This is a genomic window from Nitrospirae bacterium YQR-1 (assembly GCA_039908095.1).
GTDB lineage: Bacteria > Nitrospirota > Thermodesulfovibrionia > Thermodesulfovibrionales > Magnetobacteriaceae > Magnetomonas.
The window spans coordinates 1-57,671 of the sequence record JAMOBJ010000021.1; the positions used below are offsets into that span (position 1 = coordinate 1).

At 42.7% G+C, this 57,671-nt stretch carries 52 protein-coding genes and 1 pseudogene (1 of these 53 running past the window's edge); 18 read left to right on the plus strand and 35 right to left on the minus strand.

Annotation, left to right across the window (positions count from 1 at the left end):
* Positions 1 to 68: 68 nt before the first annotated feature.
* The 21 genes and pseudogenes from ltrA to H7844_10625 all read right to left on the minus strand — a co-directional run bounded on the left by ltrA (position 69) and on the right by H7844_10625 (position 19,296).
* A complete protein-coding gene (ltrA, locus tag H7844_10525; GenBank protein ID MEO5357718.1) occupies positions 69 to 1,262 on the minus strand; it encodes a group II intron reverse transcriptase/maturase in 1,194 nt (397 codons plus the stop codon).
* A gap of 506 nt (positions 1,263 to 1,768) precedes the next feature.
* Positions 1,769 to 2,620 (minus strand): annotated as a pseudogene (locus H7844_10530) (reverse transcriptase domain-containing protein).
* 828 nt (positions 2,621 to 3,448) lie between these two features.
* Positions 3,449 to 4,786, minus strand: coding sequence for a sigma-54 dependent transcriptional regulator (locus H7844_10535; protein MEO5357719.1), 1,338 nt, complete (start codon positions 4,784 to 4,786; stop codon positions 3,449 to 3,451).
* A gap of 2 nt (positions 4,787 to 4,788) precedes the next feature.
* A complete protein-coding gene (locus H7844_10540; GenBank protein ID MEO5357720.1) occupies positions 4,789 to 6,039 on the minus strand; it encodes an ATP-binding protein in 1,251 nt (416 codons plus the stop codon).
* A gap of 223 nt (positions 6,040 to 6,262) precedes the next feature.
* A complete protein-coding gene (extKL, locus tag H7844_10545; GenBank protein ID MEO5357721.1) occupies positions 6,263 to 7,504 on the minus strand; it encodes a multiheme c-type cytochrome ExtKL in 1,242 nt (413 codons plus the stop codon).
* Positions 7,505 to 7,571: 67 nt separating this feature from the next.
* Positions 7,572 to 7,868, minus strand: a complete 297-nt coding sequence (locus H7844_10550; GenBank protein MEO5357722.1) for a hypothetical protein — start codon at positions 7,866 to 7,868, stop codon at positions 7,572 to 7,574.
* Between the two features lie 103 nt (positions 7,869 to 7,971).
* Positions 7,972 to 8,250: an EscU/YscU/HrcU family type III secretion system export apparatus switch protein gene (locus H7844_10555; GenBank protein ID MEO5357723.1), complete on the minus strand. Its 279-nt coding sequence runs from the start codon at positions 8,248 to 8,250 to the stop codon at positions 7,972 to 7,974.
* Positions 8,250 to 9,647, minus strand: a complete 1,398-nt coding sequence (locus H7844_10560) for a flagellar hook-length control protein FliK (GenBank protein MEO5357724.1) — start codon at positions 9,645 to 9,647, stop codon at positions 8,250 to 8,252. The genes H7844_10555 and H7844_10560 overlap by 1 nt, the downstream gene beginning before the upstream one ends.
* Positions 9,647 to 10,084 (minus strand): flagellar assembly protein FliW, encoded by a 438-nt coding sequence (gene fliW, locus H7844_10565; protein MEO5357725.1) that lies wholly within the window; start codon positions 10,082 to 10,084, stop codon positions 9,647 to 9,649. Before fliW ends, H7844_10560 begins: the two co-directional genes overlap by 1 nt.
* Before the next feature lie 5 nt (positions 10,085 to 10,089).
* Entirely contained in the window at positions 10,090 to 10,314 is a 225-nt protein-coding gene (gene csrA / locus H7844_10570; GenBank protein ID MEO5357726.1) for a carbon storage regulator CsrA, read from the minus strand.
* A 142-nt stretch (positions 10,315 to 10,456) separates the two neighbouring features.
* Positions 10,457 to 11,527 (minus strand): flagellar hook-associated protein FlgL, encoded by a 1,071-nt coding sequence (gene flgL / locus H7844_10575; GenBank protein MEO5357727.1) that lies wholly within the window; start codon positions 11,525 to 11,527, stop codon positions 10,457 to 10,459.
* An 8-nt stretch (positions 11,528 to 11,535) separates the two neighbouring features.
* Positions 11,536 to 13,461 carry a flagellar hook-associated protein FlgK gene (flgK, locus tag H7844_10580; protein ID MEO5357728.1) on the minus strand — a complete coding sequence of 642 codons (1,926 nt, stop codon included), beginning with the start codon at positions 13,459 to 13,461 and terminating at the stop codon, positions 11,536 to 11,538.
* Between the two features lies 1 nt (position 13,462).
* Positions 13,463 to 13,969, minus strand: a complete 507-nt coding sequence (locus tag H7844_10585) for a flagellar protein FlgN (protein ID MEO5357729.1) — start codon at positions 13,967 to 13,969, stop codon at positions 13,463 to 13,465.
* Positions 13,966 to 14,253, minus strand: a complete 288-nt coding sequence (gene flgM, locus H7844_10590; protein MEO5357730.1) for a flagellar biosynthesis anti-sigma factor FlgM — start codon at positions 14,251 to 14,253, stop codon at positions 13,966 to 13,968. Before flgM ends, H7844_10585 begins: the two co-directional genes overlap by 4 nt.
* A 16-nt stretch (positions 14,254 to 14,269) precedes the next feature.
* Positions 14,270 to 14,644: a rod-binding protein gene (locus H7844_10595; protein ID MEO5357731.1), complete on the minus strand. Its 375-nt coding sequence runs from the start codon at positions 14,642 to 14,644 to the stop codon at positions 14,270 to 14,272.
* Between the two features lie 3 nt (positions 14,645 to 14,647).
* The gene (locus tag H7844_10600) at positions 14,648 to 15,754 is read right to left on the minus strand and encodes a flagellar basal body P-ring protein FlgI (GenBank protein MEO5357732.1); all 1,107 of its coding nucleotides are present in this window, start codon (positions 15,752 to 15,754) and stop codon (positions 14,648 to 14,650) included.
* Between the two features lie 17 nt (positions 15,755 to 15,771).
* On the minus strand, positions 15,772 to 16,458 hold the full coding sequence (locus tag H7844_10605; GenBank protein MEO5357733.1) for a flagellar basal body L-ring protein FlgH: 687 nt from the start codon (positions 16,456 to 16,458) through the stop codon (positions 15,772 to 15,774).
* A gap of 2 nt (positions 16,459 to 16,460) precedes the next feature.
* Entirely contained in the window at positions 16,461 to 17,093 is a 633-nt protein-coding gene (gene flgA / locus H7844_10610; protein ID MEO5357734.1) for a flagellar basal body P-ring formation chaperone FlgA, read from the minus strand.
* An 8-nt stretch (positions 17,094 to 17,101) separates the two neighbouring features.
* Complete coding sequence (gene flgG / locus H7844_10615) at positions 17,102 to 17,890, minus strand: flagellar basal-body rod protein FlgG (protein MEO5357735.1); 789 nt, start codon at positions 17,888 to 17,890, stop codon at positions 17,102 to 17,104.
* 179 nt (positions 17,891 to 18,069) lie between these two features.
* A complete protein-coding gene (flgF, locus tag H7844_10620; protein MEO5357736.1) occupies positions 18,070 to 18,780 on the minus strand; it encodes a flagellar basal-body rod protein FlgF in 711 nt (236 codons plus the stop codon).
* A 171-nt stretch (positions 18,781 to 18,951) separates the two neighbouring features.
* A complete protein-coding gene (locus tag H7844_10625) occupies positions 18,952 to 19,296 on the minus strand; it encodes a helix-turn-helix domain-containing protein (GenBank protein MEO5357737.1) in 345 nt (114 codons plus the stop codon).
* A gap of 356 nt (positions 19,297 to 19,652) precedes the next feature.
* Between H7844_10625 and H7844_10630 the strand changes: the two genes are divergently transcribed.
* Positions 19,653 to 20,573: a class I SAM-dependent methyltransferase gene (locus tag H7844_10630; GenBank protein MEO5357738.1), complete on the plus strand. Its 921-nt coding sequence runs from the start codon at positions 19,653 to 19,655 to the stop codon at positions 20,571 to 20,573.
* Positions 20,574 to 20,585: 12 nt separating this feature from the next.
* Here H7844_10630 and H7844_10635 read toward each other — a convergent pair whose 3' ends face one another.
* Positions 20,586 to 21,344: a DUF58 domain-containing protein gene (locus H7844_10635; GenBank protein ID MEO5357739.1), complete on the minus strand. Its 759-nt coding sequence runs from the start codon at positions 21,342 to 21,344 to the stop codon at positions 20,586 to 20,588.
* A gap of 116 nt (positions 21,345 to 21,460) precedes the next feature.
* Positions 21,461 to 22,396 carry a MoxR family ATPase gene (locus H7844_10640; GenBank protein MEO5357740.1) on the minus strand — a complete coding sequence of 312 codons (936 nt, stop codon included), beginning with the start codon at positions 22,394 to 22,396 and terminating at the stop codon, positions 21,461 to 21,463.
* A 203-nt stretch (positions 22,397 to 22,599) separates the two neighbouring features.
* Here H7844_10640 and H7844_10645 point away from each other — a divergent pair, with 203 nt between their 5' ends.
* The 7 genes from H7844_10645 (at position 22,600) to H7844_10675 (ending at position 28,419) form a co-directional block, all read left to right on the plus strand.
* Positions 22,600 to 24,702, plus strand: a complete 2,103-nt coding sequence (locus tag H7844_10645) for a TonB-dependent receptor (GenBank protein ID MEO5357741.1) — start codon at positions 22,600 to 22,602, stop codon at positions 24,700 to 24,702.
* Between the two features lie 198 nt (positions 24,703 to 24,900).
* Positions 24,901 to 25,965 (plus strand): S-methyl-5-thioribose-1-phosphate isomerase, encoded by a 1,065-nt coding sequence (mtnA, locus tag H7844_10650; protein ID MEO5357742.1) that lies wholly within the window; start codon positions 24,901 to 24,903, stop codon positions 25,963 to 25,965.
* Entirely contained in the window at positions 25,962 to 26,975 is a 1,014-nt protein-coding gene (locus tag H7844_10655; GenBank protein MEO5357743.1) for a polyprenyl synthetase family protein, read from the plus strand. The genes mtnA and H7844_10655 overlap by 4 nt, the downstream gene beginning before the upstream one ends.
* Positions 26,975 to 27,484: an AmmeMemoRadiSam system protein A gene (gene amrA, locus H7844_10660; protein ID MEO5357744.1), complete on the plus strand. Its 510-nt coding sequence runs from the start codon at positions 26,975 to 26,977 to the stop codon at positions 27,482 to 27,484. Before H7844_10655 ends, amrA begins: the two co-directional genes overlap by 1 nt.
* Positions 27,481 to 27,849, plus strand: a complete 369-nt coding sequence (locus H7844_10665; GenBank protein MEO5357745.1) for a hypothetical protein — start codon at positions 27,481 to 27,483, stop codon at positions 27,847 to 27,849. The genes amrA and H7844_10665 overlap by 4 nt, the downstream gene beginning before the upstream one ends.
* A gap of 60 nt (positions 27,850 to 27,909) precedes the next feature.
* Positions 27,910 to 28,074 carry a hypothetical protein gene (locus tag H7844_10670; GenBank protein ID MEO5357746.1) on the plus strand — a complete coding sequence of 55 codons (165 nt, stop codon included), beginning with the start codon at positions 27,910 to 27,912 and terminating at the stop codon, positions 28,072 to 28,074.
* A gap of 54 nt (positions 28,075 to 28,128) precedes the next feature.
* Positions 28,129 to 28,419: a CAP domain-containing protein gene (locus tag H7844_10675; GenBank protein ID MEO5357747.1), complete on the plus strand. Its 291-nt coding sequence runs from the start codon at positions 28,129 to 28,131 to the stop codon at positions 28,417 to 28,419.
* Positions 28,420 to 28,491: 72 nt separating this feature from the next.
* Here H7844_10675 and H7844_10680 read toward each other — a convergent pair whose 3' ends face one another.
* Together H7844_10680 and H7844_10685 are read right to left on the minus strand one after the other, a co-directional pair.
* A complete protein-coding gene (locus tag H7844_10680) occupies positions 28,492 to 29,838 on the minus strand; it encodes a hypothetical protein (protein MEO5357748.1) in 1,347 nt (448 codons plus the stop codon).
* A gap of 3 nt (positions 29,839 to 29,841) precedes the next feature.
* A complete protein-coding gene (locus tag H7844_10685) occupies positions 29,842 to 33,480 on the minus strand; it encodes an AAA family ATPase (protein MEO5357749.1) in 3,639 nt (1,212 codons plus the stop codon).
* Positions 33,481 to 33,784: 304 nt separating this feature from the next.
* Here H7844_10685 and H7844_10690 point away from each other — a divergent pair, with 304 nt between their 5' ends.
* From H7844_10690 to H7844_10705, 4 genes are read left to right on the plus strand one after another with little or no spacing between them, the layout of a single operon-like run.
* The gene (locus H7844_10690) at positions 33,785 to 34,993 is read left to right on the plus strand and encodes an efflux RND transporter periplasmic adaptor subunit (protein MEO5357750.1); all 1,209 of its coding nucleotides are present in this window, start codon (positions 33,785 to 33,787) and stop codon (positions 34,991 to 34,993) included.
* A gap of 43 nt (positions 34,994 to 35,036) precedes the next feature.
* Positions 35,037 to 35,708, plus strand: coding sequence for an ABC transporter ATP-binding protein (locus H7844_10695; protein ID MEO5357751.1), 672 nt, complete (start codon positions 35,037 to 35,039; stop codon positions 35,706 to 35,708).
* A gap of 53 nt (positions 35,709 to 35,761) precedes the next feature.
* The gene (locus H7844_10700) at positions 35,762 to 36,916 is read left to right on the plus strand and encodes an ABC transporter permease (GenBank protein MEO5357752.1); all 1,155 of its coding nucleotides are present in this window, start codon (positions 35,762 to 35,764) and stop codon (positions 36,914 to 36,916) included.
* Positions 36,913 to 38,085, plus strand: a complete 1,173-nt coding sequence (locus H7844_10705; GenBank protein ID MEO5357753.1) for an ABC transporter permease — start codon at positions 36,913 to 36,915, stop codon at positions 38,083 to 38,085. Before H7844_10700 ends, H7844_10705 begins: the two co-directional genes overlap by 4 nt.
* A 6-nt stretch (positions 38,086 to 38,091) precedes the next feature.
* On the opposite strand, the gene H7844_10710 is transcribed toward H7844_10705, so the two are convergent.
* The 6 genes from H7844_10710 to dksA all read right to left on the minus strand — a co-directional run bounded on the left by H7844_10710 (position 38,092) and on the right by dksA (position 42,411).
* Positions 38,092 to 38,727 carry an epoxyqueuosine reductase QueH gene (locus H7844_10710; GenBank protein ID MEO5357754.1) on the minus strand — a complete coding sequence of 212 codons (636 nt, stop codon included), beginning with the start codon at positions 38,725 to 38,727 and terminating at the stop codon, positions 38,092 to 38,094.
* Positions 38,645 to 39,655, minus strand: a complete 1,011-nt coding sequence (gene ruvB, locus H7844_10715) for a Holliday junction branch migration DNA helicase RuvB (GenBank protein MEO5357755.1) — start codon at positions 39,653 to 39,655, stop codon at positions 38,645 to 38,647. Before ruvB ends, H7844_10710 begins: the two co-directional genes overlap by 83 nt.
* Entirely contained in the window at positions 39,655 to 40,203 is a 549-nt protein-coding gene (ruvA, locus tag H7844_10720; GenBank protein MEO5357756.1) for a Holliday junction branch migration protein RuvA, read from the minus strand. Before ruvA ends, ruvB begins: the two co-directional genes overlap by 1 nt.
* 23 nt (positions 40,204 to 40,226) lie before the next feature.
* Complete coding sequence (locus tag H7844_10725) at positions 40,227 to 41,552, minus strand: hypothetical protein (protein ID MEO5357757.1); 1,326 nt, start codon at positions 41,550 to 41,552, stop codon at positions 40,227 to 40,229.
* Positions 41,553 to 41,627: 75 nt separating this feature from the next.
* Positions 41,628 to 41,879, minus strand: coding sequence for a hypothetical protein (locus H7844_10730; protein MEO5357758.1), 252 nt, complete (start codon positions 41,877 to 41,879; stop codon positions 41,628 to 41,630).
* 109 nt (positions 41,880 to 41,988) lie between these two features.
* Positions 41,989 to 42,411, minus strand: coding sequence for an RNA polymerase-binding protein DksA (dksA, locus tag H7844_10735; protein ID MEO5357759.1), 423 nt, complete (start codon positions 42,409 to 42,411; stop codon positions 41,989 to 41,991).
* 162 nt (positions 42,412 to 42,573) lie between these two features.
* On the opposite strand from dksA, the gene dcd reads away from it, so the two are divergent.
* The 4 genes from dcd (at position 42,574) to H7844_10755 (ending at position 48,227) form a co-directional block, all read left to right on the plus strand.
* On the plus strand, positions 42,574 to 43,125 hold the full coding sequence (gene dcd / locus H7844_10740) for a dCTP deaminase (GenBank protein MEO5357760.1): 552 nt from the start codon (positions 42,574 to 42,576) through the stop codon (positions 43,123 to 43,125).
* A 44-nt stretch (positions 43,126 to 43,169) separates the two neighbouring features.
* On the plus strand, positions 43,170 to 44,669 hold the full coding sequence (locus tag H7844_10745) for an anthranilate synthase component I family protein (GenBank protein MEO5357761.1): 1,500 nt from the start codon (positions 43,170 to 43,172) through the stop codon (positions 44,667 to 44,669).
* Positions 44,670 to 44,962: 293 nt separating this feature from the next.
* Positions 44,963 to 46,597 (plus strand): methyl-accepting chemotaxis protein, encoded by a 1,635-nt coding sequence (locus tag H7844_10750; protein MEO5357762.1) that lies wholly within the window; start codon positions 44,963 to 44,965, stop codon positions 46,595 to 46,597.
* Between the two features lie 238 nt (positions 46,598 to 46,835).
* Positions 46,836 to 48,227: a hypothetical protein gene (locus tag H7844_10755; GenBank protein MEO5357763.1), complete on the plus strand. Its 1,392-nt coding sequence runs from the start codon at positions 46,836 to 46,838 to the stop codon at positions 48,225 to 48,227.
* 108 nt (positions 48,228 to 48,335) lie between these two features.
* Here the strand turns inward: H7844_10755 and H7844_10760 are convergent, their stop codons facing one another.
* Complete coding sequence (locus H7844_10760; protein MEO5357764.1) at positions 48,336 to 49,022, minus strand: radical SAM protein; 687 nt, start codon at positions 49,020 to 49,022, stop codon at positions 48,336 to 48,338.
* 29 nt (positions 49,023 to 49,051) lie between these two features.
* Positions 49,052 to 50,302: a transcription termination factor Rho gene (gene rho, locus H7844_10765; GenBank protein MEO5357765.1), complete on the minus strand. Its 1,251-nt coding sequence runs from the start codon at positions 50,300 to 50,302 to the stop codon at positions 49,052 to 49,054.
* Between the two features lie 672 nt (positions 50,303 to 50,974).
* Between rho and H7844_10770 the strand changes: the two genes are divergently transcribed.
* Positions 50,975 to 52,546 (plus strand): ATP-binding protein, encoded by a 1,572-nt coding sequence (locus H7844_10770; protein MEO5357766.1) that lies wholly within the window; start codon positions 50,975 to 50,977, stop codon positions 52,544 to 52,546.
* A 47-nt stretch (positions 52,547 to 52,593) separates the two neighbouring features.
* Here the strand turns inward: H7844_10770 and H7844_10775 are convergent, their stop codons facing one another.
* On the minus strand, positions 52,594 to 56,019 hold the full coding sequence (locus H7844_10775; protein ID MEO5357767.1) for an SAM-dependent methyltransferase: 3,426 nt from the start codon (positions 56,017 to 56,019) through the stop codon (positions 52,594 to 52,596).
* On the minus strand, positions 55,991 to 56,281 hold the full coding sequence (locus H7844_10780) for a hypothetical protein (protein ID MEO5357768.1): 291 nt from the start codon (positions 56,279 to 56,281) through the stop codon (positions 55,991 to 55,993). Before H7844_10780 ends, H7844_10775 begins: the two co-directional genes overlap by 29 nt.
* A 343-nt stretch (positions 56,282 to 56,624) precedes the next feature.
* On the opposite strand from H7844_10780, the gene priA reads away from it, so the two are divergent.
* Positions 56,625 to 57,671, plus strand: the 5' portion of a protein-coding gene (gene priA / locus H7844_10785) for a primosomal protein N' (protein MEO5357769.1). Its footprint extends 822 nt past the window's final position; the window shows 1,047 of its 1,869 coding nt (coding positions 1-1,047); its start codon is at positions 56,625 to 56,627; the stop codon falls past the right edge of the window.

Genomic DNA, 57,671 nt, shown 5'->3' on the forward strand with positions numbered 1-57,671 from the left:
GCCCCCTCTTTTTTCACACAAGTATGACACCTCTACTTATTTTTTTGAAGATGGGGTTTACTTGACGCTTACATTGCAATGCGCTGTAACCAATGTGTTGCCCTTCGTGTATGCTTCCTAAGCTTTTTGAATTTTCTTGTTGCCCATCTTGCCAGAATCCGATCAAAATGTCGGAAAACAGGGTATAGTGCCGATTTGTTGTAGCTACTGTAGTAGTTTATCCATCCACGTAATACTGCATCAAACATCCTGCCAAGGTCTTCCAGAGATTTGTCGCTACGTAACTGTATGTTCCAGCTTCTTATTGTTTGCCGAATTGCTTTCGCAGCTTTATTACTTATTGCCGGCGTGAAGTTAATGAAGTGTTTACCTCTATAACTCTTTGAACGCCTTGGTCTAAAAGTAAAACCCAGAAAATCAAAGTGTTCGTTGTGGTATCTTCCGTTCCTATCATCATCCTTACAGTAGACAATCTTTGTCTTTTCGGGATGAAGTTCAAGCCCGCATTGCGCAAAACGCTGATTAAGTCTCTCCAGTAACCATTTTGCTTGCTTTTCACTCTTACAGTGGCAAATCACATCATCGGCATAACGTTCAAAGGGGATAGTTAGTTGATGCTTTTGCATCCATCTATCAAATGCATAATGTAGAAAGAGGTTTGCCAACAACGGACTTATTACTCCACCTTGAGGGGTTCCCTTGTCTCTGGCCGTTATTGTACCATCCGGTAGTTGCACCGGTGCTTTAAGCCACCGTTGAACATACAGCAGTATCCACTTGGATTCGGTATGTTTATGCACCGCTCGCATCATAAGTTCATGATCAATGTTATCAAAGAACCCTTTGATATCTATATCCAGCACCCAGTCATACTCCCAGCATCGCTTCCGTGCAGTACCTACTGCATCTACCGCTGATTTTCCCGGTCTGTATCCATACGAGTCAGGATGAAATTGCTTCTCTATCTCAGGTTCTAAATACTGTTTGACCACCATTTGTGCTATACGGTCTGTTACTGTTGGGATTCCCAATGGTCGTATCATACCATCTCCTTTGGGTATCTCAACCCTACGCACTGGTTGTGGAAAGTAACTACCTGAGGACATTCTGTTGTAGAGCTTGTACAGATTATTTTTCAAATCCCCCTCAAACTCCTCAATAGTTCTGCCATCCACTCCAGCAGCTCCTCCATTGGCTTTTACCCGTTTAAAGGCTTCGACTACAACTTTCTTAGAAATTTCAAATGGCTTTGCTTTACTCATAAGGTTCCTCCCATTTCTGGTTGTCCTAATTAATAAAGCGGATAATGCAGCCCCTTTGCTCCAATTCCATTACAGAATCTTCAACACTACTACAGGCTGCTCCGTCCCTGTTTCATGCATTGGTACTCTCACGCTTATGGGTCCTCCACTTGCGTTTCTCCCTTATCATCATGTACAGGTTCCCACGTTCCACTCAAAAGCCTAAATCACGTTCACGCCACCTTTATGCCGGATGCCATCTGAACAGTTGTCAGGTTGCCTTCAGACTTATCCCAGATTAACGACTACCCCCTGGTTTTGACATCATCCATACGCTTTCGACACCTCATCAGTGGTTAACTTACGCTCGTCTCCATGATTCATACCTGACAGGTTTTCCCTGCCTTTTCCCTAACGCTCACGACCATAGATTTTGACTACAGCCGCTTAAGGTGGTTTGGAGCCTGCTCCTGAAAACCGACTCCGAGGGGCCTTCCCTCATCTTTCGTGCAGCTTCGTGGCGCACAATCATCAGCATATCTCACAAAATTTAACTTATGGGGATTTTTTAAGATGTGGCCGTTGTTACTGTACTTTACTTTCCCGAATTTGTGTATCTCCCTTTCCATTCCATCCAAAGTCAGATTTGCCAGCACCGGACTAATTATCCCGCCTTGTGGCGTCCCATTGTCAGTTGTGTAGAGATTTTTACCTTTAATGTACCCACACCGAAGCCATTTGCTGAGGATTCCTTTGTCCATAGGGATATTTTTCTTTAGCCATTCATGGCTGATATTGTCAAAGCACCCCTTGATGTCGCCCTCCAGTACCCATTGAGCTGAATCTGCTCTTGATAAGACAGTCTGACACTGCGCTATTGCGTCCGCAGTAGCTCTTTTGCGTCTGAACCCGTAGGAGTTCTTGTCTGCTCTGCACTCAGCTACGGGGTCTAACGCCATAAGATACAGCGCTTGCATTGCCCTGTCTTTCATTGTGGGGATACTCAGCGGTCTCATCTTGCCATTAGATTTAGGGATTTCTACTCTTCTTAGCGGCTGGGGGGTATATCCTTTTGAGGTTAGTGATTCCACTGCTTGCATTTTGGCCGTTGGGGTACTCCATACCTTTCCGTCTGCACCTGCTGTTCTCTTACCTTGATTTTCGGTTACTCGTTTAACTGCTAATGTTTTGCTGCTGAACGAATTGGTTAGTATCCACTGTAGTCTTCTAACTTTACGGTGTTTACACTCCTGTGTTGCCTTGACAATACGTGCCTGTAACACTTTAACATTAGAGTTAATCCTATCCCACTGAAGGTCATTCCATCGGACTTTCTCTACATGAGAGGCTTTACAGGATGGTTTCCCATCTTTCGTCATTTTTTAAGCTCTCTCCTCCTTGAAATTAAATCGTTAAGGGTTCTTGTCATTATAGACCTTGCGTAAGTCTGCACCCTTTCGGATCAGGGCATTAGCCCCTATCTCCTTCATTACAAAGAAGCCTTCGCTTTTTACGCTTTCCTCTACCCGCTCAACCATAGGGATTCCTTACGGTTTCCTTGCCCTAAGGCGATTGGTCGGGCTTGCCAAGTTCCGCTGAAGTCACAATTTATGGCTTAGCTGCCACCTATCCACCGATGAAATTTCTGTCCGTGTAACGTAATCAAAAAGTACGTTAGCCTTTCATTTACCTTTTTGGTTCAAGCCTTTCAGCATCTTTGGCTTGTTCGTCGTTACGATGTTTATCAGTGGTTTGCTTATGCTCAGCATACCATTATAAGCCTTGCCCCCTACTGATTTGATGCTATCAGTTTATCTCCCTTGCCTCACGGTTTGGGATTAACGGGTTACTTTGTCATCCGGGCTTCAAACAGAAGCGTTGCCACCTCTGCTTGCCGGACTAGGCTACCAGTTACGGAAAACTGGGTAAATTCCTCCTCTTTTTTTTTCTCTCTCGAAGTATTTACAGTAACTTCAGTGACTTCTTGTCACACTTTTGAGGCGACAGGGGCTTATTCTTTCTTTTACCCACTCAAAACGTGAAAGAACCATTTTTTAAAAATTTTACTTGACATCACGGTTGCTTTAGAGGAGACGTCAAGGAGCTTTCGAACAAGCCAACAAAGTTAATCGAATGAATGCAACTTGGTATTAGTGCTCCCCGTAGTTTTTGACGATAACAGCGATAGAATGTAGATTCGTATTGGGCTATTTCAGGCCGTACTCTTTAATCTTATACTGAAGGGTTCTCATGGAAATGCCCAATATTGCAGCGGCATCTTTTCTGCTGCCATCAGTGTGTCTTAAAGCGTTTTCGATAGATAAGCGCTCAATTTCAATCAGGTTGAAAGTATCTCTGGATTCATGCAGTTGTACCGGAATGGCCTTTGTAAAATCAACAGCACCACCTCTGGACATTATTATTGAGCGCTCGATGATGTTTTGCAGTTCTCTTACATTTCCGGGCCAGTTGTATGACAGCAGTTTGTCTATTGCCGCCTCTGATATGTCTCCGGCATTTTTCCCAATTCTCTTTGATGTGGAAGCGGCCAGGTAGCGGCTCAACTGTGCAATATAGGGTTTTCTGTTTCTAAGAGGAGGAATACTTATTGGAAATACGTTTAACCGAAAGTACAGGTCTTGCCGGAAATTTCCCTGAGCAGCCTCTTTTTGGAGGTCTCTATTTGTTGCACATATAATCCGTGCATCAACTTTTTGTGTAACCGTGCCTCCCAGTCTTTCGAAAGCGCCACCCTCAAGAACTTTTAAAAACTTCGCCTGAAGGGTGTTTGACATTTCTGAGACCTCATCAAGCAAAATACTGCCCCTTGAGGCAAGCTCGAACTTTCCTCTCTTTGATGCAACAGCTCCGGTGAATGCTCCCTTTTCGTGCCCAAACAGTTCGCTCTCCATGAGGTTTTCCGGTATGGCGGCACAGTTTAGCTCAATAAACGGTCCGCCTCGTTTACTGAGGGCATGGAGTACTCTTGCAATGAGTGTTTTACCGGTTCCGGTTTCACCTGTCAGAAGCACTGTTGTGTTTGTAGCGGAGACAGCCCTTACCTGCTCTAAGACATCCTCCATCCCACCGAAAATTATCTCAAGGGGGGGCAGTCCTTTGAACTGCTCCGTCTTCAGTGCCTCGTTCTCTATAAGCAGCAGTCTTCTGTCATATGCCTTTTGCACAGAGAATCTGAGCACATTAGGGTCACTAAGGGGTTTTGTGATAAAATCCATCGCCCCAAGTTTCATAGCCTTTACGGCACTCTCTACTGTACCGTATGCCGTTAGCACTATAAAATCGGTATCGTAAGAGGAAAAATCCCTGCGTTTAAACTCTTCAATAAACGTAAGACCATCCATTTGCGGCATTTTAATATCCAATAAAATGAGATGCGGTCTGTAGCTTTCACATACCGACAGAGCGTCTCTGCCGTTGGATGCGGACTTAATTGTGTATCCCTCGTCCTCCAAAATCCTCAACAGCAGCAACCTTATCGAATCCTCGTCGTCAACAATCAGAACCCTGTAATTGTCTCTACTCATTCTTATCTCTCACAGGGCAGCGTTAAAGTAACAGAAGTGCCCAGCGCAACCTTACTTTCTATCGCCAGGGTTGCCCCCATGGCATTAACCAGATTATCAACTATCGGAAGTCCAAGGCCGGTTCCCTTAACTTTTGTTGTAAAAAATGGTCTCTTTGCGTTTCTTAGAACTGCGGTGTCCATTCCCTTGCCCGTATCTTTTATTGTAAGTGTAATCATTTTTTTAGTCTCTCCGACAATTATATATATTTTACCACAGTTTTCAATGGAATCCGCAGCGTTGGATATAATATTTATCAGAATTTGTTTTAATTTTTCTCTGTCGCCGTTTATCGTGTCGTTTGCTATAGTAATGTTTCTTTCTACAGTGATATTGTCTCCGGGGTTAACCGCAGCGACAGCCTCTTCTATAAGCTCCGGTAACGACAGTGGCTGGATTTTCAGCTCAGACGGCTTTGCGTAAACGAGTAGATCGTTTGTAAGAGCCTCGAGGCGTCTTGATTCGTTAACTATAACGCTGAGTCCCTCCGTCGCCCTGTCATCTCCATTAAGCTTCTCACTTAAGTATTGAGCAAAACCCTTTATTGAACTAAGCGGGGTTCTGATCTCATGAGCCAGCACTGCCGCCATCTCACCCAAAGCGGCAAATCGCTCCTTCGCAAACGCCCTCTTTTCCATCTCCTCCGTTTTTTTAAGATAGTACGAAAACGCAAAGGCCAGAGCCCACATAGCCATTACAATTATTAAAAGAACAAGCTGATGAAGACGTGCGTTTCTGACTGCCTCCATGGCCGGATATGTGTGAAGAGCTATGGAGAGAACCATAGGTTTAAGGGAATGTATATGCACCGGTATGTTCATTACATAGACCAGCTCGCCGGTCTTGAGGGTTACATAAGCGGACTTTGGTACACCCTCAATAAACTGCTCTGTAGTTGTCTGGCCTGTCATTTTGGGGTTAGAGTGTAAAACAATTTTTTTGTTGCTGTCATACAGAGTAATGTAAGCAATATTTTCCCATGGTTGCTTTTTCATTATTTCAGATATCAGTCTGTCGTCTATGCCTGTGCGGTTAAGGGCCTGATCGAGGGTAATTCCGATAAAATAGGCCGTTGACTTGAGAGATTCTTCCGATGAGCGCTTTGCTATTTCATAAGTAGAGACAGCGCTAAAAGCCGACAAGGCTGTAAAAAACACAACAGCAGCAATAACTACAAATCTTTGATTTACCTTCTTATGCGTTTTTAGCTTCATCGGCGTTACTGATTATTTTACTATAATCCCTGTGCTTACGGATAATCATACCAAGTCGCCAACTTTGTTGGCTTTGTCGCAAGCTCCGGGGCATACGAAAAAGTACGCCTTTGTCTCCTGCTCCCAGCCGCCTTGTTATTCTTTTGACTGCAACCTGGTATGAGTTGCAATTAAAGAAGTAATTTAACAAGGGGAAGGACAGAGTCCTTCCCCCTAATTTCCCTTAATTTCCTTTAATACTGACGTGTTTAACTAATTTGTAAAGATCGAATGTAGATGTTGCCACACCCGGCTCAACCACAAGTTTAAGTGAGGCTTCCACCGTGGCGTCCTCGATACCCGCCGGCAGCTTGATTTCAAAATTTTCCTCGTTGGTTTTAAACGGCTGCAGGGATGTATCTCGCATCAGAGAGAGTTTCCTTAAAGAGGCAAAGACCATTTTGTTTTCCGAATAACCGAGTTTTTTCTGAGGCATATAGTATTTGGTCTCGTTAAAAATTTCCTTGCCGTCTTTAGACTTAACGACCACATTGAGGGAAAAGTGTGTTGGAGATGGGCAGCCATCGGGCATTCTGTGGCCTATCTCTATTGGTGTCGTTTTAGTCTTAACAACTACCATTGGGGTGGAGACAAGAGCAGGGGTCTTAATCTGAAACGTATAGGCCATGGCGCTTAGTTCAAATTTAACATGCTCTTTCAGCCGCTTCAACTCAAAGGCAGGGTCGTCATAGTTTGGGGGAAACCGGTGACCGGTATTGGGTGCTCTCATATGGCAGTCCTGGCAGCCCTTATCACCGCCGTTAGGTATGTAGTTTTGCAGCATACTGTCATAGTTTGAAACACACCACATCGGCTCAGGGGAGTGAAGCAGGTTAGGTCCCTGATGGCAGCCGCCGCAGAATGAGGAGTCGGCCATCATGTTGTTTACTTTGGATTTTGTAAAAACCTCGTCTTTGTGCCCTCCTCCTATGTCCTTAGTACCATAAACCGTATCCTTTTCAGGCAGACCGTCTCTGAACTTACGCACAATGGAGTTTCTGTTGTGGCAAATTATGCAGTTAATCTGGAGTTTGTCTATAACATCGTAGTTTTCTTTTAAAACCGCATCAGCAATCTCTTTTGCCACTTTTTCGGTTGCATCCTCCAGTTGCGGGATGTGGCACTTAAAGCACGGCAGCATGTACTCTTTTGTACTTGATGTGACCTCATGGGATTTCTTAAGCTCGCCGTTACGCTGCTTCAGGTAATCCTGTAATGTGCCGAGAGTTTTGCCAAAGGGTCCTACAAGTGGTTTACTGTGCAGGGATTTTTCCCAGTCAGTGTATATTTGCTCATGACAAGCCTTACAGCGGGTGGAGTCATATTTTTTTAATAACTCATCGAGACTGTCTATTTCTTTAGCAAAACCCGTTGCAGGTAGGACTAACAAAATCAGCAATAGTAACAGATACTTATACCTAAGCATAAGCACACCTCCTTTTGTTTTTTGTCGCCATTTCTAAAATGGGGACATTTTTTATGAATATTCTTAATTAGCTTAAAAACATTCGAGGAGGTTTGTACTCTTGTTTTGTGAAAATTAAATCTTTTCTAAAAAAAGGCTCTACAGTCATCACATCATTCTTTTTATCATGAAAACCAGCAAACACTGGTTCAATAACTATCGGCATTTCGCCGTTTGGCTCAAGCAAGTTTACTAAATGACACACATCCAGAGTTGCAATGACGGTCTTTCCACCTCCATGTGGTGCTACCCTTATCTGTATTGCCGGTAAAGACAAACAGACAATTAGGAGTGTTACGACAAAATAACAGCAAATTATCCTCATCTTTTATACTATAGTGTCTTTTATAAAATTATTCAAGTCTCTGTACTGAAACGGACATATACAATGAACTGTTGCATATCTCATATCACTTTCTTTGCAGATATCAAATGAGTTTTTTCTTACTCAATGAATAGATAAAGGCAAGAATTTCGGCAACAGCCTTATATAACTCCTGAGGAATCTCCTGATACAAATCCAGAGCAGACAATATCTCAACAAGCTGCTTGTCTTCTTTTATCGGAATGCCATGAGTTTTGGCAAGGTCAAGAATCTTCTGAGCTATTTCCCCACTGCCCTTAGCTACAACGCGCGGAGCGGCGCCATCAGTTTGTTTGTACCTTAATGCTGCTGCTTTTTGGCGTTTTCCTTCCAATTTGAGTATTAAACCTTAAGGCTCAACCCTTTTTCTTTTAAACTCTCGTTAATATTTAATTTGCTCTTCTGTCCCACATTTATCACCTTAAGGGGAAGTCCGGCTGCAAGAAAACGGCTCTCCAGCTCCGCCTTGTTATCTGCTATTAATTCCATCGTCTCTTTCTTTTGCGCATAAAAAGAAAGAAAAAAACTCCCCTCTGACACTGTTGTTGAAATTGAAAGCTTGCCCATATTACCAAGGTCTAAGTTTATATCACAGGAAAAGGATTTTTTGGCATTATATTTATTTTTTTTAAAAAGAAGCTGGCCGTCTTTCATCTCAGGCCATGAAAAAGGTAAAAAAGTGTATATCGTCTCATTAGCACGTGAGTTTATCTGATAGTGCTCTATATTTCTGATAAATTTATCTATTGTGTTTGTAATTTCATCCTTAGAAGCGCCGCTTTGACGTAACAGCTGCCCTATACGTTCCTGCTCAACTACGTCCTTAGCCTTTAAAAGCAACGCCTTCTGGTCATTGGATATCTCAGGTTTTTCCCTGAGCAGTGCCGCCTTATCACCTGATGATAAGGCTTCATCTAATCTCTGCTTTATAACGGCTATAAGTTCCCGCTCGTTTAAATTCTTAACTTGCTTGCCGCCCTCATCCATCACCGCCCTAAGCTCCATAATCAGTGCCTTCATATCACTCTCTGCACCGGACTTTAATATGCCGTCCGCCTTTTTAATAAAAGCATCCAATGTGCTGTTAAGCTGCTCATTAAGATCAAGGCTCTCCTGCCCCTCAATCGCTTTTCTCACAGCCTCACCAACCATTCCCTTAATATCCATGCCATCACCTAAAGCTGCCTCTTTAAGCCTTGTTTCAAATAAAATCCCTGAATCCTCAATATTTGACTTAAGCGCCGACACAGACATATTTTTTATATCAGGCATTATTTGCTCAAGACGGCCAAACTCCGGGAATGTATTCTTAACACGCTCCGGTATCGCTGACAACATATCCTTAAGACTTTTAAAATCAGATGTATCTATCCTCGCATCCGACAACTTATTGACAGTTTGTTGAATCCTTGCATTTGCCGGGTCGGTAGTTTCCCCCTCAGGTTTACTCTCAACTCCTAAAAATCTAAGCCTAACCTCACTGCCGGTGCCAACAACCTGAAGATCAATCCTGTCTCCCTCACTCATGGGAACATTGGTATAGGCAAGCAAAGTACCCCCCTGCAAATCCAATGCTTTTCCAACCGGAGGGGTTATTCGAAGTGTCACCATGCCGGACTCTATAATGTCAAGAACATCGGCACTTATTATATCGCCCAGTGCCAGTGCTACGGCCTTGCCCTCGGAAGGGCTAAACAGCACCATGTTGTCTGTATTTGACAACACAACATTGCCAATCATTATGAAAACCTGCTCTTTGTGGCTGCCCCGGTTACATCTTTATCCAAAACAACCTGTACTCCTCTCATCAGTGTCGCATTAAAAATCAACGGGCCCATGAAGTTTGCAATCACTTTTTTGTTTTCAACCCTTATTATTACAAGTACAAGTAAATCCTCAGGATTTTCCAACTCCAGAAATTTCTTTGTTGTCGGGTCTAAAACGATTGAAAAACCCGGTAACAACACCGCAGGGTCTGTAACGATAAAAGCTATCTCTGGATCATCCACCGCCTGAAGCCACTTGACCTGTGTATCTTTATAGTCCATCAAAACGTAACGCTTGAGCTGCGGAAAGCCCAGAATACCCTCCGGAAAACTAATCACCTTTGAGCTATCCAGCTCTACCGTACCAAATCGTGTTGTCGGTATAAGAAGAGTATTAGTTTCCGTGCACATTCCTTCTATCCCAGAACATTTCTTATTTCATCGAACTCTGTTGCACCGAGACCGATAGAAAGTAAGTTTTCCGATTTTATCTTCTCATAGAGTTCCTGCCTGTAGATTCGTACTCCCGTCGGTGCATCTATCCCTAACCTGACTTTGTTACCCTTTATCTCTATCACCGTCACCGTAATAGAGTCACCCAGCTTTATGGCTTCCTCTGACTTCCTTGTCAACACGAGCATCTTGCCCCTCCATCATGGTCTCATCAACGGTCCCTCGTTGATTCTTAAGGTTAATCTTAACTACCTTCCAAACGCTCCTTCTTACAAATATCGCTTAACTCATCTATATTAACACATTATTTTATTTTTTTCACATATTATCTTATTTTAAATAATCCAAAAGCGATTGTGACATTATTTGAAACGAGCTTTGCCTCAGAGCTTGAAGTGCCAGTTCAGATTTAGTCAGATTTGACGCCACCTCAGTCAGGTCTGCGTCCTGGTAATGTGACAAGACCCCCTGTGTGTGCATAGTATTGTCATCGTTTGCGTTATAGGTCCTGTCAATGTAATTTATCCTTGCTCCTATTGTAGCCCTTACCGTGGTTGTATTGTCAAGGGCAATCTGAATCGGCCTCAGATAAGCTTCCATCATATCAGCATCATTAGTGTTAAAAGAGGTTTCCAATCCCTGTACCAATTCCATATAATTTGTAAATGATGATGATTTTATACCGGCTGCCGTGGCATCGGTAGATGTGCTTATAGTTATTGTAATTTGCGGCACATCGTAATTCTGAATCGTGGGCACTGTTCCCAACATCACAGATTGTCCGATTGTTTTAGTTGACGGTATGTAGTGAGCATAGAGGCCACGCTCAAGCGTAATAGTCTGAGTCTTCGCTATAGAAATCATAAATGTATCGGAGGCGGTTACGTTTTCTGTAACTCGTGCATCATAGTTGATATCCACATTAATGAGGTTTGCATCTCCCTGAAAATGATATGAACTCCCTGAGGTGGCAAAGGTTGCAAGATCAACTTTATGGCCGGAAAATATATTCCGTGATCTGTACTTCACATTTGAGAGCCGGAAAATAGCGTCTTTTATTACAGTAACTTCCCTGCCTATATCTATTCTGTCAACAGCATTCCTTGAGCCGTTTGTTCCATCCACTATGAGTTCTTGTAAGCGCTGCAGGTTATCTGTTAATGTCTCCATTGTGGTATCGGAGATTTCCAAAAACCCCTTGGCGTCATCCATATTTCTTCTGAACTGGTCGTTGTTGGTTATAGAGAGTTTGTAATCAAGGACTTTTGACATACCGATTGTGTCGTCGGAGGGGCGGTTTATTCTAAGCCCCGTGGCCATCTGTTCCTGTGTCTCATATAGTTTTGCAAAGCTACTCTGGAAGCTATACTTGACCCTGTCGTTTGTCAAAAATTGTGACATTCTTACGCTCATAAGTTCACCAATATTTTCAGCATTTCATCCGTTACACTCACCAACCTGGCCGCTGCTTCAAACCCTTTTTGGAACTTTACGAGATTCATTGCCTCCTCATCAAGCGACACACCGGAGACACTATCTCTTTGCAACTGCAACTGCTGCGTTACATTCTTTGTAAATTTAAGGTTGTCTTTTGCTGATCTGGCAAATCCACCCTCAGTTGTTACTATGTTGTTATAGTAGGTATTAAATGTGGAGTTTGTGAGTTCACTCTGCCTGCTCAGGCTTAATGTTACCATAGCAAGAGCATTAATATTATCACCATACTTTCCTAATACAGTACTTGCTGCTGCAACGTCATTTGTTTGTTTTATGGCCACTCCTGCGTTAGTCACCGCTGCATCTGTGGGAGAGAGCTTGATAACATCACCTCTATTAGGTGTTCCGGTGAGTTTTACCTGCATACCGTCTATCAGCAGAGTGTCGCCCCCAACTACACTGCCTGAACCAGTGATTGATTGCAAGTGTATATCGTAGAGCTGGTAATTGTTGGAGTCTGTAAATCTAACCTCATAGTTTTTATAAGTCAGTGATGTCCTGTCATATATGCTTGTAGATGAAACATCCATGCCGGATGATTTCTTTATAAGCGCAACAGGCTTCAGATCATTGAAAAAATCCTTATTCCTTGCCGATATGTAGTATGTATCCCCTGAGCTGGGTATGTATCCAAAGTGAACATTAATACCGTTAAATGCTATGTCTCCCCCCACTGATGCTAACGATGCCATTGTTGCGCCGGTGTAAATATTATCGTAGCTTACTGCCGAGCCATTGCGATACAGGTCATAAGTCGTAGAAGATGTAAATTTAATCTGATACTCGCCGGAAGTGAAATTAGCAAAATCTGTGAGCGTAACAGAGTTTAAATTGCCGCTAGTGGTATTGTCAGGGGTTTTGTTAGTGACAGTGATGTCACTTGCCACAGGGGATATGCCAAATCCGCTGGAATGAATTATATTGACCTTGTTAGTTATTGTTCCAATTATTTTTCTTAACTCTGTAAGAGCATACGGTATCCCGATTTGGTCACTGTTTTTCATCTGAAAAATAGATGCAAGCCTTCCGCCGGTTATTCTGTCTGTTATATTTATATTGTCTAATAGCAGCTTGTCCTTACCATCGGCAGTTATATCCTGAGAAAGATTATGAACTATACTGCCGCTTACAAGGTTTCTGTCACCTATTATAACAGTGGTTCTTCCCGAATTGTCCTCTAACGTGTCAAATTTAACCAGTTGAGAAAGCTCTGTCAAGAGAGCCCCGCGCTGGTCTCTGAAATCATTTGACTGCTTATTGGTGCCGGCCTCTCCCTCGGCAATACGCTCGTTAAGATAGGCTATATTTGAGGCTATATTATTAACTCTTTCAATTATATTTGGCAGCTCAACACCAAGTGAGCGGGACAGGTCCTGGAAATTTCTCTCTATTTGTTTGGCCTTGGCAACTAACTCAGTCCCCTTGCTGATAAGAACATTACGCTGTTCAAGTGTATCCGGATTAGCCGACACATCTTTCCATGCATCAAAATAACCACTGATAACACTCATGAGCCCTACACCGGCTTGTTCATTAAAAGAATTCTCTATTGCAGAGTACATATCATCAAGCACGGTATATTTGCCGATAGAATGATTTTCCTGAAGGAGCTGTTTTTCAAGAAAATTGTCAACACGTCTTTCTATATCTTGAAGGTCAACACCTCTTCCCATATAGCCGTAAGATGTGTATGAGGAGACGGCAGTACTAAGAGAGGCCTCCTGTTTGCTATATCCGGGAGTGTTGACGTTGGCAATATTGTTACCGGTTACGTCAAGGGCTGCCTTTGTAACCATTATGCCCGAACGGGCTATGTCAAATAGTGAGCCTATGGACACGTCACGCCTCCTTTGTCAAAAACATCCCTGTATTATCTTTCTTCATCTTGCTTATACCTAAAGTATTAAGAAAGTTGAGGTTGTTTTTCACATAACTAAGGGAGCGGTCTATCAGGACTTTGTTAAAACTATTTAGTTCCTCGAGGCTCTGAAGTAATGACCTTAAATTTGAGCGTATCTCAAGGAACTCCTCATCGCCGGTTAAGGCGCTTAATTTTGCTAAATTAAAATCTATGGAGGAGGCTTTTTTACTGTCAGTTGAATGTTCCTTTAACTGTGGAGACTGCGAATAAATTTCACTGCTCAGCCGTTTCATTAATCTTAAACGTTCGTCTTCTAAGAGGCGTAACTTCAGAATTAGTGTATCTTTCTCCTTTGAGAGCTCTTCAACAGCCTGCTCGTTAAAATCAACAAGGCATTCCCTCTCTCTGGTCATAAGAGTAAAGAGATTTCGATAGCCCTGCAACTGGCCCTGCAGAACCTTCTTTATGTCTGCCACATATTTCACATCATTTCCTGAAGCATCTTGGATGCTATGTTTTCAGGAGATACCTTATAAGTGCCGTCTTTTATAGCGGAGCTTACCGCCGCAACCCTCTCGTCACGGGTCTCCGGCAGGCCGGTTAAGGTGTTCCTGATTTCCTCTATCGCCCTTCCACCTCCGGAAATATTGACCATATCACCGGTGGCCTTACCTGTTGTAGTGTCCTTTTCCTTTGACGTTTTGACGGTCTTTCTGGTGCCGCCGCCTATCTCTGTTGTCTCGGGTGGTTTATTGCCATATATTTTCATAACATGCCTCCTGCACTTAATTTATCGAGTCCTCTGATTCTGTTACTACTATATCGGCATTTTTAGTATTTTTCTTTAAACCATCCTCATCTTTTATGTAATTTTTCCCCTGATTTTCGTTCCGCCTGTTTAATTGTTTGGTAATCATATCCTGTAAACCGAGCCCTCTTTGGGCAAACTCACGTGAGAGTTCAGTGTCAAACATTCCCATAAAAACATCGCCCCCCAGGCCTTTTCCAAACATTGGTTGTGTAGTCTTTCTCATAGCCTTCAGCATTTGCTCTATAAAAAGAGCCTCCATTTCACGCGCAACAGTTTTTACGGACTTTTCATCCTTTTTCCCTTTGAGGCTTTGCAAGCCTTTATATGAATCAATCTCATTTACCGGCATTTTTTATATTATCTCCAAATCCGCCGTAAGAGAACCGGATGCTTTCAACGACTGCAGTATGGCTATGAGGTCACGCGGCGTCACGCCAAGTTTATTCAAAGCGGCCACTATCTCGTTGAGATTAGAGCCGGTAACTTTCGTAAGTGATACGTTTTTATCCTTAACCTCTATTGCCGCCGCCGGCTGCACCACCGAACCCGGCTCCTGCGGCATAGGCATCTTCACCTCTATAGTTAAATCACCGTGGGCTATTGCCACGGGGTGTAGTTTAACATTTTCACCTATTACAATTGTACCGGTACGTTCATTCACAATAACTTTCGCTCTTTTGTCAATATTAACGTCAAGGGCCTCGAGTTTATTTACAAGCTCTACAACTTTACCGTTGTACTTAGGCGGAATTTTAACTTTAACCGAGGTTGGGTCAGGGGTGGTGGCAAAATTACCGCCAAGAAAACCGTTTATAGCGTCCCTGATGTTTGATGCCGTTGTGAAATCGGAACTTTTCAAATTAAAAGAAATATCCTCGGCGGCGGCCAAATCGAAACCAAATTCTTTTTCAACAGTGGCACCGCTTGAGACAGTGCCTACGGTGGGAAAATTTTTAGTTACAGCAGCGCCGCCCTGGGGTGCGGCAGCAGCAAAACCGCCGATTGTTACACTGCCCTGGGCAAGAGCATAGACCTTATTGTCAGGGCCTTGAAGGGGGGTCATAACAAGAGTGCCGCCCTGAAGGCTCTTTGCATCGCCTATGGTTGATACGTTGGCATCTACTTTCATACCTACCTTAGGAAATGCCGGCAGTGCTGCCGTTACCATTACGGCAGCCACATTCTTAGCGCTGACGTCTTTTGAGCTTAATGAAATTCCCATGCGTGAGAGCATGTTAGATATGCTTTGGAGCATGGGGCCCTTTTTATCTCCGGTACCGTTTAAACCCACAACGAGGCCATAGCCGACCAATTGGTTTTCCCTTACTCCTTTAAGTGTGGATATATCTTTAATTCGTTCGGCATGGGCTGCCACGGTAAAAAGAATCGTCAACAATGCCGGCACAATCACCGTGCCAACCTTTTTCCAGCTTAAGCATATTTTATTTAAATATTTCATATCTGATTCTATCCTTTTTATAAAGGTGAAATCTTATCCCACAGTCTTACAAGCCAACCCGGTGATTGCAGCTCCTGTAAGTAGCCGTCCCCTACAAGATACAACCTTGCGTCGGCCACCTTAGAGCTTGAAACACTATTTGATGAGTCAACATCATCGGGCCTTATTATACCCTGAAGTACCAGTATTTGTGTCTCATAATTAATGGTAACCTCTTTTCTTGAATCAATCACGAGATTGCCGTTAGGAAGCATCTCAATGACCTTGGCTGTTATAGTGGCAACGAGTTTAGCCTCCTGTTTGGTCTCGCCTTTGCCGCTGAAACTGTTCTTTGCCGAGCCTTTAAGCTGATTGGAAGAGGCGCTTCCGTTTGAGAGGCCAAGGGAGGCGGCCGAGACATTAAAAAGACCTGTTATGCCATCATTTACCGAGGAGCTTTTAGTTCCGGTTGTTTCCTCTTTATTATTAGCCTTTACGCTTTCTGTAATATTTATTGTCACCAGATCGTTAAGCCGTCTGGCTTTTTTATCCTCATAGAGGCTTGCTGTGTCAGTAAACAGAGAACCGTTTTCCGGACGTCTTTCAGAATCTCCTCCATAGTAGTACTTTGACGACTGAGCGGGGAGTTTACTTGCCGGTGTCCCACAGCCATATACTGTTAAAACTGAAAAAACTGCTAATGTCAGTATCAATGCTTTTTTCATAGTTAGTTATCCACAATCACAGTGCGGCTGTCAATGACTTTGCCGAAGATTATTTTTTTCGATTTGGGGTTTACCACCCTGATATATTGCCCGGCAGTGCCGTCATCTTTGGCTATTCCTCTCATAGTTATCTTATACTCATCGCCTTTAACCGTCATAACAACCTCACGGCCTTTTATCACAACAGGGGCTGTTTCAACAAGTGCAACCGTAAGGGGCCGGTTGGCTGGTATTGTGTGATTAACCATTTTCCCGATACATAGTGCCTCATCAGTTATAGCACCTGAGGGAATTCTTCTTACGCTGTAAAGGCTTTTGGTAATATCCTCATAAGTGAGTATTGTACCTTTTTTCAGGGGTCTCTTATTAAAGACAACCCAATCCCGTGCCTCAACGTCCGTCTCATAGTAGTAGGTTTCACCGGCGGAAAACCTCATGGTAAACACAGCCCTGCCCGGGATAGAGCCTTTATAAAAACTGACTTCCACAGGGGGCATTTCAGGATACTCCGCTGCCGGATTAACAGCGTTTACCGATACATCAGGCCACGGATAGACCTCCGTGACATATGTTCTCACTGCCTCCTCGGGGCTCCATACAGCCATAAGCATTGTTAAAAAAATAGTTGCCGTCATATCAGCCGTTACCTCTTGAGATTATTAGCAGTCTGGAGCATTTCATCAGACGTTTGTATGGCTTTGGAGTTAAACTCATACGCTCTCTGTGCCACTATCATGTTAACCATTTCATCGACAACACTGACATTGCTGGTCTCTAAAAATCCCTGGGCTATGGAGCCGAAACCGTCTTGTGTGGCAGTCCCCAGGGTTTCAGCCCCTGAGGCGTCGGTTTGCTGAAAAAGGTTTTTACCTAAAGCCTTCAGCCCTGAGGGATTGACAAATCTGGCAAGCTCAATCTGTCCAAGCTGGGTATAGCTGGTCTGAGTGTTTTGAAGCACCGACACAATGCCGTCTGTGCTGACGCTAAAAGATACAGTGTCATTAGGTACCGTTATGGCAGGCTCAAGGGGATACCCTGAATCGTTGACAATGTTGCCGTCCTGATTTAATTTAAAAGCACCTGAACGGGTATATGCAATTGTACCGTCGGGCATTAAAATCTGAAAGAAGCCCTGACCCTCGATAGCGAGGTCCATTTCATTACCTGTATTTATAAAGTCACCTTGTTTAAATATTTTTCCAACAGCCGCCGGCCTTACGCCAAGGCCTATCTGTTCGCCTGTAGGGGATACCATGCCCTCGGCCGTCTGAGCTCCCGGGCTTATAATAGCCTGATACATTAAATCCTGAAACTCCGCCCTTCCTTGCTTATAACCATAAGTGTTTACGTTAGCCAGATTATTTGATATAACATTAATATTGGTCTGCTGTGCCGTCATCCCGGTTGCCGCTATAAAAAGTGATCTTTGCATTCCTTATACCCTCCTTAAACCTCTAATACCAAGTTGCATTCATTCGATTAACTTTGTTGGCTTCGTTGAAAGCTCCTTGACGTCTCCCCTAAAGGGGAATCCCCTGTAAGGGGAAGCGTCGCTTTCTCCTTGCCGCCTCGTTACTCTTTTGACTGCTACTTGGTATAACCCTGTTGTCATTATAGCCTTGCCATGTCGTTAGTTACCTTACTTGTGGCCTCATCGAAAGCTTGCATAATCTTCTGGTGTGATTCATACTCTCTGTAGAGCTCAATCATGTTGACCATTTCCCTTACAATGTTGACATTAGAGGTCTCCAGATGCCCCTGCTCCACAGTTGAATTTGATTGAAAGGCCTCCTCTTGAGAGGCAAAAGTGCTATCCCCCTGTTTATAGACCGTCTTGGGGTCGGCAAAATCAACAATCTGAAGTCTGTCCATAAACACGCCGTTTACTGAGATATTACCGTTGCTGCTGACGTTAACATCTCCATTTGGGATTTCAATAGGCCCGTTAGTTCCCTGCACAAGCCTTCCGTCGTCATTTACAAGGAATCCTTCCGAGTTAACCTTAAAATTACCGTTTCTTGTGTATTTATTGCCGTCTAAAACAAAATATCCGGTACCGTTTATAGCCACATCAAGTTGATTACCGGTATGAATCAGGCCGCCCATTGTGCGGTCTGTGTATATGCCGGAGTGGTAAGTCATATCTCTGCCGTCGTTGTATTGTTGCATTTCGTTTAGCTCAGTAAGCAGAAAATCTCTGAAACCCATTCTGTCAAGTTTATAACCATAGGTGTTGGAGTTGGCTATGTTGTTGGAAACAAGTTCCAGCTCTTTCATCTTTGACACTGCACCGGATGCAGCTATGTATATTCCTTTGTACATTTTAGTCGCTCCAAATATTTGAGTTGCAAATATTATGCCAATAATGTAACTTATTAAAAATAAAGCCTTTTTTAGCTTCTTAGGACTGCTTTGTCAGGCTCTTTGCGGTACATTCTTTTCTGGAGACGGGAAAAGTTTTCCGGCTCCCTCGGATTAAAACAGCAGAGTGTCTCAAAACTCGAGGTTGAGGATAAGGTCAACCTCACCTTTTGTGATGCCGAGGATGTCGGCTATTTCGTCAATCTTAAGTCCCCTGCGTGCCAGAGCTATGACCTCGTAGCGGCGGTTACCGTCATTTGACTGGCTGCTGATACAATCGTTCATTTGCATAAGCCGTTCAAGATTGGCGATTTTTAACTCAACCGAGGCCTCTATCGCCTCAAGAATTTCCACCTGTCTGTTGAGTCTCTTAAAGGCACTGTCAATAAGTTTCTCAAACCTTACCATTTCGGCCCTGATGTCGTCGGCCGTTATTTTCTCAGCCGGCACCTTTGCACTAAACACTTGCTTATCCATCGCTCCCTCCGTATTTAATAATTAATATTAAGGGACTATCTTCATTACTTTTCACAACAAACATATATGCAATAACAGTGCCATAGCGGGCATAGAATTTACTTTTTGACAATTGTGGGTGGTTTTTTCTGTTAAACAATAAATAATCTTGTATTATCAGTAACTTAACAAAATAAGTAAAATACCGTGTATCATACAGGCTGCGGATTTTTCTTTTTATTAAGTGTGTACTGTCAATTAAATGACTGTAAACTCTCAGCCCTGGTTGCAGTCAAAAGAGTAACGATGCGCCGCTTGCTCCCAGCCGCCTCATTATCAGAAAAAAGGAGGTGCTGGACACTCATAGGTGGACTTAATTGCAGGTTGAGTTATATAATTTATTAACTAAAAAGCGGGGAATTAATTTTGCTCTTAGGGTGGGAAATAAACTTGGCAATCAACAGCAGGAGGATAAGATGGGACTTCAGCAGAGCTTTTTAAAACTGATAATCCGTAGCAAAAAGAAATATGGCCTTGCCGGGCCGGTCTTAACTCTGGGTAATCAGGATATTTACGCTGACGAGCATGACCTTATGCGGTGGCTTAGGACGGAGGACGTAGCTTTTACAAATCCTCAAACAATTCGCCGCTACAGCGGCACATCTATTGTGTTGAGAAATCCTAAAGCGCGTGACTTTATCCATGCGAGTACGTTTTTTGAGTTTCTGGGAATATCAGAAAGTGACTATTACGATGTTGATAAGTATGATTTTGATAAACCTAAGATACTCCATGACCTTGAGGAACCCTTCCCCGAGAGCTTCCGCGGCAGGTTCAATCTCATCATAGATGCCGGCACTCTCGAGCATATTTTTGATATAAAATCAGTTCTTGTAAACATAGTTTCAGCGGCAAAACCCGGCGCACTGGTATTGCATTTCACACCTGCCGATAATTTTTTAAATCATGGTTTTTACCAGTTAAGCCCGACTTTGTTTCATGACTTCTACACTTTAAACGGCTTTGAGGTGTTGGAGTCCTATATAGTTGAGGCTCACAAGAGGTTTTTCAGATTTTATCTCTACGACCACGCAGCAGACTATACCGATATGTTTTTTAAAAGCTACAGCCAGTTGTTCAACTGTGTGATTTTAAAAAAACTACGTGATGTTGAAAAAATCAGCTCACCAATGCAATTAAAGTACAAAGCACTTAAAGAAAACCCTGAGGCGCTTATGTCAAACGTTGACCACACAATGACAAACAGAAGAGCCGCCATGAAGTCTTTCGATCTGTAGAATCTCCATTCCCTACACTGATGCCGGCATAAGGGCAAGGTAATTGAGCATAGCCCGTTTTGATGTATTTGAGGTATCTGGCTTAAAGAACTTACCTTTGGTTTTAAGCCCCACGGGCGTGTTCTTTTTAGATAGCTCAATTACCAACCATGTAATACAGGATATTTTAGCTTCCGGCGGTAAAGCAGCAGGGAGGAGCTCAAAATCAAGCACAACCGGCTCAAAAGTTAAGGATGACAGCTCTTTGGTCTTAAGCGCCCCTGTGCGTGCCGTTGCCTTCCAGTGAATGTATTTCTGTGGATCCCCTGGTATATAATCCCGAACCGATATGATATCCGAATCATAGCCGGCTCTGTCTGATGAACTCTCACCTTTGGACAATCTTGTTTTTTCGCTTACCGCAGAAATTGTACACTTTTGAGGCTCCGGGTATATGATAATTTCCGTTTTAATTTCCAGCTGTCTGTATCTGGTAAACAGATTAAATGGAAATACCGATGAAACCTCCACAGAGTCAATGGTAAGAGGTCCCCTTTTGGGAAACTGCATATTCAGGGTTTTTTGATCTCCTGACTTCGGCCCCACATAAGGAAACATGATTTCATTGCCCTCAATTTTAACTTTCACAAGCGAGGCTGGCAGATATGCCTTATGATTGATTAAGTTAACACGCAATGTAAAGTCCCTCTTAGCATACATCTCATCGGGAAATCCCAGTTCAACCTGAAGTTTAAAGATGTTCTTTCTGCCAAATGCACCGGATACAGCCATAAAACTTAAAATAGCCGCCGTTATAAGGTATATGAGGTTATTGCCCGTGTTGGTGGCCGAAACACCGATAACTATTGATAAAACAATGTAAATAGTGCCGGCTTTATTTACTTTTATTACAGAGGGGCGGGGATTTTCTCTAAAAGCGATCTTATTATCTCCCTTTTGCTCACTGAGTCGGGTTCTTCTTTAAAAAGTACCCTGTGGGGGATGGTAAACTCCGCCAGCTCTTTAATATCCTCGGGGATTACATAGTCCCTGCCGTTAAAGTAAGCGTTTGCCCGGGCGGTGTTGGCAAGGGCAAGGGCCCCGCGGGTGGATACCCCGGCTATAAGGTATTTGCTGGTTCGTGTTGCCTCTATTATATTAATTGAATACTCAAGAACTTTCTCAGAGATATAGACGTCCTTACGTATGCTGTCCTGGATTTTTATACATTCCCCGGTGTTTAAAAACGGTTTTATCGAATACAGGGCTTCCCGCCTGCTGCCTCCCCTCATGATATCCATCTCCGCAGCCCTGTGAGGGTAACCTATGCCGGTTTTCATCATAAAACGGTCCAGTTGCGACTCCGGCAGTGGAAACGTCCCATAGTGTTCAATCGGATTTTGAGTTGCTATAACGAAAAAGGGTCTGGCAAGCTTATACGTTGTCTCCTCAATAGTAACCTGCTTCTCTCCCATAGCCTCAAGGAGTGCGCTTTGGGTCTTAGGGGTAGCACGGTTTATCTCATCAACCAAAACGATGTTGCTGAAAATAGGCCCCTTACGGAATTCAAACTCACTCTTACCCTGCTTGAAAATGGAAAGCCCTGTTATGTCTGTAGGCAGAAGGTCGCTTGTACACTGAATCCTGCCAAATGACAGGCCGAGAGCCTGTGCTATTGCGATAGCCAATGTGGTCTTACCGAGCCCCGGCAGATCCTCTATCAGCAGATGTCCACGCGAGAAAAAAGCTATCAGAGAAAGCTTCAAAGCCTTTTCCTTACCCTGTAGATACTTTGAAAGTTCCCTTAAAATCCCGGCAATGATTTCGTTTTTAATTTCCGGCATATATTCCATCCATGATAACACAAGCTGCCTTTAAGTTGCAAAAAAATGGTTTTTTACCGCCATGACTGCTACTTGGTATAACCAGGCTGACATCATTATTAAAAACTTTAGTTGACTTTTTTAAGATACTATCTTATAATAGTTTTATTTAGACGTAGGCTTGTTTGTCTGACTCCATATGTTTTTAGCAACAGGAGGTTATTATGCTTAAATGTTTTGAAGCTGACATAAAAAGAGGGCTGATTTTGTTTGTCTTTTTACTTTTTTACTCCGCTGCCGTTTGCCAAAGCTCTTTTGCTGAGCAAGACAACACAACAAAAGATTATATATCACCATATAGTGTAGAGAAAGACCCTGTAATGCTTAGAAAAATCATTGAGGATAACTCTACAAGCGCCTATGACAGGGAGTTGGCCGGCGTATTGCTTAAAATTGCTCTTAATCCCACACAGTATAATATGTCTGCTGTGACTGACGACAACGCAACCATTTCAACCCCTACAAGGTCACGACAATTCATTAAAAAAACCCCTTATGATTACTCAATCTTAACACAAATGGATATTGAGACATTTCACGCCAGCACTGTTGAGGAACTCCTCAACTACGTCACGGGTTTTTTCGTGGAACATAACGGACAGAACTTCGGCGGCCCTGGCTTGTATCATATAAATAACTCATTAGAAAATCAGGTGTTGGTGCTCTTAGACGGTGTGGAATTAAATAATTTAAACAGCGGCGTTGGAATTACAAATTCCATTCCGGTTGAAATAATAGACAAAATAGAAATAATCAGGGGCCCGGCCTCATCAGTCTGGGGCTCTTCTTTAGGCGGTGTTATAAATATAATTACAAAAACCCGCGGTCGTAACTTCAATAAACCTGACATGACTGTAAAGGTACTCTATGGCAGTAATAATATTCAAGATTACAATATTGAGGCAAGGGGTATTATCGAGAAACTTAGAATGCATTATTACTTAGACGCTGGACGCCAATACGGCAGTAGCATGACAAATAATCGAGCTTTAGATAAAAACACTTTATTTTCCAAATTCAGTTATAACCCCGATCATACTTTGAAAGTTAATCTACACCTGTTTTATACAAAAACAAAAGATGGATTTGGAGATTTAAAAGATTTCGATTTAAAAGGTGAAGGTTTACAAAACAATTTTTTAGGTAAACTTTCCATGGATTATAAAATAAACTCTGAATTACAATTCTCCACATCTATATACTCTTTACAGCTTAAAAACGGCCAGTTAAACTATGTCTTGGGAGTTGAAGACCCAAAGACTACAGGGGATTTGTATCTGGGCTATTCTGCTATTGAAAAGACAATCGGCGGTGACGCTAAACTCGTATGGCAAACAAGCAATCATTCTGTTGTTTTTGGTACTGATATAAAAAACACAATGGTTAAGACTGATATAGATGTTGGAAGCATATTGCAATCCTATGGAGCAGCTCCATTTATTTCTGCAGATACAACAGTGACAAAATATGCAGTTTATCTTAACGATACCATCTCATTAGGAAAAGCAAGTTTTATTCCGGGAATAAGATATGACTATAACAACATAAACGGTTATTTTGTGAGTCCGAGCATAGGCTTTACTTACGAGCTTGATAACATGACATTATTCAGAGCCACTACTGCAAGGGGCTTTACCTCGCCCACTCTTTCCGGCACATCCACCGGTGGTTTGTTTCTAAAGCCAAACCCTGATTTAAAACCTGTTGAAATATACTCATATCAGGCAGGCATAGAAACAACACACATATATTACATCTCGTTTAAGACAACGGCTTTTTATCATGATATAAGAAATTCACTTAAAAGAGTATATTTTACAGACACAGACGGTTCATACACAAGCACTTACCGCAATGAGGACACTATCAGAAGAAAAGGTTTTTCTGTTGAGATGGCATCGGTACCTATATTCAAATACTTCAGAATTAACTACAATTTAACCTATGTCTGGGATTATCTGCCATCAACCAATGAATCAACATCGTCTTATGACTACAATGCTACGCTAAAGTTTGAAAAAATTGGATTACTTAAGGCCTTACTTGCCGCCCACTACATAAGATGGAACAAAAGCTTTACTTATGATGCCCACTACAATGACGTAATCTTAAATTTGCACCTAACTAAAGCAATAGACTTAAGCGATACTGTAACAACTGAACTATACCTGTCGGCGTACAACATGTTCAACGGAGAACAATATAATTCTTCTGCTTTTTATAATCCTGACAGGTGGTTTTTAGGCGGTATAAGGTTTAGATTTTAAGATGTTATTTCCAAACTTTTAGGCCTCATTAAGTAAACAATCCTCAGTGTAATTGCCTTAAACTCTCCGTAGTCGGGGGAAAATTTTTCAATATAACAATTATTTAGAAAATTTTGCTTACCACCTTTATGTTACTTGCCATGATAGTATATTATATAAACTGGTGTTTTTTATAAAGACTGAAGGAGACATATTGAAATGGTAGAAACTTTAAGGTGGGAGCACAACTGTGTTGCAATACTTGACCAGCGGGTGCTTCCCACAGAGGTAACCTATATTAAATGTACCCACTATATGCAGGTTGTGGATTGTATAAAGAATCTATCAATAAGAGGGGCGCCTGCTATTGGAATAGCATCATCTATGGCAATTGCCCTTGCTGCAAAATCAACAGAGGCGGCAAGCGGCGCAGAGTTGACCGGCAAACTTGCGCCGGTATTTAAGGATTTGCTGGATAGCCGCCCCACGGCGGTAAATATCCGCTGGGCAACAGAGAGGGCGGCTGAGCTGCTTAAGAAAAACCAGTCGTTACCCGTAAAGAAGATAAAAGAACTATTGATTGAAGACGGCATATCGGTTTTAAATGAAGACATAGAGATAAATAAAACCATAGGCAGGTTTGGAGCGGAATTCATCATGCCCGGCAGCCGGGTTCTTACCCACTGTAATGCGGGCTCACTTGCTACAGGCGGATTTGGCACGGCAACCGCCCCAATGCGTATCGCTAAGGCACAGGGCAAGAACATCTCTGTTATAGCCGATGAAACCAGACCGGTGCTTCAGGGAGCACGCCTCACTGCATGGGAACTCATGCAGGACGGCATAGACGTAACCCTGATAACCGATAGCACGGCAGGGGCGCTTATGAAAAAAGGCGAGGTGGATTTATGTATTGTAGGAACTGACCGGACGGTGCGAAACGGCGATGTGGCCAATAAAATCGGAACATATTCGATAGCCGTGTTGGCTAAGGAAAATAACATTCCGTTTTATGTTGCAGCACCACTTAGCAGCATAGACCTGACACTTGCTAACGGCGATAGTATCCCTATAGAGGAAAGAGACTCCGGCGAGGTAACAAATATCTTTGGCAAGTGTAAAATAGCTCCTGATGGTGTTAAAGTAAGAAACATTGCTTTTGATGTAACACCTGCAAGGTACATAACTGCTATAATAACGGAAAAGGGGGCTTTCAGGCCCGAGGATATACATTATCTTGAGGAACATGGTTTTGATTTTGAAAAAATAAGGATAAGACCTTGAAAGGCAAAAAACTATTGAATGTTCAGGACGTATTTGACAAATACGACAATGAATTAAAACAAGTCGAAAAGAGGCTGGCTGATATTTTCAAAAGTGATGCCGTCTTAATACCGGTAATAGGACAACACATAATAGGGGGTGGGGGGAAACGTCTCAGGCCGCTGTTTTTAGTAATGAGCGCCGCACTTGCCGGCTATAGCGGCAACAAGAGCCATATATTTGCCGGTGTGATAGAGGCTATTCACACGGCCTCGCTTTTGCATGACGACGTAGTTGACGGCGCCGCCGTCCGCCGCGGTAAGACCACCTCTCACTCTATATGGGGAAACCAGGTGGTAATTCTGGTTGGAGATTATCTTTATGCCAATTCCCTCAGGATTGCCGTTGAACAAAATGACCACCACATCATCGAGGCCATCGCTCAGGCGGCTACAAAGATGACCGAGGGCGAAATTCTCCAGTTACAAAAAATAGCCGACCCCTCTATCGCAGAGGATGACTATATAAACATTGTGGCAAAAAAGACCGGCTCTCTTTTTTCCGCCTCATGCAGGATTGGCGCCTTGCTTGGAAATGTACCGGCAGACAAAGTGGAGGCCCTTACCTCCTTTGGCCTTAAGTGCGGCATAGTGTTTCAGATGTGTGACGATATTCTGGACTTTCAAGCGGATGAAAACCTCCTTGGAAAACGCCTTGGCAAAGACCTTATCGAGGGAAAAATCACACTTCCACTTATATATCTTCTCAACTATGCAGATGAGGCGGAAAGGCAGGAGGTTACAGGGATAATAAAATCTATAGATGAGGGCAAGCCGGAAACTGAAATCGCAGGGGATATGGCAAGAATAATCTCTCTGCTGCGGCAATATGACATTATCGAAAAAACATACACAAAGGCCGGGGAAATCGTCAGCGAGGCAAAAGAAGAAATTGCTTCCTTTTTTGATGACTCTCCTGAGAGAGAGGCACTTATGTTAATTGCAGATTACGCCATGAAGAGGAATACATAATGCACCCGCTTGTACAATTAGCCAAAGAGGCCATATCAGAGTACGTTAAAAACAAGGTGATGATAACTCCACCGGATGATATGGGTAGTGAGATGAAAGAGCGTGCAGGGGTTTTTGTATCCCTAAAGAAAGCCGGGCAACTCAGAGGCTGTATAGGCACGTTCTATCCGGTTCGTGAAAATGTTGCATGGGAGATAATCAGAAATGCACTGTCGGCTGCCACCGATGACCCGCGATTCTCTCCGGTACGCTCTGATGAACTGGAAGATATAACGTACTCAGTTGACGTCCTTACCAGTCCTGTGAAGGTAGATGGCATTTCTGAGCTTGACCCCGCTAAGTATGGCGTCATAGTGGCACAGGGCAACAGACGTGCTCTGCTGCTTCCGGCCCTTGAGGGTGTGGACACCGTGGAGGAGCAATTAAGGATTACTAAAATGAAGGCCGGTATTAATCCACATGATACAGATGTGGAGATTTTTAAGTTTGAAGTCAGGAGATACTTTTGACGGAAAAGACGAAACTTGAGCTCGAAATTGAACAGTCGGAATCAGGTGGAGATAAAAAGAATAAATACTCTGTTATACATATTGTTATTCTGTTTTTTTTTATAATAATTACTTTTTCCGGCTGGTTTTTTTATTATAATGAACGCAGCAGATTAGAAAGTTTAAAAAAAGAAATAGAGACTATGTCGGCCCGCTTTGAAACCCTCAGTATTAAAATAGATAAGTTATCCGTCGTTAAGCAAACGCAGGAAGTCCGGCCTGTGCAGCAGGAAGTTCAGTTGTTTCAGCCGGGAGTCCAACCAATTCAGCCGGGAGTACAGCTGATTCAACCGGATACACTGCTAACACCAAAGCCGGCGCAGTAGGGAGTATTTATATAATTTAATTCAATATCTAAACTCAGGATGGAATTATACGAAAATAAAATGAAAACAACTGCTTTTTTATTATTATTTACACTGATGAGCTTTTATTGTGCTAATGTGGTGTTTTCCTCAGATGACATCATATGCAAAAGGTTTCTTTCTGCAATAAATGAAGCAAGGGCGGAAGCAAGGGCATGCGGCAAGGATGCTTTCAGAAAAACGTAGCCGCTTACCTGTAATGCAATACTCTCAGCCGCAGCGCGCACGCACGCACAAGATATGTCTGCCAATGATTACTTCTCACATGAATCCAAAAAGGGTGAGACAGTTAAAGAGCGGGTAGAAAAAGAGGGGTATCCTTTAAGATTTGTTGGAGAGAATATTGCACTGGGGCAGGAAACTCCCGGAGCTGTTGTAAGGGACTGGCTTAATAGTCCCGCCCACTGCTCAAATATTATGAATCCAAACTATGCGGAGGTTGGCGCCTCTCTTATATCCAGGGAGAAACCGGCTGAAAAAAATATCAAGGGTAACTACTGGGTCGTGGTTTTTGGAAAGAAAAAAAACTAATACCTCGCTACAATCCAGTCTTTTCTCTGCATCTTAAGATGACAGAAAACTATCTGCCGGAGTTAACTGCATTTAAAGCAAACCGGCAAGTAAGTTAACCCCATCCCCTATAAACTTGCCGATAGTTTCTGCGCCTGAAATATAGTCTTTTGATGTTTTTAGAATCGTACCGGAGGTTTGTAGAATTCCCTTTATGCTGTCAGATAGGCCTTTCTTATCTATTGTGTCGTCACTGCCGGTGGCTTGAAGTTTTTTCACGGCCTGATTCAATGTACTGATTGCAGTGGTCTTATCGGTGTCATTTAGTGCAGAGTCATTAACAGCTTTGATGATATTACTTAGTGCGTTTATCAAAGCCGATCTTTCAGTTAAAATAATATTTCCCTTTGGGCAATGGTCTTTAAACCACTCCTTAAATATTTCACCTGCTATTTTGGGTCTGCTATGAACGCTTCTGTCTATAACCCCGTGGTATTTTAAGGTGGTCAGGCTGTCATCTACGTGAGGTGTCACATCGGGGTGAACGCCTCTCTTTATATTTTCATACGTAAGCATTCCACCCTCAGCCTCTGAGAGACAGTAATAAACCGTACATACATATTTATCGAATTCGGTAAGCCATGTTCTAAAATTATCGCATTGAGGTGAAAATGTCTCTTTAGCATTGTTTATGTCATGTATATCCACGTTATTGTCTTTTTTGACATTTTGTAGAATCCCCTGCATTATATATGGGTGGCGGCCTGTCAGATCAAAAAAATATTTCTCTACTTCCGGTAAAAACCCATGTGTAAACCCAAATCCGATTAATGCCCTCGCCGCCTCTTCAGTAACTATACCCAGGTACTTTTTCGTTAGAATATTCAGCGACGAGCCGGCATATATCAAGCTGGAAAGAGTTTTTGTGCCTGCCGCCACAAGCCTGAAGCGGTCTCTGTATTCCGAGGCTCTTAAAAAAAAATTAAGTTTTTCGTAAAATGTCTCGTCAGGTAACCGCAGTGAGAGTTTATCCAGCCTGTTAATCAGAATTACTATCTGCCAGTTTTCTCCATATTCCGATTTTATCGCAGATTTGGCTTTTTCGATGTTATGCAAAAAATTATCAAATTTGTCTTCATTTTTATTTGTATAGGGTGGCGCTGTTTGTTTAAGCCCTTTAACTGTTATATCATAAATTTTCTTATACAGGTCGTTTAATGTCATTTTTTTGTCTAATGTGCGTATATCCAGATAGCAAGGCTTTACGGAAGGGTTAGTGCTGAGTTCCTTTTTGATTTTTAACAGTATGGCGGTCTTCCCTGTACAGTCTCCGCCTATGATAGCAAATGAGACGCCATTTCTTAATCCGTTCCTTATCTCTTCTAAAATGTCATCGTGCCCCACAAATACGTTTTCCGGATTTGTAAAGTTATATTTCATTTTTTATGACCTCCATTTTATCCATTCTCTGAAAAACTTAGCTCTGAAAAAAACTCTGCCCTCTATACTTTCAACCAGCGTGTAGCGCTTCATGTTTGCCATTGCGTCAAAGAGTTCTTTTTGGTTGCCTGCCTCAGGATACCCCTCCATGCCGGCAGCGTTAATAAGTCTGATTAACTCTTTTTCGTCATCTCGCATTTCATCTAATACTGATTCCTTGTAATGCCCCCCGACTTCGTTTTCACTAAAGGTTTTTAAAATCATTCCGGCTGTCTCTTCAACTCTGTTAATACTAACTTTCTTAATCTCTCCCTTGTCTGTTGCGTAGCTTGCAAACACTCTTGAAATGAAAGGGTCGCCGCCTGTGTATTCAAATATTTTTTCGGCTGCTCCATCATCCCAATAAATATCTTTCCAAAGCCCGATTTCCTTTATCATTGTAACGGTGTCATTTAAGTTGAAAAAACTAAGAAACTCCTCCTGGAACGAGTTATACATTGGGTTTTCATGAATTGTCTCAATAAGTTTGTTATGTCTGTTTACATCCGGTCTGTAAGATGTTGTAACCGTGGTAAGGCAATTGTGTGTTTGAGCCAATCCACGCAGCACGCTAAAAAGGTTTACGTATTCTGCCAGAGACTTTTCATTGTCTTTAACTCTTCTGTCGGTAAACAGTTTATCTATTTCATCAAAAAAGATAATAACCCTTTCGGCTTGTTTTGCCTTTCTCCAAATTTCAACATAGTGCAAAAACAGCCTTTGAAAAGTATCCTTGTTTATAATTGAGGGAATCTTAGGCAGGTGTTTTATATTGTTGGCTTTAAGCTTATTATATAGTTTAGTCAGGATTTGTTCAAAGAGCCATTGGGCACTATCTGTGGGAGTGCAATAAATAAAAGCAGTCGGAGTTTTTACCAGTTGCTGAATAAGTTGATTAGTTAAAGAAGTTTTGCCCACTTTTCTGAGACCGCATATGCAAACATGCTGCCCCTGGGAAATAACTCTTAAGATGTTCTGGATATTTTCCGCTCTGCCGTAAAACCACACAGGATCGGTAATTGCAACTTTGTCGAGATATGGATCGGTTCTTGTTGTATATGGATTTTCAAGTCTCTGTAAATCATCCGCACACTTAGCACCTTGTAACGATTCCTCTAGAATTGGTGAGTAGAGAGGGATTATATCCATCGCTGTGCCGTAGCTGGTTCTTAATTTCTTCACTCCCTCGTTTACGTTGTGTTTCTCTTCTTTATAGATAAGATATATTTTTGATTTTACGCTATCCTTAATGGCAGCGCTGATATGCGTGCATCCTGTGATTTTTCCATCTTTCCAAAGAGAGGCCAATACAGGTATCTGTGCCCCTTGTTTGTGTAAAATATAAAGCTCTTTTTTAATATTTGTAATTTTTGTAAAACCGGCTTTCTTAAAAAACTCTCTAGCTACCACTATAGGGTCAGTTCGTCTGACAAATAATAGATACATGATGACAAATGTCGTTATTAAAAAGACGGAACCTCCACCCGCCCATCTCCTTTTATTTTCGCTTGTATCCAGCCAGAGTTTTATCGGCATGGGTTCTATTACCGGCTGTATGGCGTCAAACTCCGACATTAGTTTTTCGTTTCTTTTTAGCGTTTTCCCGTAATATTTAAGTGGATAAATCGGCAGCAGTTTGTTGTCAAATCTGACAGCCATGTATTCATCCCCTTGCAAAGATGAATTATAGACGAGCTTTTTTTCATTAAAAGTTATCCACTCATTGCCGGGCAAATATGCCGTTATTGAAACTTGTTTGCCCGTTTCGGTGCTCCAGATTCTTTGAGTGCCTTCACTTCCAGAGACTATAAATTTACCGTCAGGGCTAAAGCTTACGCTGGTTACCGTGTTAGAATGTCCGGAGATATTGCGAATGAGAGAGCCTGTGGCAGCATCCCATAGTTTTACTGTGTTATCCCCACTTCCAGAGACTATAAATTTACCGTCAGGGCTAAAGCTTACGCTGGTTACCCAGTTAGAATGTCCGGAGATAGTGCGAATGAGAGAGCCTGTGGCGGCATCCCATAGTTTTACTGTGTTATCCCTACTTCCAGAGACTATGAATTTGCCGTCAGGGCTAAAGCTTACGCTGGTTACCCAGTTAGAATGTCCGGAGATAGTGCGAATGAGAGAGCCTGTGGCAGCATCCCATAGTTTTACTGTGTTATCCCTACTTCCAGAGACTATGAATTTGCCGTCAGGGCTAAAGCTTACGCTGGTTACCCAGTTAGAATGTCCGGAGATATTGCGAATGAGAGAGCCTGTGGCAGCATCCCATAGTTTTACTGTGTAATCCCCACTTCCAGAGACTATGAATTTGCTGTCAGGGCTAAAGCTTACGCTGTTTACATTGTTAGAATGTCCGGACATAGTGCGAATGAGAGAGCCTGTGGCAGCATCCCATAGTTTTACTGTGTCATCCTCACTTCCAGAGACTATAAATTTACTGTTAGGGCTAAAGCTTACGCTGGTTACCGTGTTAGAATGTCCGGAGATAGTGCGAATGAGAGAGCCTGTGGCAGCATCCCATAGTTTTACTGTGTCATCCTCACTTCCAGAGACTATAAATTTACTGTTAGGGCTAAAGCTTACGCTGGTTACACTGTTAGAATGTCTGGACATAGTGCGAATGAGAGAGCCTTTGGCAGCATCCCATAGTTTTACTGTGCTATCCCAACCTCCAGAGACTATAAATTTGCTGTCAGGGCTAAAGCTTACGCTGGTTACATAGATAGAATGTCCGGACATGGTGCGAATGAGAGCGCCTGTGGCAGCATCCCATAGTTTTACTGTGCTATCCCCACTTCCAGAGACTATAAATTTGCTGTCAGAGCTAAAGCTTACGCTGGTTACATAGATAGAATGTCCGGACATAGTGCGAATGAGAGAGCCTGTGGCAGCATCCCATAGTTTTACTGTGTTATCCCTACTTCCAGAGACTATGAATTTGCCGTCAGGGCTAAAGCTAACGCTGGTTACATTGTTAGAATGTCCGGAGATAGTGCGAATGAGAGAGCCTGTGGCGGCATCCCATAGTTTTGCAGTTTTATCATCACTTCCAGAGACTATAAATTTACCGTCAGGGCTAAAGCTTACGCTGGTTACCGTGTTAGAATGTCCGGAGATAGTGCGAATGAGAGAGCCTGTGGCGGCATCCCATAGTTTTACTGTGTTGTCTTCACTTCCAGAGACTATAAATTTACCGTCAGGGCTAAAGTTTACGCTGGTTACCGTGTTAGAATGTCCGGAGATAGTGCGAATGAGAGAGCCTGTGGCGGCATCCCATAGTTTTACTGTGTCATCCCTACTTCCAGAGACTATAAATTTGCCGTCAGGGCTAAAGCTTACGCTGGTTACATTGTTAGAATGTCCGGAGATAGTGCGAATGAGAGAGCCTGTGGCAGCATCCCATAGTTTTACTGTGCTATCCAAACTTCCAGAGACTATAAATTTACCGTCAGGGCTAAAGCTTACGCTGGTTACCCAGTTAGAATGCCCAAGCTGCAAAAAAATTTCTGCAACATGCGGCTTACCGCTGCAGTTTAAAAGCAAAAGAACCGTAACAACCAGCGTAACCTTAATTGCAGCAGTTAGTGATTTCATTAATTATCAGCCCATTCCTTTTATATTTATTATTAACTTTATCATCTTCTTGTAATGTCTGAGTGATGATGCAATATAGTTTATCAAAAAATAATAAGATATTGCAAATATATAGAGAATTGTACCATAGAGAATATAATAAGAGCATTATGTTTTTTTATCAGACGAATTTCGGTTTGCTTACCTATATGTCGGATTTCGGGGAGGAGAGCATCATTTATTTTTTCCCATCAAATGTCGTAAAATCTGTTAAAATAGCATGTCTGTAATAAGTTGAATTTGGTATATCCGGAGATTATCGCTTATGCCTGATGTTGAACTCAGTGACCTTAAAATAGAGAAAACTGCATTTGTTAAACAAAAGCGGCACAAGAGGTCTTTCTATTTCATAACTGCGCTGTTGTTAATAACCGTAGCCGTTGCATATTACATCAATGCGGGCAGGGTTCTGAAAATCGACGTCTCTGTGGCCTCGCTAATGTATCCGTCTGAGCCGGTAACCGTACTAAATGCCAGCGGATATGTGGTTGCACAGAGGAAATCCGCCGTTTCTTCAAAAATTACCGGACGGCTGGTTTCCATTAACGTTGAGGAAGGAAGCCGGATAAAAAAAGGCGATATACTTGCAAGGCTTGAAAGTGACGATGTTGTCAGCGCAAGGCAACAGGCATCAGCCAACCTTGCAGTATCTAAAAACGAGCTTGCACTGGCTGCCGCCCAGCTTAAAGACGCCGAGTTAAACTATAACCGGCTAAAAAAACTCTCCGAGGCGGATTTTATTTCCCGCTCGGAATACGACACCGCACTGATGAAGTACAAGACGGCTTTAGCTCAAAAAGATGCAGCACTCTCTAAAATCAGAGCCGGCGGGGCAGCCCTGCGCTCTGCGGATGTTTTAGTTGAATACACAGTAATACGTGCTCCCTTTGACGGCGTGGTTCTTACAAAAAACGCCGATGTCGGAGACATTATCACCCCGCTTGGCGCCGCCGCTAACGTTAAGGCCGCTGTTGTCAGCATCGCAGACTTAAGCTCCCTTATGGTGGAGGTGGACGTCTCAGAGTCCAACATAGCAAAGGTCAAAAACGGCCGGCCTTGCGAGATAACTCTGGATGCCATACCAGATAAACACATAAGCGGAAACGTTCATATGATAGTCCCCACGGCAGACAGAACCAAAGGGTCCGTCACTGTTAAAGTTAATTTTATTGATAAAGACCCGGCAATCCTGCCTGAGATGAGCGCTAAGGTTGCATTCCTGTCCAGAGCTATAACTGATTCTGAAAAACACCCCCGCATAGTGATTAACACCGCTGCCGTTTCAAAGAACAGACAGTCGGTGTTTATTATTACTAAGGAAAATACTGTAAAGGAAACCGCTGTAAAAACCGGTGAGACCTTTCCAGGTGATATGATTGAGATTACAGAGGGCCTTACGGTAGGCGACAGAGCCGCCTCATCTGAAATATCCAGACTCAGAGACGGCCAAAAAATTAAAATTAAAGAGAAGTAAGATTAAACCAATAGTAGAAATAGAAAACGTTTGGAAATCATATATGCGCGGAAGCGAGAAGATTCCCGTGCTTGAGGGGTTAAACCTGTCTGTGGAAGAGGGAGAGTTTTTAGCTTTGATGGGGCCGTCGGGCTCAGGTAAGACTACCCTTTTAAATCTGATAGCGGCAATAGACCGCTCAGAAGGAGGCAGCATAGTAGTCGGCGGTGTGGATATTACATCATTAAACGACAGTGAATTATCCCGATGGCGGGCAACTCATGTGGGTTTCATTTTTCAGTTTTATAATCTTATCCCTGTACTTACTGCACAGGAAAATGTGGAACTTCCGCTGATATTGACAGGCCTTAGTAAAAAAGACCGGCTTGCGCACGCAACAGCAGCCCTGAGGGTGGTGAGTCTCTCCGACCGGGCCAAACACTACCCGTCCCAGCTCTCAGGCGGTCAGCAGCAACGCGTTGCCATAGCACGCGCCATCGTTACCGACCCCACTATAATTGTTGCCGATGAACCCACCGGCGACCTTGACCGCCACAGCGCTAAGGACATCTTAGAGCTTATGATAAAGCTCAATACACAACACGGAAAGACCATCATCATGGTAACTCACGACCCCAGGGCAGCCGAGACGGCACATCTTATCAGAAACTTTGACAAAGGCATCCTTACGGAATGTATTGAAAACCATCATGTTGGAAGAGCTGGAGTTCCGTGAGCAACGGGTATCTTTTTCGGAGAGCGTTTTTCAGGAGAAGACGGAAAACATAATTGTTTCTTTTAAAACTGATAGTCAGAAACTCATTGCGGCACAAGCTCCGAACTGTGCTGACAATGCTTGGGGTTACAATAGCTGTGTTGTCTTTCGGCATGCTGCGTAGTGTTGTGGATGCGTGGTATGCAGGGGTTGAGGCCTCCGCTGCAAACCGTCTCATTACACGCAATGCTATTTCTCTCAATTTTCAATTGCCGGTTTCATATAAAGAAAAAATAAGGCAAGTTGAGGGAGTATCCACCGTGTCATTCGGTAACTGGTTTGGAGGGGTCTATATTGACGAAAAAAACTTTTTTGCCAACTTTGCCATGGATTTGAAATCATATCTGGAGCTATATCCGGAGTTTCTGGTCTCAGGCAGTCAGAGAAAGGAACTTCTAACAGACAGAAAAGGGGCAATAGCAGGCGCTAAACTTGCCGGACGGTTTAACTGGAAAATTGGTGACATTGTAACTCTGAGGGGTACGATTTTCCCAGGCAACTGGGACTTCACAATACGCGCTATATACAAAGGACGCGACAAAAATACCGATGAAACGCAGTTTTTCTTTCACTGGGACTATCTTAACGAAAGGATGAAAACTATGAAAATAGCCGCTGACACTGCAGGAATATATATTATCGGAGTCACTAAACCGGAGCTTGCCGCTGAGGTATCACAAATGGTTGATAAACTATTTAAAAACTCTATGGCTGAAACATTGACCGAAACTGAAAAAGCGTTTCAGATGAGTTTTGTATCCATGACTGAGGCGATACTGATATCAGTTCAACTGGTCTCGTTCCTTGTAATATTTATAATACTTGCCGTTGTCACCAACACTATGGCAATGACGGCCCGTGAGCGGATACGGGAATACACGGTATTTCGCAGCCTTGGGTTTGAGCCGGTATTTATATTTATGATGATAGCAGGGGAGTCACTGCTTATAACCGCAACCGGCGGTACTATAGCCATTGCGGCTACATTTCCGGTTGTCAAAGTGTTTGGTGATTATATGTCCATGTTTTTGCCGGTTTTTATTGTATCGACTGAAACGATAGTACTTGATGTCATTATTTCTCTGGCTGTGGGGCTTCTGGCCTGTGTCATACCACTTTGGGTTACATTTAAGATAAAAATAGCAGATGGTTTAAGAGCTGTTGCATGATAACACTTTTGTTGCAATATAGCCTTAGAAACCTTATGAGACGGCGGCTGACCACAATTCTGACCGCCCTGGGGATGGCCCTCGTGGTGTTTGTATTTACAGCGATACTGATGCTTTCTAACGGAATTGTCAAAACACTTGTCACTACCGGCTCATACGATAACGTTATAGTGCTGAGAAAATCAGCCGGGGTGGAGATGCAAAGTCAGATAACCCGCGAGGACTCAGACATTATCGAAAGCCACTCCGATGCAAAAACAGACACGGACGGGGAAAAACTCTCTGCACGGGAAATAGTAGTGCTGATAAGCCTTCCAAAGAAGATAACCGCTAAACCGGCTAATGTGGTAATCCGCGGTGTAACCGGTAAATCATTCAGATTAAGGCCGGTGGTGAAACTCATTGAGGGCAGGATGCCGCGTGTTGGTTCTACTGATATTGTTATAGGAAAAAGTATAGCAAAGGGGTTTCAGGGCACAGAGATTGGACAGAGACTGCGCTTTGCCATGCAGGAGTGGGTGATTGTAGGCATATTTGATGCCGGAAACAGAGGGTTTAACTCAGAAATATGGGGTGATGTAAATGTGCTTTCACAGTTTTTTAGAAGACAAAGTGCATATTCCTCGGTAATCTTTGAACTTAAGGACGGCAGTATGTTTGACGCTCTAAAGCAGAGGATACTCCGTGACCGGCGCCTTAAAGTTGACGTTAAGCGTGAAAACCTCTACTATGGGGAGCAGTCTGAGATGATGTCAAAATTTCTAACAATTCTGGGCCTCTCTCTGACTCTGATATTTTCGGTGGGAGCGGTAATCGGGGCGATGATAACCATGTATTCGGCAACTGCAACCAGGACAGCCGAGATTGGAACGCTCCGGGCGCTGGGATTCAGACGTTTCAGCATACTTATGGCATTTATTTTTGAATCACTGTTTTTAGGGGGAGCAGGCGGAATTGCAGGATTATTTCTTGCATCCTTTTTGCAGTTATTTACCGTCTCGACAATGAACTGGCAGACATTTTCCGAACTGGCTTTTACTTTTTCTATAAACTTTGAGATTATCCTCAGCGGGATGGCATTTTCCCTGATAATGGGTTTTGCCGGAGGGGTTCTTCCCGCTATAAAAGCGGCACGGATGAAAATCGTAGATTCGCTAAGGACAGCTTAACCTTTCTCATCTCTTTTTCTTCCTTTTATTATCATAACGTTCTATTTCTGAAAACAGACAGCCGCAGTATTTTTGTCTATACAGTGACAGAGATTTAGACAGCTCGATACCTTTGTGCCAGCCGGTTCTGAAGTCCTCGAAATAAAATTCGACATCATACTTTTCAGCAAGTTCTCCGCCCTTTTCGGCTATAGTGTCAAATTTCTGGTAGATGCTGTAAAGCAGTGTTGTAGTAAATGACTGGTAATTGAGAGACTTTGCCTTTTTGGCGGTTTCCTCAAGCCTCATGTTGTAGCACTTTTCACAGCGGCTGCCCTCGGGGTTTTGAATTGTCTTTAGAAACAGGTCTAAGCCGTAGATGTCTTCATAGATAACGTTAAAATTCCACTTAGTCTGTAGTGTTTTTAGAGTGTCAAGGCGCAATCGGTATTCAGTAAGAGGATGAATATTGGGGTTATACCAAAAACCCGTAAAATCAACTCCGCGCCCGGCAAGTGTATTTAGCGGATAAGCGGCACAGTTGGCACAACATATATGAATCAGCGTATTCATGATGCTTTTAAAATAGTCTGCTCCGTGGCGTTTTGTTGAGATGTTCGTAGGCGCTTTGGGCGGCAAGTCTGCCCCGCGGTGTTCTTTCAATAAAGCCCTCCTGAAGGAGGTACGGTTCATAGACATCCTCGATGGTGTCTTTATCCTCGTTAACGGCGGCAGAGAGAGTCTCAATGCCGACAGGGCCGCCGCCGAATTTCTCAATTATTGTACTTAAAAGCTTTCTGTCCATATCGTCCAGCCCGCGCCCGTCTATATTTAAAGCATCAAGTGCAAACTTTGTAATGGCCAGGTCAATAACTCCATTGTTTTTAACCTGTGCAAAGTCCCGCACCCGCCGCAGCAGCCGGTTAGCCACCCTGGGCGTACCGCGTGAACGCCGCCCGATTTCAAAGGCCGCATCATCGTTTAAGGCCACTGCAAGGATTGACGCAGAACGTTTCACTATCATGACAAGCTCATCATAATTATAAAACTCAAGCCGGTCTATTACTCCAAATCTGTCACGCAGCGGAGATGTCAGAAGCCCTGTCCTTGTGGTTGCCCCAATTAGTGTAAAGCGCGGGAGATTTAACTTCAAGGTTCTGGCATTAGGACCCTGCCCAATCAGAATATCCAACTTGAAATCTTCCATTGCCGGATACAGTATTTCCTCAACTGCTCTGGGAAGCCTGTGAATTTCGTCAATAAAGAGGATGTCAAAGTCAGAAAGGTTCGTAAGAATTGCGGCCAAATCCCCTGCTCGTTCAAGCACAGGCCCCGATGTGGACTTCAACCCCACCTTTAATTCATTTGCTATGATGTTGGCAAAGGTGGTTTTGCCAAGTCCAGGCGGGCCGCAAAACAAGACGTGGTCAAGTGCCTCCGAACGCTGTCTGGTTGCCTCTATGAATACGGCCAGGTTTTTCTTGATCCTGTCCTGCCCGATAAACTCCAAAAATTTCTTAGGCCGAAGCGCCCTGTCAAAAACAGCATCATCCTCCAGCACTACAGCCTCCGTTGTTTTGTTGCCAGCCATCAGTTACTCTTTGACAGATACTTGAGGGATTCCCTCAGAAGGGTTTCTAAATCCTTAACTCCGCGCTTACTGACTTGCTCAATTGCCTCTATGCAGCCGGAGCGCTTGTATCCCAGATTGACCAGCGCAGAGAGAGTGTCGGAGTAATCGTCATCAGGTGCACCGGTTGCCGGAGGCGGCAGTTTTTCTTTTAATTCGAGGATAAGGCGGCCGGCCATTTTCTTTCCCACTCCAGGGACCATAGAAAGCGTCTTTGTGTCCTCAGACTCGATGGCTTTTCTGAATCGCTCTGTGGTTATGGTTGAAAGTATGGCAAGAGCGATTCTTGGTCCAATGCCGGAGATATTTATAATCTTAACAAAAATACCCTTTTCCTCTTCTTTCATAAATCCGTATAGCTGCAGGGCGTCTTCCCGCACGTGGGTATAAATGTACATAAACACATCGCTGCCCTCATCAGGAAGAGATGACAACAGGCTAATCGGCACGAAAACCTCGTAACCCACCCCGTTTGTCTCAATAACAATACCCACAGGTTTTTTAGACAACAATTTTCCTCTGAGAGAGCTAATCATTGCTGCTGTGGTTGCACCACAGGAATTTCACGCACAAGCGCTACAGTGTCTATAAAAAACATAATGTTTGAAACTCTCAGGCTCCGGCTGAAATCATACAGTGAGTTGAAATCCAGGGATGTGTTTCTCAGCAGAACTTTGTCATTTATCGTGTCTGTTAAAAACATATATCCCACAGAGTCTCTTACTGAGCTAAACCCTGAATAATAAAACAAAAAGGAGTCCTTTTTTGCAGCCTTTTGTTTAATATCGGCAAGATTTTCATAAATCCATCCTATTGTGGCATTGTCATCAATAAAGACAAAGCTGACGGTATTTTTACAGAGACTTGATATAATGTTTTGAAAATCCAGTGCATCACTTTTAGAAAATGTATTTACCATAGAGTTGTCCATTTTATATTTTTGCACACCGATAAAAACTCCGTAAAGCGTGCCACCGTCAGCTGGACACAAAGGAAAATCAACACCTTCAAAAAGCACATACGGCCTTGTAATCCTGCTCTTTGTATAAACGCCGGCGCCTTCTATTTCACTTGCAGTTTTGCTGATAAGTTCAAGCACTGTTGTAGATTCTTTTTTAAAATTGCTGTACGGTAGAGGCGCTTTTAAGTGTGAAAGGTTCGTTGTGTTGTCATTGTCCTCAGGTGAGAGAACACTTAAAATTCCATACGTAAGTTTTCCGTGTTTCAGCTCCGGATAAAGAGAGGCCGGCTCATCGGGTTGGGTTGCAAATGCCAAAAGGGTTGAATGTAAGCCCTTTACCTCTGCCGTCTCATCATCCAAATCAACCCCCAGGTCCTCAACCGATACCGTCTGTACCGGAGTTTTTGAAGAATTGTCACGTTTTACATCTGTGGCATTATCAAGGGTTTTTATCGTGATTCTTGTAATATTATCATGGGTGGCAACTACAGTTTTTGTAACATTGTCATGAAGTCTTAGCTGTGTCCTTGTGACATTGTCATGGGGTTTTACAGTTAGTTTTGTAGTGTTATCGCCGGTGCTTATCTTAGTAACGTTGTCCTGAGGTTTAATTTGAATCCTTGTAATGTTGTCCTGAAGTTTTACAGCTGTTTTAGCAGCGTTGTCTGCAAGCGTCTTTGTGGTATTATCCTCTGGTTTAACAGTGATTTTATTGGTGGTACCCTGGGGATTAACCTTAGATGTTTTATTATCAAGCTGCTTTTCAGCCTGTTTTTCGATCTCTTCAATCTCTTTTTGGCTGTAAGTTTTTTTTTGCTTTTCAGCTTCCGATATTCCGGTAAAAAAACAACAACTAAGCATTAAAACAAACAGATATACACTGCCCTTATACAGCATACAACTAGACTCCTTTTAATAAGTGTTCTATTTGTTTTTCCCGGCAATGCAGACCGCATCCGCAGTTTTCTAACATCAGCCACAACCCTCTTTGCTAAGCAGAATAAATTCCACACCTTCTAAATGAAAAGAAATTAACCGGCCATCGGTATCGTAAATACAATCAACTATATCTTCAGATAAAAAATCATTAATACGGGAATCAAAAACCTTTCTGCTAAGAACAATAAGCACTACCTGCTCAGGCGTGGCCTTACTCACTACAAACCTGAGTCCATACTTAACCTTCATAAGGCGAAGAGATTTACTGAAGCCTTGCTGTTTCATTCCAAAAAAGCCAAACTACGATATCTGACAGACCACAGCCTTTAACAAAAATGACGGTTTAGATTACTGTCAAAAGGCAACAGACACATGGAAGAAAGATCAATAAAGACTAATCTTCCCTCATTTTCTCCTCTTCCTCCTGCTCTACCTTGCAATCAATACAGAGGCTTGTGACCGGCCTTGCCTCAAGTCTCTTTATTCCGATTTCCTGACCGCAAGTCTCACAGAAGCCGTACTTACCACCTTCAATATCCTCAAGGGACCGGTCTATCTTTTTTAATAGTTTTCGCTCTCGCTCTCTGAGCCTGAGCATAAAGTTTCTGTCTATCTCAGCACTTGCCTGATCTCCTAGGTCAGGAAAAGTTAAGGTATCCGGCACATTATTTATGGCAGCCTCAGCCTCAGACATTAACTGTGACTTCATGTTAACAAGCTTTGTTTTTATCCTGAGAATTTCCTCTTGTCTTTTAGACTTCTTCTTAAGTTCTTCTCTGGTCAGCTTCTTTGTTTCTGCGCTATTAAGAGTTTCCACGAATCGTCTCTCCATCGTATTGGAATTTACTTCTAAGCATAACAGAGTATAATATTTTTAGTCAAGCGGCTATGAAAAATTCCTTGTTGTATGATTTATGTGAAATTATTTATAATCCAACTGCACATATAAACAATAAAGCCACAGGGAAAAAAGGGGAAGCTGATGATTAAAAATGACAGATGGATAAAAGAGATGGCTAAAAACGGCATGATTACACCGTATAGTGACGAGCAGGTAAGTAAAGGGGTAATTTCCTTCGGTGTAAGCTCATACGGTTATGACATGCGAATAGCCCGTGAGTTTAAGATATTTACAAATATAAACAGCACTGTGGTGGATCCCAAATCGTTTGACACCAAGAGTTTTGTGGACTTTGAGGGTGATATTTGTGTAGTGCCGCCAAACTCATTTGCCCTTGGCTCATCCGTGGAGTATATGAAAATACCGCGGGATGTGCTTGTCATCTGCCTGGGTAAGTCAACGTATGCGCGCTGCGGCATTGTGGTAAACGTAACGCCGCTTGAGCCTGAATGGGAAGGACACGTTACAATTGAGATATCTAATACTACCCCGCTGCCGGCTAAAATCTATGCTAACGAGGGGATTGCCCAATTGCTTTTTCTGGGTGCCGCCGAGCCTTGTGAAATCTCTTACAAAGACAAAACCGGGAAATATCAGTCGCAGAAGGGCATCACCCTTCCTAAGATCTGAAGGGGGCTGTTAATCCCTGTGGAGATTGCCCTGCTGTGGTGGTAATGCCGGATAAGAGGGCCTTTTTAGATATTGCTGAGAAGGGCCGTATCCCTCCGCTTTACAAAGAGGTTCCCTATAAGAGGCCTGCCGCTTATTACGCCGGAGCCGGTGGTAAGAACTCCTTTCTTTTAGAAAGCGTAAAGGGAAACTTTAATATTGCGCGGTACTCTTATGCAGGATTTGCCCCATACTTAATTGTGATATACAAGGATTCCACTCTTTATGTTGAATCAGATGAGGGTGTTGCCATATCCTTTAAAAATCCGTTAAATCGCCTGAGGGAACTTATTGAAGCCTATCCGCAGCACCATAACCCTGAATTGCCGCCGTTTCAGGGAGGTGCCTGTGGAATGTTTAGTTATGATTTTGTAAGATATCTTGAAAAAATTCCAAAAACCGCCACAGATGATTTAAAAATCCCTGATGCTCATTTCTTTATGGTTGACAGGGTGCTGTCGTTTGACCATAAGGAGAGAAAAGCGTGGTTTGTTCTCTGTCCGGGGGTGAGAGAGTATAAATTTGGTTTTAACACTCTTGATGTTGACCCGGGTGTTCTGTACGATAAGTCTGAGGAGGAAGTGGAACGCTTCTGTTGCAGCGGCGCAATCAAAGATGTGCCTGATGAGCCTGAAATCATAGCTTATAGAGGGGCTAAACCCGAAATCTTAACCTCCACAGATGCTAAAAAGCTGTATATGGATATGGTTAAACGAACTCTGGAATACATCAAAGCCGGGGATATTTTTCAAGCTAACCTCTCACAGAGGATTTCTACCAGAATTAATGACGTTGACTCATGGCAGATATATTTGAAACTATCTGCAATTAATCCGTCCCCTTTTGCTTGTTATTATGATTTTGATAAGTATTCGATAGTTAGTTCATCACCGGAGCGGCTTGTCAGGGTAAGCCTCTCAGACGGTATAAATCCGGCAATAACAGACACAAGGCCGATAGCCGGCACAAGGCCCAGGGGCAGGGACTTCCCTGAAGATGAAAAACTCAAAGCTGAACTTTTGCTTAATGAAAAAGAGCGTGCAGAGCACATTATGCTTATAGATCTGGAAAGAAACGACATCGGACGGGTCTGCTCATATGGAAGCGTAAAAGTGGATGAAATGATGATAACCGAGACGTACTCCCACGTAATTCACATCGTATCAAATGTAACCGGAACACTGATGGCCGGTAAGGACTGTTTTGACGTGATACGGGCGGTATTTCCGGGAGGGACGATTACCGGAGTGCCCAAGGTACGGTGCATGGAAATAATTGATGAACTGGAACCCGTGCTGCGAGGCCCCTACACAGGCTCATGTGGTTACATCGGCTATGGCAAGAATATGGATTTAAATATAATCATCAGAACATTTGTAGTTAAAGACGGCTTTGCCCATCTTCAGGCCGGGGCAGGAATTGTGGCTGATTCAGTGCCGGAGAGAGAGTACTTTGAAACCCTTAAAAAAGCCGAGGCTCTTCTTTTGACTATCCGGTCAATATAAAACGCCTGTTATTCCAATTCCAATAGCAAGTTGCATTCAATCGTCTAACTTCATTGGCGTGCGTCAAAAGCTCAGGGGAGGTGTCGCTTTCTCCCAGCCGCCTGCGTTTACTTCTGACTGCAGGTTGGTATTAGGGATCGTCTTGACATTTGCTTTTTTTATATAAATCTGCTATATTTGATTGCTTTTTTTATGGAGGATGTGTTGAGATATCGAAAGACGAATCATGCAGGCGTTTGATTTAGGCTAAATCGTGAAACTAAATAAACATAAGATATGTTCGGGAGGTTATAATGCGTGGTTTTTTTGAGAATCTAAAGGTTAAAACAAAGTTAATACTGGCTTTATTGCTGTGCGTAACAGGCATTATCTCAGTGATAGTAATCTCCTTAGGTGTGCTTAGAACGTCGCTTGAAGATGAAAAAAAGATTAAACAAAAACATGTGGTTGAAACAGCGCACAGCCTGCTGGATTATTACTATAAACAGGCTAAAGAAGGCAAAATAACAGAGGATGAGGCAAAAAAAACCGCAATGGTTATGGTTAAAGCTCTTCGGTATGAGGAAAAGGAATATTTCTGGATAAATGACATGCACCCTAAAATGATTATGCACCCCTACAAGCCGGAACTTGACGGAAAGGACCTTTCAGATTTTAAGGACCCAAAGGGAACAAAGCTATTTGTTGAATTCGTTGAAACAGTAAAAAAGAACAAGGCCGGGTATGTGGCATATATATGGAGTAAACCGAATTCGACAGTTTTAGCGCCGAAGATTTCGTATGTAAAAGGATTTGAACCCTGGGGCTGGATAATCGGCTCAGGAGTTTATATTGACGATATAAATGAAAAGTTTTGGGCGGAGGCTAGGGCATTAACAATTGTGTTGGTAATAATCGTCCTGATAACAGGCGTCGTATTTTGGCAAATTATAAGAAACATAACAGGGAAGCTTTTCAGGATAACAACTACGGTGGAGGATATAGCCGACGGCAGACTTTTTATTAATGAAGGAGTTCATCATGGCAGTGATGAGCTGGGGTGTTTATCATCGGATGTAAGCAAGATGACGATGTCACTAAGGACGGTGGTAGGTGAAGTGATTGAATCGGCAAATAATGTGGTTTCGGCGGTTGAGACTGTAAAGGGGATAGCACAGAGGATGATAGAGGGGACTAAGAGCCAATCGTTACAGGCTGCTCAGATAGCAACTGCGGCTGAGGAGATGAGTCAAACCATATCTAATATTTCCAGAAATGCGGCAACCACGTCTCAGACAACCCAGGAGGCAATGAAAATAGCCGGTGATGGCAACACAATATCGAGGGCGGCCATAGAGACTATAGATAAGGTCTATACTTCAACAAAAGATTTGGCCGGGATGGTTGAGAAACTAAACACCAGGTCATCAGAAATTGGAGACATTGTAACGGTAATTAAAGAAATAGCAGATCAGACAAATCTGTTGGCACTAAATGCTGCAATAGAGGCAGCCAGGGCAGGGGAGCACGGCAGGGGGTTTGCGGTTGTTGCCGATGAGGTCAGAAAGCTTGCCGAGCGAACAATAAAGGCAACGGTTGAGATAACCGACAGGATAACTGCAGTGCAAAGTGAGGCACAGGAGACAACCAAATCAATGGATGAGTCATCGCAAAAGGTAAACGAGGCGATCATGTATATAAAACAGGTTGGTGAGTTCTTAAACACTATCGAGGAAGTTGTTAAAAAAGGAAGTGATGAGATAGTTCATATAGCTACTGCCATAGACCAGCAGTCGGCAGCTTCTGAGGAGGTAACTGAAAACATCGAAAGAACATCTATAATAGCAAGGGAAATAGAGAGCGCCTCGGCAGACGTTTTAAACGAAGCTAATGATCTTGCCCGGGTTGCACACCACCTTAAAGATTCAATTTCAGGATTCAGGCTTTAAGAAACTTAGTATAACGTTAACTACTTATGCAGTTAACTCCAGCAGATAGTTTTCTGTCATCTGGAGATGTATAGAAGAGACTGGATTGTCGCTCTGCATGGGGTTGCTAACCCCCGGGCAATGACAAAGGAGGGGAATTTCTTTATTCTGTCATCCCAAGCGAAAGCCGGAATCCAGTTCTTTGTTAACGGAGATAACTGCAAAGGTAATTAACGTTAACTTTGTGTAGAGGATGGCAATGTGTGTTTTTAACCAAAAAAAACATTATTGTTTAACAATTTTGACAATACTTTTAATATCGTTATTAAATGGTTGTGATGGCGGCACAGACAGTGCCGCCTCATACCAAAGTTTAACAGGCAACAGCGCAATCACGCTTGGGGGCGACTCTGATGACGCCGCCTTCACTATAGCAAAAACATCTGATGACGGTTTTATCGTTGGAGGATACACCATGTCTTCCGGTCAGGGCAACAGGGATATGCTGATTGTTAAGATGAATAAGCTGTATTCAGTTTATTGGCAATATACCTATGGTGGAGCGGATATCGACAATGTCCAGTCAATAAAGCAATCTACGGACGGCGGTTATATTGCAGCCGGTTATACGCAGTCATTTGGCGCAGGGGAATATGATATGTGGATACTGAAGCTGGACTCCGAGGGGTTAATCTCATGGCAATATACATATGGAGGCGTTGGCACGGAATATGCCAAATCAGTGGAGCAAACTACCGATGGGGGATACATTGTGCTTGGCTACACAAGGTCTTTCAGTGCAGGAGCAGATGATATCTGGGTACTTAAACTTAACTCAGACGGCTCGATAAAGTGGCAAAACACCTACGGCACATCGTCGTATGTGGAAAACTCGTATTGCATAAAACAAACAACTGACGGCGGGTATGTTATTACCGGAAACAGAGTTGGTACAGGTGATGGAGCTTCCGATATTTTGTTTGTTAGGTTAGATTCCACCGGCAACATAAACTGGTCTAAAACTTATGGCAAGGGAAAGCAGTCTTTTTCTTTTTCGGCACAGGAAACAACTGACGGCGGTTACATTGTTTCAGGGTATTCAGACGCTTTCGGTGCGGAAGGCATGGATGTATGGGTGTTTAAACTAACCGGCGGCGGAGTTATAGAATGGCAGAAAGTATATGGCGGAGCAGGCAATGATTACGCATACTCAATTATACAAACCACAGACGGGGGCTATCTTGTATCCGGCAGCACCGAGTCTTTCGGCTCTGGAGGATATGACATGTGGGTTGTGAAACTAAAAAGTGACGGCACCGTTCAATGGCAAAACGCTTATGGTGGCGGCAGTGATGATTATGCCGGTTCTTACTCAATTGCTCAAACTTCCGACGGTGGATTTTTAATCGCCGGAAATACTAACTCTTATGGAGCGGGTGGTGCTGATTTCTGGATTGTTAAACTTGGCTCAGACGGCTCATCCGGTTTATTTACAACTCAGACACAGGCAGCTGTCTCAGATACCGGTATAACAGGAAAAGATATATTATTAACACAAACCGTCACAACTGTTACACCAGCCTCTGTAAGCGTATCCCCTGTTAAAAGCGCTGTAAAAATCGGAGGACAAAAAACTAATACTAAGCTTTAGGGGAGAGTACGTCCCGGAGCTTTTGACGCATGCCGACAAAGTTAATCGAATGAATGCAACTTGGTATAATCCGTAAAGGAGCATCAGCCTCTGTGATGTGAAACAGAGCTATCTGCCCCTGGTATCTCCTGAAAATATAAATTTGTGTAACTGTACGTTTAACCTTACAGAAAGTGCATCCCTGAGCATCCATAAGGCAAGTGTTTCATTGGATAGACAAGATGTGTCGGCACTAAAGAGAATGTGGCATTTTTGCAGCAGTCCGTAAGTCTTTATTAAATTCAACGCCCAACGGTAATCGCTCTCATTTGACAGAACAAATTTAATTTCATCAAAGGGTTCAAGCAAGGCGAAATTTGAAAAATCATTGTGTTTGGACATTTCACTTGACGGGGTTTTGACATCCATGATTACCGTAACCGGTTTACCGGTTCTGCTGCCGAGTGTTTTGAGGCTTATTGAGCCGTTTGTCTCAATTAAAACGGTAAAACCGGCCTCAGTCAGGGCTTCTGTAACAAGAAATGTGTTTTGTTGTAAAAGCGGCTCTCCGCCTGTTATCTCAACAAGTTTAATACCAAATGTCTGAACCTTTGCAACAACCTCCGCTATTGTAAGCTCATATCCCTCACTGTAGGCATAGACAGTATCACAGTATCTGCAGCGAAGATTGCATCCGGTAAGGCGAACGAAAACACACGGAACTCCAGCATAAGATGACTCACCCTGAATACTTGAGAAAATCTCACATACTTTCAAAAGGGCCTTAGTGTCCTTTACAATAACCACCTCCGCCACATGTCCACAGGTACCGTCTTCAGGGCAATCTATTTGTTCATCATGTCAAGAAAATCTTTATTTGTCTTTGTGTTTCTGAGCTTAGTCAGTAAAAACTCCATACTTTCAACACTGCTAAGGGGGGTAAGAACCTTGCGTAGCACCCACATCTTATTTAACACATCTTTAGTCACAAGCAGCTCCTCTTTTCTTGTGCCGGAGGTATTAATATCAATGCTTGGGAATATGCGTTTATCAACCAATTTCCTGTCAAGGTGGAGTTCCATGTTGCCGGTACCCTTAAACTCCTCAAATATTACATCATCCATCCTGCTTCCGGTATCAACCAAAGCGGTAGCCAGGATAGTAAGACTTCCACCGTGCTCGATGTTTCGTGCAGTGCCGAAAAATCTCTTGGGTTTTTGCAGGGCGTTGGCGTCAAGACCGCCGGAGAGAACCTTACCGCTTGCCGGTACAACGGCATTGTAAGCACGTGCCAATCTGGTAATGCTGTCAAGGAGGATTACCACGTCCTTTTTACACTCTACCTGCCGTTTTGCCCGGTTTATCACCATCTCCGCCACCTGACAGTGCCGGTGAGGCGGCTCGTCAAACGTAGAGCTTATTATCTCCGCCTGGCTTACCACACGTTTCCAGTCGGTAACCTCCTCAGGGCGCTCATCTATCAGCAAAATTATAAGATGAACCTCTTTGTGGTTTATCTTGATAGCCTTCGCTATTGACTGCAACAGCATGGTCTTACCGGTGCGCGGGGCCGCTACTATCAGTCCCCTTTGCCCTTTACCTGTTGGTGTTATCAGCTCCATTACCCTCGTGGCATAGTCGGTTGGGTCATAATCCAGATTTAAACGTTCAGTTGGGTAGTAGGGAAGAAGGTTATCAAAAAGCGGCCTGTTTATGTTTGCCTCAGGAGACTGGTGATTAATTGCTTCTACCTTAAGGAGGGCAAAGTAGCGCTCGTTTTCCTTTGGAGGGCGCACCTGCCCCGAGATCATCTCGCCTGTCCTGAGGTTAAACCTTCTGATTTGTGAAGGCGAGACGTATATGTCGTCAGGACCCGGTAAATAACTGTAATCTGGAGACCTCAGAAAACCAAAGCCATCGGCAAGTATCTCTAAAACCCCTTCGGCAAAAAGATTGCCGGTCTTTTCCGCCTGCGCCTGAAGTATTGAAAAAATCAGGTCCTGTTTTCTCATGCTTGTGGCGCCCTCTACATTTAGCTCCTCAGCAAGTACTGTTAACTCAGCAATTTCTTTTTCTTGCAGCTCGGTTATCGCAATGTTACTCATAACTACACTCCTTTTTATTTACAGCCGCATTTCCTAACACCCGCCGGCCGGCTTGTACCATTTTTTCAGGGATTATTTCAGACTCTGTTCTAATCTTTCCGGGCAATTAATAACTAACTTGTTATATAATGCGGGAACACCTGACTCTACTAAACTAATTATAATAAAAAACTTATATTTATTTCAACATCTGATTTGTTACAGTTATTGTTGTTCTACCTCCTTTGGCCTGTGTAACCCAGGGTAAGGTCAATTAATATTAAACTCAGCAGGCACACACCTGACGTTATTTATTATCAACAAAATCCATTTAATTAATTAAATTAAAAATACCTCTGTCATTGCGGCACATTTTCTCTGTGTTACACTTTCATTACATTAACATTTAAGCCGGCACCCCTTGCCCTTTACAACACTGCCTCCCCGAGAGCCTGGTTATTCCGGAGGACAACACGTCGGTGAATTTTACAACTCATACACGCTATTGTTTGCTACCATGTCCTTATACGTTAATATACGAAAAAAATTTTGTCAATAGAAATTTTTTTTATTTTTAAAATTTACTCATTTTGTGTACAATACGATAGTGTCAGGACTGACAATATTTTTTTCAAACAGATAAGGATAAGCAATTTTAACTGCCTAAAGGCTATGCTAAATATAGTGAGCAGAACATTAAGCCGTAAGATAACACTGTCAATAACAGTGTTGTTGATAATGGGCGGTATTATGTTTTGGTACAAGTTTACTAATAAGGCCAATACTGAACTGTATAATAAAGCCATAGATGACGGTTTTTACTATCTTGAGGCTGTACGGGCAGCGATAACCATAGATACAGAGGGCAGGCACCATGAGACCATTACAAGAGCAACCAATATGCTTGCCGGCACACGAGGGGTCCCTGCAATTCGTGTATTGGACCACAAGGGCAACATAAAGTTCTCTTCCGACAAAAACGAGCTTAACAACACAATAGCCGCTAATTCATCCATGTGCAATGAATGCCATACACTTAACTCTTCCGGTAACTATAAGTTAAAAGACATAACTAAAAACCGCTTTGTAACAGAAGAGGGCGGCAAGCACACACTAAGAGCGTTTCTGCCGATAAAAAACGAGCAAACCTGCATGACGGCACAGTGCCACAGCCACGATGGAAAGGCCACAATAAACGGCATAGTGGATGTTAAAATAGATATCTCTCCGGTTTTACAAAAAATCAGGGAAAACAATACAGACGTTGCCTTTATGGGTATTTTTTTCATAGCCCTGACAATTACAACACTTCATCTGTTGGTCTCTAAATTTGTGGTAAAACCGGTAGCTCTTGTCCGTGAGGGGATAAAAATGGTTAGAAGCGGGTACTTCGGCCACACTCTTGACTTCCAGAGTGGAGATGAAATCGGCTCGCTCAGTGGCTCTTTTAATGAAATGACGCGCAGTCTTCAGGACAACAGAGATGACTTTGAGGAGAAAACCCGTGCTCTGTCGGGCATAATGGAACAGAAGGCGAAGGAGATGAGGAGATTTCAGGAGCAATATGTGCACACAGAGAAGCTTGCCTCATTGGGCCGTATGGCGGCAAGTGTGGCACATGAGCTTAACAGCCCTCTTACCGGCATTATAGTTTTTGCCCAGTTGCTGCATAAACGCATACCTGAGGATAAAAAGCTCGACAGAGAGGACCTCAAGGTCATAATAGAACAGGCTGAGAAGTGTTCAAATATGATAGCCGTACTTCTGGGCTATTCACGGACAATACCGTCGGAAAAACTCGATATGGACGTCACAAGGGCTCTTGAAAATGCCCTTAATATACTTCAAAGCCAATCCAAATTCTATAACATTACAATAGAAAGGCAGCTTGCACCGGAGCTTCCCCGCCTGCCCGGAGATCAGTCACAGCTTGAGCAGGTGTTTATTAATCTGCTGATTAACGCCAACGATGCAATGAACAGTTTGGGAACAATATCCATAAGGACACACCGGATTGCAGAGGACTCAAGGGAATATGTAGAAATAGAGGTAACGGACTCAGGCCCCGGCATCTCTGCTGAGAATATGGATAAAATATTTGAACCCTTTTTTACAACCAAACCTGAGGGAAAGGGTACCGGTCTTGGCCTTGCCGTTACAAAGGGAATAGTAGAAAAACTCGGAGGCCGAATATTTGTCAAACAACAGCCATCTCACGGAGCAAGCTTTATTATAAAACTCCCCATCCCCGGCTAACACGCTATCTATAATGTTTTAACTATCAGCCGGTAACTTCTCTAATGTTATACATCAGGCAGTCCGAGTTCATCAAATACACGGCTTACCAGTGTATCAGCCAGTTTATGGTCGTGGGTTCTGTTAAAATATGCGCTAAATAGTTTTTCCTTAATATCTCTCAGGTACAGCTCATAGTTGGTTACGGCGGTTACTATTACATTTACATCTTTTGGAATTCTTATAACATATGAATGCGGACTCCTGCTATAGACAATCAGCTTTGCCTCAGACATACTTCCTGCATTATATTTAAAACCCTCTTCTGTAATAACTTCCTGTTGTCCTAAGAAATATGAACCTAATTTTAATTTTTCAGCAGGTACGGAAATCTCGTTTGAATCCTTCAGGTACTTTGAATCAATAAATTCTTCAGGAAATTGCCTTATTCCCTCAGGGATTATCTCTTCGAATATCTGTTCAAACAACTTATCAATATCTCTTTGAGTTTTTATATTTTTTGTTTTTTTACGGGATTTGGCCAGATCGATTCGTTCTTTAACCATTGTTGTTATTCCTTCATATAGAGGTTTCAGGAATTTTTCAGGGTCAAGCCCCAATGCTTCAAGAACTGCGCTGTCAAGTGCCTGCCTGTCTTTGAGTTTAACCTCCTCAAATATGGACTTTATCGGACGTGTGAGGAGTTTGTCGAAAGCCTTTAGTATTTTTGCGGTGTAAGAAGCCGAAACAGATGGGATAAACAATTCCTCAAACTCATATACTGTCAAATCAAGGGCACCATCTCCGAGCATAGTTCTTCCCGTTACCTCTATAAACAAGGCAGTTACAGTACAATTTAACAGTGCTGACAATAAAGTTTTATCAGATATTGCCTTTATTTCATATAAACGTTTATCTGCTAAAAAAGAACCCTCATTTAACGGCATCAGAAATCTGATATTCCAGTGTTCTTGTACAAAAATATCCCATGGCTCACGCTGGGCAACATCATACCAAAGTTTTCTGTTTTTTACAGATTGTATGTCAGGATATGAAATGCCTGCCTTTGTTTTAAGTTTTTCTCCATGCCTGATATATTTCAATGCACTTGTACCCCTTAATATTTTCTTTTCCTTATTACAAGCAAAGAGAAAAAGATTTATTTTCTGTGAGTTATCTATAGTAATCCTGTCAAGTTCTTTAAATGATTTTATCACCGGAACTAAAAACTCCTCTTCTATACCCCAATGTCTTATCTTCTTATCATCAAGATAGAAAAACTCGTTAATCCCTGTCGTAAACCCTCTTCTAACCAGAGCCAACTCCTTTAATGGAACAAACTGTTCTTTGCAAATCTCCAATATCTTAAAGTATATCTCCGGCGCTCGCAGGTACTTGCCCCACTTTACAGTTTTACCGGAGTCCTCAATCTGCTCAAGCAGCTCTCCTTGCTTCAAAACATTTATTCTGAAATTGTCATTTTCATAGCTTACACGGCCTTGTAAGTTGTTCACAATAGTTTCATTTACAAGATTGTAGTGTTCTGAGCCTGATGTCTCTATTGAATGAGTCAACTTGTAAAGCTGAAACCATCGCTCCATCGGTAGTTTTATATCCATAGGAATAAGTTCTTTAAGTCTTTTCTTTATTTTTACAAATTTTACATTGTTTTCATTCCTTTGCCTCAGGTCTTTGCAAAGCTCCAGTATTATGAAAACTGTGTTTACGGCGGCATCCTCAAACCAAGCCTCACAGCGGGACTCAATCACGGCTACTATCTTAAATTTTTTAAGAAAGAACTTTTGCAGTTCATACCCATAGGCCACATCAAGCCATGAGTTTGAGGTTACTATTCCCATCCTTCCGCCTTCTTTGAGCAGTCTTGCAGCGTGAAAAAAAAGATACGCATAAATATCAGCCTGCCCGGAGAGTCTCGTGCCACCATTATTAAAAAGCTCGGGATAATCGGCTCTCCAGTCTGCAATGAGAATCTTTTCGATATCGCTTTTATAGCCCTTAATGCGTCTCTCGATAAGTTCCTGCCGTATGTAAGGAAAATTACCGACAATTGTGTCAAATTGTGGGATTGTCTCATTAATCATAAAATCGGAGCCGGCTGTCAGCTTTGGCGGTGGAAATTTGAAAGTATCACCGGTTTTTACTTCAAAGAAATCCTTAGACAGTATCCTTGGGAAGTTGGCATAGTCTTCTATGTTTTGCCGATAAAGGTTGATTGTAGCCAATTCGGCAGGGAAATGAGCGATATCAAATCCCCATATTCTGGAAATCAGTTCTTTATGGTTTTTAGCGCCTGCCTGCCTCAATTTGTCATAGGCCCTGATTAGAAAAGTACCGGTTCCGCAGGTTGGGTCTAAAACCTTGTCCGATGCAGTTTGAACACAAAAAGAAATTATTAAATCTACAAGCTCTTCATTTGTAAAGTATTGCCCCAAAATATGTCTTTCTTGCGGTGGTATTAATTTCTCAAAAACATTTCCTATAACGTCTTGCGGCATATTAGAAAAGTTGTATCTGTTAAGGTTATCGAGAAGCTTTAGAAGTGGAGCAACAGCTTTTTCAGGAAAAGGTACTCTGTCAGGGAAATCATCTTCAAATATGGCCTGGTAGTCTATGTGCCGGGCTATTTGAAAATATTCTCTTATTTTTTCATCTATACTTGTAGGGCTTATGCTGGTTAAATCAAATTTGGGAATATCTGTGCGAAAGCGTCTGAGGGTCAGATAAAACAAGATTTTACCCAAAAGCCTGTAAATAATCTGTCTTGAGATGGTTTCAAAAAAAACATCTCCGGCATCGTAAGAAGCTATTCCCTGTTTTACCGCCCAATCAAAAAGGCCATTTTTAAATTGAGAGTTTTTACCTATTTCTGTTATCAGTGATTCATGTACAGAGGGCCAAAGAGTCTTTACCGCCCCGGAAAGCTCGTGAACAAAAAATGTGGCGTCAACATCACTTAAATAAAGGTGTCCTTCCCTGTAAAGAGTGGAGAGATCGTTTAATATTTCTTTAGTTTTTGCCTTCAGTAGTTCCCGTTTGGATACAACCCACAGGTCATCAGAAGTTGTTACCTGAGAAACCGGTTCATATGTCTTTAACCTGTGGACTCTTGACACTGCCTCCAGAGAGTAGGGAGTTCTCCAGATAACGGCATTTGCCATATTCCACGTTACAAAATAATCGGCACACATAGAACGTGCCTTTTCTGCAGCATTGTTAAGAAGCTCGTCGTCATCAACCGCTGTTGCCGGAGTTTTTAACTCCCAACCGCAAAACCCCTCATTAGCCTGCCTGTTTAACCATATCTGAATATCGGGAAATCTTGTTTTATCTTTTGATACCTTTACAGATGTCTCGGATGTTGCCACCTCAAATGCATGTGTACTATCTTTTAAAAACTCATTCAGCCACGATGTTACCTGAGACGTAAACTCTCTTTCGTTAGACTTAATATCTGTCATTGATTTCGTTTTCATGTCTATCGGAAATTTTCATCTCGATGGCAAATTTAAAAGAATCACCCTCTTTATGCCAAAAAAGATCCCTGTAATTTGGAGTTCTTTCTCTTACGGCAGATTCCAGTCCATTTTTGACGACAATGTCTCCATGAAATGAAATTATGTCAAGAAAGGTTGATTTTCCACCGGCCTTTGGACCTGCCAAAATATGAAAGTTGGCAATATCTTTTTTGATATACCCTAAACATCTGTAACGCAATGATTCAGCTAAACAAATCATCTAAACATCCTGGTTTTTAGAATTTTATGTTTAAATATATTTCTCATTTTAGGTAAATTCACTAATTACAATAGCATAAAAACAAACTGTGCTTTATCCAAACTAAGAAATCTCGTTTTATGTTATACCAAGTTGCAGTCAGAAGTAAACGCAGGCGGTTGGGAGAAAGCGGCACCTCCCCTCATAGGGGAAGGGAGACGTCAAGAAGCCTGTGACGAAGCCAACGAAGTTAGACGATTGAATGCAACTTGGTATTAATCCCCACATTCATACAAAACCTGTTATTATAGAGTATGTCGGCACAGTGGTATGAGAGTTCGGAGTTGGTGGGTAAAATCCCGGAATGAAACTTATAGACGTCATCTTTCCGTTTAACCTGCACCCGCTTGCTTACATCTGCCCTGATGAGCTGCTTGAAAAGGCCGTACCGGGAATGGCTGTTGCCGCCCCCATTCGCAATAAAATAAAAACAGGAATTATCCTGCGGGACTCTAACTATAAAAATGATAAAAACCTTAAATCTATAACCGGTTTAAAAGGCGACAGCCCTACCCTGAGCCCGTCTCACTTAAAACTCATAGAATGGATTAGCAGCTATTACTTTTCAAATATCGGTGTTGTCCTTGCCTCTGTTGTGCCGGATAATCTTTTTTCCGAAAAAAGCTCCAAACGTTCAGGGAAGCCTGAGAAGATACAACAGAGATGTATGCCGCTGGAAATTAAAAACGCTGAGTTGGCGGCAATAACCGAGCTGGTTAAACAGAATTATTTTTCAACAGTTTTGATAAAAGCTCCCGATTTTTTGTATGAGCTGTCATATGCAGTTAAACTTTTGGAGACGGTTCCCTCCGCCATTGTATTATGTCCGGGAAAGACAGATTCAGAAATACTTACCGGTATGGCAAAAAGCGCAGGGGTTTCCAATGTTGTTTGCATCAACAGCGGCTTAACCCAAAAACAACAACGTGACACATTTAAGCAACTTACTGAGGGCACCGCTGCAAGAAAAATTATCGGCACAATGTCAGCTGTACTTTCTCCGCTAAAAAACCCCTCTCTGATTGTTGTTCTTGAGGAGCAAAGCGCTCTTTACAAGCACTTTTCAAGCCCTCATTATAATGCACGGGATGTTGCAATAATGCGCGCACATGTGGAAAACATCCCTGTCATTCTTATGTCTAAAACCCCATCCGGCACATCTTACCATAACGCCGGCACAGGGAAGTACAAATACCTCGAGATTAAAAGTGATACAAGAGTCCCCAATATATCAGTGGTGCAAACACGTCAGACGCTTTCCGACAGAGTCATCTCCACGATAAAGGCTGCAATAAAAAAACAACACAACACTCTTGTTTTTATAAACAGACGCGGGCACTCCATCATTGTG

Coding starts and splice junctions, on each gene's coding strand:
- ltrA (MEO5357718.1), bottom strand. CDS start 1,262: ATGAGTAAAGCAAAGCCATTTGAAATTTCTAAGAAAGTTGTAGTCGAA.
- H7844_10535 (MEO5357719.1), bottom strand. CDS start 4,786: ATGAGTAGAGACAATTACAGGGTTCTGATTGTTGACGACGAGGATTCG.
- H7844_10540 (MEO5357720.1), bottom strand. CDS start 6,039: ATGAAGCTAAAAACGCATAAGAAGGTAAATCAAAGATTTGTAGTTATT.
- extKL (MEO5357721.1), bottom strand. CDS start 7,504: ATGCTTAGGTATAAGTATCTGTTACTATTGCTGATTTTGTTAGTCCTA.
- H7844_10550 (MEO5357722.1), bottom strand. CDS start 7,868: ATGAGGATAATTTGCTGTTATTTTGTCGTAACACTCCTAATTGTCTGT.
- H7844_10560 (MEO5357724.1), bottom strand. CDS start 9,647: ATGATTGGCAATGTTGTGTTGTCAAATACAGACAACATGGTGCTGTTT.
- fliW (MEO5357725.1), bottom strand. CDS start 10,084: ATGTGCACGGAAACTAATACTCTTCTTATACCGACAACACGATTTGGT.
- csrA (MEO5357726.1), bottom strand. CDS start 10,314: ATGCTCGTGTTGACAAGGAAGTCAGAGGAAGCCATAAAGCTGGGTGAC.
- flgL (MEO5357727.1), bottom strand. CDS start 11,527: ATGTCACAATTTTTGACAAACGACAGGGTCAAGTATAGCTTCCAGAGT.
- flgM (MEO5357730.1), bottom strand. CDS start 14,253: ATGAAAATATATGGCAATAAACCACCCGAGACAACAGAGATAGGCGGC.
- H7844_10595 (MEO5357731.1), bottom strand. CDS start 14,644: ATGCCGGTAAATGAGATTGATTCATATAAAGGCTTGCAAAGCCTCAAA.
- H7844_10600 (MEO5357732.1), bottom strand. CDS start 15,754: ATGAAATATTTAAATAAAATATGCTTAAGCTGGAAAAAGGTTGGCACG.
- H7844_10605 (MEO5357733.1), bottom strand. CDS start 16,458: ATGAAAAAAGCATTGATACTGACATTAGCAGTTTTTTCAGTTTTAACA.
- flgA (MEO5357734.1), bottom strand. CDS start 17,093: ATGACGGCAACTATTTTTTTAACAATGCTTATGGCTGTATGGAGCCCC.
- flgG (MEO5357735.1), bottom strand. CDS start 17,890: ATGCAAAGATCACTTTTTATAGCGGCAACCGGGATGACGGCACAGCAG.
- flgF (MEO5357736.1), bottom strand. CDS start 18,780: ATGTACAAAGGAATATACATAGCTGCATCCGGTGCAGTGTCAAAGATG.
- H7844_10625 (MEO5357737.1), bottom strand. CDS start 19,296: ATGGATAAGCAAGTGTTTAGTGCAAAGGTGCCGGCTGAGAAAATAACG.
- H7844_10635 (MEO5357739.1), bottom strand. CDS start 21,344: ATGGCTGTATCCGGTGCATTTGGCAGAAAGAACATCTTTAAACTTCAG.
- H7844_10640 (MEO5357740.1), bottom strand. CDS start 22,396: ATGCCGGAAATTAAAAACGAAATCATTGCCGGGATTTTAAGGGAACTT.
- H7844_10645 (MEO5357741.1), top strand. CDS start 22,600: ATGCTTAAATGTTTTGAAGCTGACATAAAAAGAGGGCTGATTTTGTTT.
- mtnA (MEO5357742.1), top strand. CDS start 24,901: ATGGTAGAAACTTTAAGGTGGGAGCACAACTGTGTTGCAATACTTGAC.
- amrA (MEO5357744.1), top strand. CDS start 26,975: ATGCACCCGCTTGTACAATTAGCCAAAGAGGCCATATCAGAGTACGTT.
- H7844_10670 (MEO5357746.1), top strand. CDS start 27,910: ATGAAAACAACTGCTTTTTTATTATTATTTACACTGATGAGCTTTTAT.
- H7844_10675 (MEO5357747.1), top strand. CDS start 28,129: ATGTCTGCCAATGATTACTTCTCACATGAATCCAAAAAGGGTGAGACA.
- H7844_10680 (MEO5357748.1), bottom strand. CDS start 29,838: ATGAAATATAACTTTACAAATCCGGAAAACGTATTTGTGGGGCACGAT.
- H7844_10685 (MEO5357749.1), bottom strand. CDS start 33,480: ATGAAATCACTAACTGCTGCAATTAAGGTTACGCTGGTTGTTACGGTT.
- H7844_10690 (MEO5357750.1), top strand. CDS start 33,785: ATGCCTGATGTTGAACTCAGTGACCTTAAAATAGAGAAAACTGCATTT.
- H7844_10695 (MEO5357751.1), top strand. CDS start 35,037: ATGCGCGGAAGCGAGAAGATTCCCGTGCTTGAGGGGTTAAACCTGTCT.
- H7844_10705 (MEO5357753.1), top strand. CDS start 36,913: ATGATAACACTTTTGTTGCAATATAGCCTTAGAAACCTTATGAGACGG.
- ruvB (MEO5357755.1), bottom strand. CDS start 39,655: ATGGCTGGCAACAAAACAACGGAGGCTGTAGTGCTGGAGGATGATGCT.
- H7844_10725 (MEO5357757.1), bottom strand. CDS start 41,552: ATGCTGTATAAGGGCAGTGTATATCTGTTTGTTTTAATGCTTAGTTGT.
- H7844_10730 (MEO5357758.1), bottom strand. CDS start 41,879: ATGAAACAGCAAGGCTTCAGTAAATCTCTTCGCCTTATGAAGGTTAAG.
- H7844_10745 (MEO5357761.1), top strand. CDS start 43,170: ATGCCGGATAAGAGGGCCTTTTTAGATATTGCTGAGAAGGGCCGTATC.
- H7844_10750 (MEO5357762.1), top strand. CDS start 44,963: ATGCGTGGTTTTTTTGAGAATCTAAAGGTTAAAACAAAGTTAATACTG.
- H7844_10755 (MEO5357763.1), top strand. CDS start 46,836: ATGTGTGTTTTTAACCAAAAAAAACATTATTGTTTAACAATTTTGACA.
- H7844_10775 (MEO5357767.1), bottom strand. CDS start 56,019: ATGAAAACGAAATCAATGACAGATATTAAGTCTAACGAAAGAGAGTTT.
- H7844_10780 (MEO5357768.1), bottom strand. CDS start 56,281: ATGATTTGTTTAGCTGAATCATTGCGTTACAGATGTTTAGGGTATATC.